A 57,291-nucleotide genomic window follows, 5' to 3' on the forward strand; every position below is an offset into this window, starting at 1 on the left:
GCCTGAACTAATTCAACGCTTTGGATACCAGTTCCTTACCGCGAGCGGATACTCAGTCCACCTCTCCGAAATCAATAACCGACCTCAGGTCAAAGATCTCTTCGCCGAAGTCGCAAAGTATTGGATCGCCGAGGTGTTAGATGAGTCGTTAGATTCCACGCTTGCAAGATCCGAGTTGCTTCTCATGACTTCCTTCTGCATTTGGACCATCAAGAACAACGAATACAAGGGATTCTTATCAAAGAAAATGGCGGACGCGGAATCTCTGATTAAAACGGCCGTTAGATACGTTTCATTTAGCGAATGGGTGGGTGCCGCCGACGTTAAGTTCGATGTCACCTTCCGTGAAGAAGAATTCAGATTCGCCACCGCCGGCGCCAGCCTCGGCGAACTTTTGACGGGGTTTCCCCCAATCACGGGCAATCCCGACTTCAAAGTCACAGATCGGCCCGATCGCGACCTGACGGATGCCCAGCGACGTGACTTCGCGATCCGCAGCCTTCTTACGCTGGACTTTGATCTGTCCACCGACATAGCTGAATGACAAAGATCGTTCAGCGCATCACGGACGACCCGGTCGACCTCCAGGCTTTCCAGAGTGGCGCAGCTCACTGACGAGCTCTGCCGGACAAGTCCCCTGCGCTGCCAGACAACGCCCGGCCAAGGCGGCGCACCTAGTCTGAATCGCATCCCGAGCGAAAGGACTGGCTGTGTCCGACCACCACGCCGATCTCCTCCTTATCAATGGCGTCATCGACACCCTGGACCCCGCAGGCACACGGACCTCAGCGCTGGCAATCAAGGCGGGCAAGGTCCTGGCGACCGGCACGGAAGCCGAACTGAGCCGCGGACCGGGCACCGCCGTCGTCGACCTCCAGGGCGCCTATGTGATGCCCGGGCTGCTGGACGTCCACAACCACCACATGCTCGCCGGGCAGATGGACCTGTTCGAACTGGACGCACCGCCGTCTCTGACGCTGGAGCAGTTCCTCGGTTCCATCAGCGACTACGCGGCCACCCTCGATCCCGATGAATGGATCACCGGCGGAAGCTGGGGCTCGGGGCTGCTGGGCGAACTCAACACCCCCGAGGCACTGCGGCGCCTGGACGAGGCCGCGGGCGGCCGGCCCGCCCTGCTCAAGGACGACAGCAAGCACAACCGCTGGGCCAACTCACGCGCCCTGGAACTGGCCGGGATCACGGACGCCACAGCGGATCCCGACGGCGGCCAGATCCTCCGCGATGCCGCCGGCCGCGCCACCGGGGTGCTGATCGAAGCCGGCGGCGTGCTGCTCGAACAGACCCTCACCCGGCTGCAGCCGATGGCACCGGAGCAGCTGGCCCGGGCCGCGGAGCGTGGCATCGAGCTCCTGCACTCCTACGGGGTCACCGGGTTCCAGGACGCCGCGGCGTCGCTGCAACTGCTGCAGGCCCTCAAGCAGCTCGACGACGGCGGCCGCCTCCATGCCTGGGTGGTCACCTCCATGCAGGCCAACGACTTCATCTTCGGCACCACTCCCCTGGGCGAAGGGATCATTTCCGAACGGGAAGGGCTGCGCAGCGAGCACCACCGCCCGGACTTCATCAAGATCTTCCTGGACGGCGTACCGCCCGCGGGCACGGGCTCGTTCCTGGAGCCCTACCTGCCCGAAGCCGGGTTCCCGGAATGCCACTGCGGCAGCACCACCATGGGCCCGGAAGAGCTCGAAGGCTGGCTGATGCGCACCGCCGAACGGGGCATCTCCGCGAAGATCCACTGCACCGGCGATGCGTCCGTGCGCCTGGCCCTGGACACCATCGCCACCGTCCGGGCGGCCGGGCACACCGGCACGAAGTACCACATCGCCCACGGCCAGTTCGTTCACCCGGACGACTACGGCCGCTTCGCCGAGCTGGACGTCACCGCGGACATTTCGCCCTCGCTCTGGTTCCCGGGCGTCATCTCCGAAGCCATCGCCACCGTGCTGCCGCCCGAGCGCGCCTCGAAGATGCAGCCCAACCGGATCCTGCTCGACGCCGGGGCCCGCCTGGCTGGCGGGTCCGATTGGCCGGTCAGCGTCTCGCCCAACGCGTGGGAAGGGATCTACGGCCTCGTCACCCGGAAGGATCCGAGCGGCGTTTTCCCCGGAACCCTCTGGCCGGAGCAGGCCATCACGCTTCCCGAAGCAATTGCCGTCTACACCACGGCGTGCGCCGAAGCCATGGGGATCGACGACGTTACCGGCTCCCTGGTCCCCGGCAAGTCCGCGGACTTCATCGTCCTGAGCGAGAACCCCTACGACGTCGACATCGAGAAGATCCCGTCCATCCACGCCCGGCAGACCTGGTTCGCCGGCCGGAAGGTCTACGACGCCGGGTCCTGATCGGCGTCATCCCCCTGATTTCCCCCAACCCGCCTGATCCCCAACCTGATTCCCCGCCAACGGAAGGGCAGCCATGACCCGCCTCCTCAATACCCCCATGCCCACGAGGGCATCCGACCGCGGCACCTACACCTATGTGGCCGTCTACAGCGCGGTCCTGTACACCGTGCTCCTGATCGCCCCTGTGGTGGCCGGCAAGCTGATCCAGCAGTTCGGGCTCACCCCGGTCCAACTGGGCGGCCTGTTCTCGCTCGAACTGGGCGCCTTCAGCCTGGCCACCGTCCCGGCGTACCTCTGGCTGCGGCGCATCAACCTGCGCACGGCCTCCTACCTGTTCACCGCCGTCGTGATTGCCGGCAACGTGCTTTCCGGCTTCGTGGACAGCTTCCCGCTGCTGGTGGCGGTCCGCTTCGTCACGTCCCTGGCGGCTGGTTCGATCACCGTGATCCTGCTGACTCTCAGCGGCAAGACCTCCAATCCAAGCCGCGCCTTCGGGATCTTCGTGGTGTTCCAGCTGGCCATGGGTGCCCTGATCCTGGCCGTCTTCCCCGCGCTGTTCGCAGGGGCCGGGGTGTCGGCGATCTACTGGACGCTGGCCGGTCTCGGCATCGCGTGCCTGGCGGTGGTGAACCGGATCGACGGCGAGGTGCTGCGTCGGGAGGTTCCCGCGGCCGCGGCCGTGCGCACCAAGGTGCCGTTGGGGAAGTTCGTGGCCGGGCTCGCCGCCGTCTTCCTCTTCTATGTGGCGCTCAGCGGCGTGTGGTCCTTCATGGCCCAGATCTCCGCGGCGGCCGGAACCGAACTCTCCGCGACGAGCCTGGTGCTGTCCGTCGCCACCGTCGCGGGTATCGCCTCCGCCCTCGTGGCCACGGTCCTGGGCGACACCCCGCGGCGCCGCCTGTACCTCATCGCCGGGTACCTAGGCATGGCTGCGAGCGTGGCACTGCTGTTCGGGGCTCCCGGGCTCCTCCAGTTCGCGGTTGCGGCGGTGATCTTCAAGTTCGCGTGGACGTTCATCCTGCCCTACCTGCTGTCCACCCTGTCCGACCTCTCCGGGGGCGGCCACGTCATGAACACCACCAACCTGATGATCGGCGGCGGCTTCGCGGTGGGCCCGGTGCTCAGCGGCGCCCTCATCCAGTCCGGCGGCGGATCGTTTACCGGAATGCTGGCCCTGTCCCTGGCCGGAGTGCTCGCGTCCTTCGCTTGCATGCTGCTGGTGCAGAAGCGCAGGGCTGTTTGATGCTTCGTCCTTCCTGACCTTCTTTGATGGACAGAACAGGGGGCGGCACGCCTGTTTGAAGGGGTGCCGCCCCCTGCTTCGTGCCCAAAGAAGGTCAGGGGCGCCCGCTTAGAGCCGCTCCCTAAGCCCCTTGTAGGCGTCCAGCGCTTCCTGCCGGGTGGTCTTGAGGTCCACGATTTCCTCCGGGTAGTCGGGTGTGCCGAACTCGGGAATCCAACGGGCGATGTATTTTCCGTGCGGATCGAATTTGGTGCGCTGCGCCTCCGGGTTGAAGATCCGGAAGAACGGGGAAGCGTCCGCCCCGGAGCCCGCCACCCACTGCCAGTTGGCCGGGTTGGAGGCGGGATCGGCGTCCACCAAGGTGTCCCAGAACCACTGCTCACCCAACTGCCAGTGGATGCCGAGGTTCTTGACCAGGAAACTGGCGGCGACCATCCGGACCCGGTTGTGCATCCAGCCGGTGTGCCAGAGCTGCCGCTGCCCGGCGTCCACCAGCGGGAAGCCGGTGCGACCCTGCTGCCAGGCGCGGAGTTCCACGGCACTCCCGTCGGCGGCGCCCCCGTGGCCGGCGGCGTCGGGCCAGGCCCAGGGGAAGCGGTCGAACTCGGTGCGCAGGTTGGCGGTGGCGAGCTGCGGGTTGTGGAAATACTGATGCCAGCAGAATTCCCGCCAGCCCAGCTCCGAGGCGAACACCGCGGCGCTTTCCGAGCGCCTCGACCCCACGGCATGCCACACCTCGAACGGGCTGAGCTCACCCCAGCGCAGGTGCGGCGAAAGCCCGCTGCTTCCGTCACGGTCCGGGCGGTCGCGGCCGTCCTTGTACTCCGCGAGTCCGCCGTCCACGAACTCCGCAAGCCGCCGGTGTGCAGCCCGCGGCCCAGGCGTCCATGCCTCAGCCAGGCCGCCGGACCAGTCGGGTTTCGTGGGCAGGAGCCGCAAGGAATCCAGCCCGTCGTAGGCGGGGAGTTCCCCGGTGTACCCGTGGCCTGTGGCTGGCGCAGCCAAGGGCTCGCGGAAATCCTGCGCCGAGAGGGCGCGCCAGAACGGGGTAAAGACCTTGTACTGCCCGCCCGTCTTGGCGGTGACTTCCCACGGCTCGTGCAGCAGCGACGCCTGGAAACTCTCCACGTGGAGGCCGGCCTCGCGAGCCCACGCCTTGATCCCGGCGTCGACCGTCCGCTCGGCCTCCCCGTACCGCCGGTTCCAGAACAGCGCGCCGGCACCGATCGCCGTCGCGGTCTTCCGGACGATGTCCTCCGCGGGGCCGCGGCGCAGCAGCAGCGGAATACCGAGCGCATCGAGCTCCTCGCGGAGTGCTGTCAGGGAGTGGTACAGCCACCAGCTTGCCGCACTGCCAAGGGGCCGGATGCCGGGCGATTCCTCGTCGAGGATGTAGAGGACCACCGCGGCGCCGTCGTCCACGGCGGCCCGCAAGGCGGGGTGGTCCTTGACGCGCAGGTCGTCACGGAACCAGACGATGGAGGGTTTCACGTGGCACCTTTCTCCGGGCGGGCGCGGCAAATGCCCCCAAGAAGGCATCCTAGGGGCACCTGCCAAACGCACTGCGAAGCGGGACTTACTTGGGCATCAGCACGGAGTCCACCAGGTACACCGTGGCATTGGCTGTGTGGACGCCGCCGCAGATCACCTTGGCGCCGTCAACGGTGAGGGCATCCTTGGTGCCGGCTACTGTGACTTCGCCACCCTGGACCGTCTTGTGCTTGCCGATCACCTGGTCCGGAGTCAGCTGGCCGGGAACCACATGGTAGGTGAGGATCTTGCTCAGCAACGGAGCGTCCGTCTTGAGCGTGTTGATGGTGGCGGCGGGCACCTTGGCGAAGGCATCATCCACCGGTGCGAAGACTGTGAATTCGCTGCCGTTCAGGGTGGAGACGAGATCCACCTTGGGGTTGAGCTTTCCCGAGACGGCGGCGGTCAGGGTCTTCAGCAGCGGGTTGTTGGACGCGGCCACGGCCACCGGATCCTGGGACATGCCAAGGACCGAGCCGGCGCCGTCCGGGACCTGGGCAGCGTACGCGGAGCAGCCGGGACCGACGAGGTCGCGGGCGGGATCCATGGCGGAGCTGCTCATGGAGGTTTCCGACGGTGCCGCGGATGACGGTGCCACGGATGAGGACTGCGGGGCCGCGGACGACGACGAACTGGACGTGCCGGAGCCACCACAGGCGGTGAGTCCGAGGAGGGCAGCTGCAGTGAGACCGACGAAGGCGAGAGCGGGGCGCTTGGTGGACAACATGTCATTCTCCTTGTTCGCGGACCCGGGGCGCCGGGTCCTATGAGGTTGGGCACGGATCGCCCGGCGCTGCTTCTGCCACACCTGCGGGTTGTGCCTCACGAGCTATTCGGCGGGTGGGGCGTCGCGGATGGGTGCGGACTGGAGAAGTTTTTTCCGGGGAATCAAACCCAGCCAGGAGGCCTGCCGCTCCGAACCTCCTGCAGATCCCCGGCCCCCTTGGCGGCCGGACCGGCAACGTTGGGAGACACCATGCTGCAGTTGGCGCTTATCGGCCTCTTGGGGGGCCTGATCACGGGCATTTCGCCGTGCATCCTGCCCGTCCTGCCCGTCATCTTCCTCTCAGGCGGTGTGCAGGGCGCGCGCAAAGGCGCCGCTTCCCGGGGAAGGCCCGACGGCGGCAGTACTTCAAGTGCACGGATCGCCGCCCCCGGAAACCTGGTGACCGCCGTCGAGCCCAAAGCAGAAGCAAAACAGCGGCGGCAGGCCGGCTGGCGTCCCTATCTGGTGATCCTGGGCCTGGTGATCAGCTTCAGCACCTTCACCCTGGTGGGCTCCTTCCTGCTGACGTTGGTGAACCTGCCCCAGGACCTGCTGCGCTGGATGGGCCTGGTGGTGCTGGTGTTGATCGGGCTGGGCCTGATTTTCGACAGCTTCCAGCACATCCTGGAGAAACCGTTCTCGTGGATCCCGCAGCGCCGGGTGGGCACGGAGAACGGCGGGCTGGTGCTGGGCCTGGCGCTCGGCGTCGTCTATGTCCCCTGTGCCGGGCCGGTGCTGGCGGCGATCGCGGTGGCAGGTGCCACCGGCCGGGTGGGCCCGGAAACCATCGTGCTCACGCTGACGTTTGCCGTGGGCGCCGCGATCCCGCTGCTCGTGTTCGCCCTGGCCGGCCGGCGCGTGGCCGAGCGCGTCAAGGCGTTCCGGAGGAACCAGCGCAAGATCCGCATCGCGGGCGGCATCATGATGATCGCGCTGGCGATCGGCCTGGTGTTCAACCTCCCGCAACTCCTGCAGAAACTCGTGCCCGACTACACCTCCACCCTCCAGGAACAGGTCCAGGACAACGACGCCGTGAAGAAGGCGCTGGATCTCGGCGGGCTGGTCAACGAACAGAACAAGGACCTGAACAAGTGCAGCAACGGCGGAACGTCGCTCGAGTCATGTGGAACGGCTCCGGACCTCAAGGGCATCCAGGAGTGGTTCAACACCCCCGGCAACCAGCCCGTGAACCTCAAGGACCTCAAGGGCAAGGTGGTCCTGGTGGACTTCTGGGCCTACTCCTGCATCAACTGCCAGCGTTCCGTGCCGCACCTGACCGGCTGGTACGCCAAGTACAAGGACGCGGGCCTGGAGATCATCGGAGTGCACTCCCCCGAGTACGCCTTCGAAAAGGAAGTCCGCAACGTGAAGTCCGGGGCGCGGGACCTGGGCATCAGCTATCCCGTGGCCATCGACAACACCCTCTCCACGTGGACCAACTACCGCAACCGCTACTGGCCTGCCCACTATCTGATCGACGCCGAAGGCTCCGTCAGGCACATCAAGTTCGGCGAGGGTGGCTACCAAACCACGGAGAAACTGATCCGCGAACTCCTGCAGCAGGCCCAGCCTTCCGTGGCGCTGCCCGCGCCAGTAGAAGGATCCGACGACGGCCCGGTGGCGGGTGCCACCACCCGCGAGACGTATTTGGGCGTCACCAAGAAGGTCAACTATGCGGGCACCGAACCCTACAAGGCCGGGGCCGGCACCTACACGGTTCCGTCCGGGCAGCCCGCGGACAGCTTCGCCCTGGGTGGCGGGTGGAATCTGGGGACACAGTCGATCGCGCCGACCGGTTCCGGCTCCTCGATCGCCCTGAACTACCACGCCCGGCAGGTGTACATCGTGGTCAGCGGAGAGGGGACGATTGACGTAGTCCGCGACGGCAAGGCCACTCCGGTGAAGGTCTCGGGAACGCCCACCCTCTACCGGATCGTGGAGGACCCGCAGATCCACGAAGGCAAGCTCGAGGTCCGGGTCCCGAAGGGCGTCCAGGCCTACTCATTCACCTTCGGATAGCCGGCTTGGCCTGTTATCAGGCGCCCTGCAGCTTCGCGGTCATACGGTGCGCTTCCTCGAGCAGCAGCTTCCCCAGGAACTCCTGCCGCTCGGCCCTGAACCGCGGCTCGATGCCCGTCAGGGAGAGCGCCCACGCCGGCCGCCCCTGCCGGTCAAAAACTGCGGCGCCCATCCCCCAGCTTCCTTCAAGGACCAGGCCGGGGTTCACCGAATAACCCGTCAGGCGGGTCCGCTCAAGGCTGTCCCGCACCAACTCCGCGGGATGCCCGACGGCGAACCCGCCGGCGTGCGCCGCCCAGTCACCGAGCAGGGCCTCCTGTTCCTCCTCCGGCAGGAACGCCATGATCGCCGTTCCGGCGGACGCGACGCCCAGCGGAAAACGCACGCCTTCGTGCAGCACGAAAGACCGCACCGGAAACGAACCTTCTTCGCGCAGCACGCACACCGTTTCGTCACCCCGCCGGATCGAGAAGAAGGCGCTCTCCCCCGTTTCGGCGGCGAGCCTGCGCAGGGACGGGCGGGCAATATCTTCCATGGGAAACCGTGCGGCCGCCACCGAGCCCAGCAGGAAGACCTCGGGGCCCAGGACCCATTTTCCGGTGCCGGCGTCGTGTTCCAGCAAGCCTTCCGCGGCGAGCGAGGTGAGCAGGCGGTGGACGGTGGGGCGGGTCAGCCCGGACTCGCGCACCAGTCTTTGCAGCGAGGTTCCCTCGGGCTTGCGCCCCACGAGCCGCAACAGCGCGGCCACACGGCCCACCACCTGTGCGCCCTGCACCGGTGCCCCGTTGTGTGCCGCCATGATGCCTCCCGCAAGAAAGTTCCACAATATGGACAGCTGACAGCCTACCGTCCACACCATGAGCCGCCAAGCAGCACTCCCGTTGACCTCCCCCGGGACAAAACCTAGGCTCGCCTATCAGAACCACGAGTCCACAAAGTGGATATCCCGAAGATCCACCAGCTCAAAGAGGAGTGCGAAGTGTCGAAAATCCACGCGACCGCAGCCCAGGCATTACATGACCTGATGGCAGACGGCCTGACCATCGCCGTCGGGGGTTTTGGCCTCAGCGGCATCCCTGCGGACCTGATCGACGCCGTCCGGGACTCGGGTGCCAGGGACCTCACCATCGTCTCGAACAACATGGGCGTGGACGGCAAGGGCCTTGGTGTGCTGATCGAGGCGGGCCAGGTCCGGAAGGTGATCGCCTCGTACGTCGGCGAGAACAAACTCTTCGCCGAGCAGTACCTGGCCGGGGAGCTGGAGGTTGAGTTCACGCCGCAGGGTACGCTCGCCGAGCGGCTGCGTGCCGGCGGCGCAGGCATCCCCGCCTTCTACACGCGGACCGGCGTGGGCACCCTGGTCGCGGAAGGCAAGCCCTTGGAAGTGTTCGACGGCGTCACGTATGTCCGCGAGCGCGCCATCACCGCCGACATCGCGCTCGTCCACGCCCACACCGCGGATACCGACGGGAACCTGAGCTACCGATACACCGCGCGCAACTTCAATCCCGTCGTCGCAACCGCCGGCACCGTGACCATCGCCGAAGCCGAAGTCATCGTCCAGCCGGGCGAACTGGATCCCGATCACGTCGTCACCCCCGGCGTGTATGTGCAGCGGCTGGTGCAGGCGACGGCACGGGTCAAGGACATCGAACAACGCACGGTCCGGCCGCGCACGCAACTCGTCAACAACTAGAAGGAGGACCCCATGGCCTGGACCAGGGATGAAATGGCCGCCATCGCGGCCGAAGAACTGAACGACGGCGACTACGTCAACCTCGGCATCGGCATCCCCACGCTGGTGGCCAACAACCTGCCCGACGGCGTGCGGGTGGTCCTCCAGAGCGAGAACGGCCTCCTCGGCATGGGCCCCTTCCCCTACGAGGGCGAGGAAGACGCCGACCTCATCAACGCCGGCAAGCAGACCGTCACCATCAACCCCGGCGGCAGCATCTTCGACTCCGCCACGTCCTTCGGCATGATCCGCGGCGGCCACGTCAAGGTGGCCATCCTGGGCGCGATGCAGGTCTCCGGCAGCGGCGACCTCGCCAACTGGACCATCCCCGGCAAGATGGTCAAGGGCATGGGCGGCGCCATGGACCTGGTGGCGGGGACACCGCGGGTGGTGGTCCTCACCGAGCACAACGCCAAGGACGGTTCGGCCAAGATCGTCACCGAATGCACGCTCCCCCTGACGGGACTCGGCTGCGTTGACCGGATCATCACCGACCTCGCTGTTTTCGACCTGGTCAAGCACGACGGCGGCACGCGGCCTGTGCTGATCCGGCTCGCCCCGGGCGTCACGGTGGAAGAGGTCCGCGGCAGGACGGAGGCGGCGTTCGACGTGGCGCTGGAATCCGCAGAAGGAGTTGCATTGGAGGTAGCACGGGCATGAGCCTCAGAGACCAGTTCGGCAAGGACATCCTGCTTACGGGGTGGGGCCACAGCAGGTTCGGCAAACTGACGGACGACACCCTCGAATCGCTGATCGTCCAGGTGGCCGGCGAAGCCATCCGCAACTCCGGCCTGGACCCGCGGGACATCGACGAGATCTACCTGGGCCAGTTCAACTCCGGCATGCAGCCCCTGGGCTTCACCTCGTCCCTGGCCCTCCAACTCTCGGCGGACCTCGCCAACGTCCCGGCCACCCGCACGGAAAACGCCTGTGCCTCCGGCTCGGCGGCCTTCCAGCAGGGCGCCAAGGCGGTGCTTGCCGGCACGGCGCGGAATGTCCTGGTGATCGGCGCCGAGAAAATGACCGACGCCGGGGCCGACGTGGTGGGGGCCGCCCTACTCGGCGCCTCGTACGAGATGGCCGGCAAGGCGTCCACCACGGGGTTCACCGGCCTGTTCGCCGAGGTCGCCAGGCACTATGACAAGCGCTACGGCGCGGACATCGCCGGCCCCGGGTTCGAGGCAGGCCTGGGCGATGTCCTCGGCTCCATCGCCGCCAAGAACCACCGCAACGGCATGGACAATCCCTACGCGCAGATGCACCGGGACTTCGGTGAGGAGTTCTGCCGGACCATCTCCGAGAAGAACCCGATGGTGGCCGAACCCCTGCGCCGCACTGACTGTTCGCCGGTCTCGGACGGGGCGGCCGCCGTCGTGATTTCCACGTCGGCGGGCGGCGGAGCGACCGCGCCCGTGCGGCTGGCCGGTTTCGGCCACGCGAACGATTTCTTCCCCGCGGAAAGGCGCGACCCCACGGAATTCGCCGCCACGCGGGCCTCGTGGGAGCGTGCGCTGGGCATGGCGGGCGTCGGGATCGAGGACCTCGATTTCGCCGAGGTGCACGACTGCTTCACCATCGCCGAACTCGTCATGTACGAGGCCATGGGCCTGACACCCCGCGGCGAGGGCCCGCGGGCCATCAAGGAAGGCTGGGTGCACAAGGACGGCAGGCTGCCCGTCAACGTGTCGGGCGGGCTGAAGGCGAAGGGCCATCCCGTCGGCGCCACCGGGGTGTCGCAGCACGTCATCGCGGCCATGCAGCTCAGCGGCACCGCGGGCGACATGCAGCTGCCGGGCGCCCGGCGCGGTGCGGTCCAGAACATGGGCGGCGTGGGCATCGCCAACTACGTCAGCGTGCTGGAAGCCGTCTAGCCGTCGGAGCGCGCCGGGCGTTGCTTCTTACCCGCGGATCAGCGCCGCGATCTCCGTGAACCCGAGCCGCTCCGCGTTCTGCAGGGCGGTGCGGCCCTGGGGGTCGCGGATGTCCGGGTTGGCGCCGGCCTCCAGCAGCAGCCGCACGGTTTCCCGCTGCCGCGGGCCGCCGTCGTTCAGCAGGATGGCCTCCTGCATGGCGGTCCAGCCCAGGTTGTTGACATGGTTCACCGGCACCCCGGCGGCGATGAGGATCTTCACCGTCTCCACGTGCCCGTGCTCGCTGGCCGGAATCAGTGCCGTGCCGCCGTAGCGGTTGGTGGCCTTCACGTCCGCGCCCGCGGCGATGGTCAGTTTGAGGACCTCGTTGAAGCCCTCTGCCCCGGCGTACAGGAACGCCGAATCCTGGATGTCGTCCTTGGCGTTGACGTCCCCGCCGGCCGCGATCAGTTTCCTGACCTGGACGGGGTCGTTGGCCTTGGCGGCGCGGATGAGCAGCCGGTCAGTTTCCATCTGGGCCTCCTTGCTGAGAGCCGGACGCGTGCTGGAGCTCGCACCGGGAACGGCCGACGACGGCGGTGCGGCCCCGGACGCCGACGGCACCGCCGGGGCGCCTGCCGCCGTCGTGCTTGCCGCCGTCGGGCCGGCAGCGGTTTCCGGGGCGGACGGCTGCCCGCCGGAGCAGGCGGCCAGGAACAAAATCAGGCACGCGGCCGGAGCTCCCCGCAGGAAGCTCCGGCCGCGTTTGAAATCAGGCATGGGCTGGGATTACTGGGCCAGGATGGCCTCGGCGCCGGCAGTTGCGCAGGCCTCGTCGAGCATGCCGTCCGGGGCGCCGCCCACGCCGATGCCGGCCACGGAAACGCCGTTGACCTTCAGCGGGACACCGCCGGCGAGGAAGAGGGTGCCCGGCAGGTCGGCGATGGAGGGCTTGCCGTTGCCGCTGATGCGGCCGTTGAGTTCGCTGGTGGGCGCGCCGAAGGCGGCGGCGGTGTAGGCCTTCTGCTTGGAGGCCTCGATGGTGTGCTCGGCGGCGTTGTCGCCACGCAGCACGGCCTGCACGGTGCCGAAGCGGTCCACCACGGAGACGGTGACGAACGGGACCTTGTCCGCGGCGCACTTGGCGAGGGCCGCCTGGACGGCCTTGGCGGAGGCAGTGGCGGAGATGCGGTTCTGGGCCACGGTGGTGCCTTCACCGGCGGGGACGTCCACGGCGGGAACAGCCGCGGGAGCCTGGGCGGCGGCCGGCGCCGCGGCGGGGGCGATCTGGCCGGCGTTGGCTGCAACGGTGATGCCGCCGGTGAGGATGAGGGCTGCGGCTGCTGCGGAGAGGGTCTTGATGTTGGTTTTGCTCAGTCCCATGATCTGCCTTTCGGTGTGCTTCGCCGGCGTGCCTGCCGGGCTCTTGGTATCCATGCTCCCCGGGCGGAAGCCGCTGCACATCGGCCCTTCAGGGCGCGCTGCCTCATGCTTTCGGCTACCCGTCTCAGCCAAAAGTATGAGAGGCCATGAACTACGCGGAATCCGGCCGGTCCGCGGCGGAGCGCAGTGGAATACTTGGCGGCATGACCACCGCAGAAGCACGGCCGGAACGGGAACGGCAGCTGAACTTTGCCGTCCACTGCGGCTTTGCCGTGCTGATCACCGCCTCACTCATCCGCTACGTGTTGAGGCACGGCCCGGGCGAGAACACCATGGTGCTGGTGCTCGCCGGCCTGCTGTGCGGGCTGTACGTCACCGCGGTGCGTTCCCAAGGCCCGTCCCGCACTGTGGCCACCTGGGTCCTAGTGGCCGTGTGGACGGCGCTGGTCATCCTCGCCCCGAGCTTCGCCTGGTGCGCCTTCGCCGTGTTCTTCGTGTGCCGTTCCGGCGTCCCGGCCCGGCAGGCTGCCGCAGCGACGGCGATCACGGCGCTGGGCACCGCTGCCGGCCTGTTCAAGCTGAGTGATTTCACGGACATCGCGGCGCTGCTCGGTCCACTCGCCGCGGCCCTGGTGCTCACCCTCGTGTACGAGCGGCTGGAAACGGCGCTGGCCCGGCAGGCCGCCCTCAACGGCGAACTCCGCGAAGCCCAGGCCCAGGCCGTCGCCGCCGAACGCGCCGCCGGAACCATGGCCGAACGCGAGCGCGTGGCCCGCGAAATCCACGACACCGTCACCCAGGGACTGGCCAGCACCGTGCTGCTCCTTGAAGCAGCGGACCGCAGGGAAGGCCTGAGCGCCGAGGTCCGGCAGGCCGCCGAGCAGCTGCGCCTCAACCTCGCCGAAACCCGCGGCCTCGTCCACGATCTCGCCACCGCCGATGCCCCCGAAGAGCCGCTCGAAACTGCCCTGGCCACGGCGGTACGCAAGCATGTCGCGGGAATGCGGGTCGCCGTCGTCGGGCAGCCCCGGGACCTTCCCGCAGACGTGCGGCACGCCCTGCTGCGGATCGCGCAAAGTGCGGCGGCGAACGTGCAGCAGCACGCACGGGCGCAGACGGCGAGCCTCACGCTGGGATTCCTCCCGGACTCCGTGACACTGGACATTTACGACGACGGCCTGGGCTTCGCGCCCGACGCCACCACAGCACACACGCGGGAAGGCGGGTACGGCCTACGCGCGATGCGCCAGCGGGTGGAACAGCTGGGCGGCACCTTCGCGGTGGAGTCCGCGCCCGGTGAAGGTACGGTGATCGGGGTGGAGATCCCGCTCCACCGCCCCGGAAATCCCGAACATCCCGCGCCGGGCGCCGAAGGAGGCCAGCCGTGATCACCGTGCTCCTGGTGGACGACCACCTGGTGGTGCGCAGCGGCCTGCGGGCCCTGCTCAGCACACAGCCGGACGTCGAGGTGGTGGCCGAGGCGTCCAGTGGCGAGGACGGAGTGACCGCGGCCCTGGAACACGGGCCGGACGTGGTGCTCATGGACTTGTCCATGGGGCCGGGGATCGACGGCATCGAGGCGATCCGCCGGATCCGCGCCGCCCGGCCCACGCAGGCCGTGCTCGTGTTCACCACCTATGACTCGGATGCCGACATTGTGCGCGCGGTCGACGCCGGGGCCATGGGCTACCTGCTCAAAGACGCCGCCCCGGACGAAATCTTCACCGCCGTGCGCGGGGCATCCCGCGGTCAAAGCCACATGAGCGCACCCGTGGCCAGCCGGCTGTTCCAGCAGATGCGCAACCCGGACGAAGCCCTCACGCCGCGCGAGGCCGAACTGCTGACCCTGCTCACCGAGGGACTCTCCAACAAGGAGCTCGGCCGCAAACTCTTCATTTCCGAGGCCACGGTGAAGTCCCACCTCGCCCACATCTACGCCAAGCTCGGGGTGGATTCCCGCGCGGCGGCGATCGCCAAGGCCCTCCGGCGGGAAGGGACGAGGTAGGGGCTCGTTTCGGGCTCCTCTGTCTCGGACCGCCGTCGTGGGGCACTTTGGTGGTCTGAACCGGCGATCTGGGCCCAAACCCGCGGCGTGTCGTGTCGAACTGCCCCGCGACGGCAGCGCTCTCGGCATTGGTACCGGTCCTTACCGCCCCGTTACCCGCTCCCGCAGCTAACCTCACCAGTGCGCGCGCCAGTACTGCGGCGCCGACGGTGTTTTCTCCACCGCCTCGCCGAGTTCACGGGCGGCCAGCGCTGCCCAGTTCGGTTCGCGCAGGGCGGCGCGGGCGATCGAGACGCCGTCGGCCTGGCCGTTCACCAGCACCTGTTCCGCCTGCTGGGCCGTGGTGATCATCCCGACGGCGGTCACGAACGCGTCGTTGTCCACACCCCGCTCAGCCGCGTCAGCAGCGAGGGCCTTCTTGACGGCGTCCGCCAGCGCGATCTGGTAGCCAGGACCCACCGGCCCGCGGTAAGCGCCGATCCCGCCGCTGGACAGGTCGAAGACTGTCACCCCCAGCGAGCGCAGTTCCACGGACAGCAGCGCCGTCTCCTCGATGGTCCAGCCGCCGTCCACCCAGTCCGAACCTGAGAAGCGCACGCCCAACGGCTTCTCCGCCGGCCACACGGCACGGACCGCGGTAACGACTTCGCGCAGGTACCGGGTGCGGCCCTCGTACGAACCGCCGTACCCGTCCTCGCGGGAGTTCGTCAGCGGGGACAGGAACTGGTGGATCAGGTAACCGTGGGCGGCGTGGATCTGGATGAAGTCGAAGCCCGCCTCGTCGGCGCGCCGTGCGGCGGCCGCCCACGCCCGGACGGAGTCCGCGATCTCCTCGACGGACAGCGGGCGCGGCTCGGCCAGTCCGTGCGCCGCAGTGGCCGACGGCGCCACGGTGACCCAGCCGCCGTCGCCGGCCGGGACGGAGCCGGTGAGTCCCTGCGAAACGAAGCGGGGCACGTTCCCGTAAGTGGAGGCCTTCGCTCCGGCGTGGGCCAGCTGAACGCCGGCCGCGGCGCCCTGGCTCTTGATGAAAGCGGTGATCGGCCGGAACGCCGCCACCTGCTCGTCGTTCCACAGGCCCAGGTCCTCGGGCGAGATGCGGCCTTCCGGCACCACTGCAGTGGCCTCCGCGATCACCATGCCAAAGCCGCCCGCAGCCCGTGCGCCCAGGTGGACCAGGTGCCAAGGCGTGGGCACGCCGTCACGCGCGTCGACCGAGTACATGCACATGGGGGCGAGGAAGGTCCGGTTGCGCAGCGCGAGCTGGCCGGACGGGGCGGAAAGGACGGCTTCGGAGAAAAGTGTGCTCACGTTGGAGGGCAACCGAAGAAGCAGGCAGGGTATTCCGCAGACCCACCTGCCCAAGTTCGGTAAGTTAGTGCCTGTGAAGATAGCTACCTGGAACGTGAACTCCCTCCGCGCCCGCGCCGACCGTGTCGAGGCCTGGCTGCAGCGCAGCGATTGCGATGTCCTGGCCATCCAGGAAACCAAATGCAAGGACGACAACTTCCCCTGGGAGCTCTTCGAACGCATGGGCTACGAGGTGGCGCACTTCGGGCTGAGTCAGTGGAACGGCGTCGCCATCGCCTCCCGGGTGGGGCTCGACGACGTCGAACGCACCTTCCTCGACCAGCCCGCTTTCGGCAAGGCAGGCAAGGACCCGGTCCAGGAAGCACGCGCCATCGCCGCCACCTGCAACGGCATCCGTGTGTGGAGCCTCTACGTGCCCAATGGCCGCTCCCTGGATGACGAGCACATGCCCTACAAGCTCAAGTGGCTGGACACCCTCAAGGGCCACGCCGCCGGCTGGGTCACGGGGAACCCGGAAGGCCAGATCGCCCTCATGGGCGACTGGAACATCGCGCCCACCGACGAGGACGTCTGGGACATGGAGTTCTTCCTCCGCAACCGCATGACCCACGTCAGCGAACCCGAGCGGGCAGCGTTCCACGCATTCGAGGCCGCAGGTTTCACAGACGTCGTCCGCCCGTACACCCCCGGCCCCGGCGTTTACACCTACTGGGACTACACCCAGCTGCGCTTCCCCAAGAAGGAAGGCATGAGGATTGACTTCGTCCTGGCCTCCCCCGCGCTGGCGGCCCGCGTCACCGGTGCGCAGATTGACCGGGAAGAGCGCAAGGGCAAGGGCGCGTCGGATCACGCACCGGTGATTGTCGAGCTCGCGGACTAGCTGGAACCGCGGCCGGCGGATTTACTAGGACGCAGGAGCAGGCAACAGGCGAAGGAGGCGGGTCAGGCATGAGCGAAGATTTCTACCGCGGCCAGGCGGGGCTCCCGTTTTCGTCTGCACTGCGCATCTACGAACCACTGGAGGCGTTCCCCGAGCGCCAGCGCGAGCAGCTCGAAGCCGGCGGTACCCGCTCGGGTTCCCGGGCCGCCGTCGAACACGCCGAACTCCTCGCCTCGCTCGGCAGGGTCACCCGTCCCGGGGGCGATCCCTTCCCGACCGGACGCACGGACATGGTCCGGGTGACGCGGGCGCCCGGCGAGAGCGGAAAGCACGACGCCGGACCCCTCCTTTACTGCCCCAGCCAGCTGGTGATCCGCGCGGGACTGGCGGCGAACGCCCTGATGGAAGGCATCCACGGTTCGCTCGCAGAACTGCTGATCCCGGTAGATCAGCGCGAAAAGCACCAAGTCAGGATCGACCGGATCAATGCCGGCCACGACTCCAAACGCGTGCACACCCGGGCCTCAACATGGGGTATCCCGTTCAGCTGGTTCTCGCTGTTCCAGGAGTCGGACCACAAAGAGGTGGTCGAGGGCAACGGGCGCATCCTGACGGTGCGGGTCTGGGTTCCGCTGACCGAGGCGCTGGAGCGGGCGCGCTTCGCCGTGGCCAACCTGGCCCTCGCGGCGCCGGACCTGGACATGCTGGACGACCTCACGCAGCTGACCGAGTGGCTGGAGATGTTCCACGTGGGCTCCATGGTGGAACTGGACTACGGTGCCGTGGCGGACAAGGTGTACCCGGACGAATCCCCGCTCGACGTACGGCTGGGCATCGAGTGCCTCGCCGAGGGTGACATGACGGGGGCCGCAGCGGCGTACCGGCGGCTGGCCTCGCGCTGGATCCCGATCCGCCAGCTCGCCCGGGCTTCCTAGCCCGGCAAGCAGCCGGGCCCTGTAACCGGTCAGGCAGCGGGCGGGTCAGCCGCAGGCGGGGCCGTCGTTTCCCGGACGATCAGATGGTGCCCGGCGGTTACCGATCGGACGGATCCGGATGTCCCGGCGAGCTCCTCGAGAAGCATCCGCGTGCCCAGCTGGCCTTGTTCGAGCGGGCTTTGCGCGATGGTGGTCAGGCCCATCGCCTCGGAGAACTCGTGGTTGTCGATACCGATGACCGAGAGTTCCTCGGGCACGCGCACGCCACGCCGCCGGGCCTGCAGCATCGCGCCGATGGCCATCTCGTCCGAAGCGCAGAACAGGGCGGTGGGCTTCGGCCCGGGCTTGGACCAGAGCTCGTCGAAGCCGGCCTGCCCGCTGCTGACGGTGAAGTTGCCGAAAACGTCCCATTCGGGCGGCAGGGTGCAGCCGGCGTCCTTCATGGCCTTCATGAAGCCGTCCACCCGGAGCCGCGGAACGGCAAAGTTAAGGTCGGAATCGTCCTGGCCGTGGAGCAGCGCGATCCGGCGGTGCCCCAGCTTCAGCAGGTGCTCGGTGGCTTCGACTGAGGCCGCGAAGTCGTTGATCCCGATGCTCGGGCAGGCTTCCACCGGCCCGCCCACCACCACCAGCGGGATGTCGATCCGCTGGAGGTCCTCCACTTCCTCCGGGGTGAGGGACATGCAGAGCACCAGCAGGGCATCGATCTGCTTGTAGACCATCGTTTTGCTGAAGAGGCGTTCCCGGCTTCCGCTTTGCCCGCCGAGGTTGAACAGGGACAGGTTGTAGCCGTTGGCATGCAGTTCCCGGTCCACGCCCTCAATGGCCTTGAAGAAGAACCATCGGTCCACGTAGGGGGCCAGCACGCCCACGGTGCGGGTCCGTCCGGTAGCAAGCCCCGAGGCCGATGAGGAGGCGACGTAGCCCAGATCCCCCGCGATCTTGAGGATTTTCTCCCGGGTGGCCGCGGAAACCCGGGGTAATCCCCGGACCGCCCTGGAAACCGTGGCCGTCGAAACTCCGGCCGCCGCGGCGACGTCTTCGATGCTTACACCGGCGTGCCCTCCCCGCTGGGACCGCTCGCTCGTCTTGGCCAATGAAACCCTCTCCTGAGACCGCACGAAGGCGGGACTTCCCTGCCGAGGGCCGCTATGCAGTTTATCCCCCCGGCGGGCTTTCCCTGATTCCGTGCTCTATTACTGCTCCCGCTAGTGGAGCCGCCGTCCGGTCCGCGCGGGCAGCCGCCGGCGCAGGCGCACCAGCCCCCACAGGGCCAACACGGAGGCGAGGAGCCCCAAGGCCCAGCCGAGGGCCGGTTGGGCGGTGAGTTCCATCCAGATCGTGGTCGCAAGCAGCACCAAGGTCCAGAAGGCGAGGAATCCGATCAGGATGTCCAGGTCCTCCCCCGAGCGGACCTTGCGCCGCGCGTGGATGTCGTTGCGGGCGGAGCTCCCGACGGCGGGGCTGCCGCCGTCGGGAGTTCCGGAGCGTCCGGAACGGCTCATTTGACCGCGCCCGCGGTCAGACCCGCGACGATCTTGCGCTGGAAGATCAGCACCAGGATCACCAGCGGGATGGTCACCACGGTTCCGGCGGCCATGACCGCCGTGTACGGTTCCTGGTGCGGCTGGGCGCCGGCGAAGGAAGCGATGGCCACGGTGACCGTCTTGGTCGCGTCCACCGACAGCTGGCTGGCGATCAGGAATTCGTTCCAGGCACCGATGAACGTCAGGATCGCGGTCGTGAACGTTGCCGGGGCCGCGAGGGGCAGGATCACCTTGCGGAAAGCCTGGCCCTGGGTGCAGCCGTCGATGCGCGCCGATTCCTCAAGCTCCCACGGCATTTCGCGGAAGAAGGAGGTCAGCGTGTAAACGGTCAGCGGCAGTGAGAAGGAGATGCTCGGGATGATCAGGGCCTGGTAGGACCCGAACCAACCGATGTTCGTGAACAGCTGGAACAGCGGGGTGATAAGGGCAACGCCGGGGAACATGGAGGCGCCCAGGATGAATCCGAGGACCAGGCTCTTGCCGCTGAACTTCAGCCGGGCCAGCGCGTAGGCGGCGAAGACGCCCACGATGAGGGAAATGATCGTCGTGACTCCGGCGACCACGAGGCTGTTCAGCAGGTTCCGGGCGAAGTGGTTGCCACGGGATTCGTCGAACACCGTAATGAAGTTGTCGAAGGTGACGTGGGTAAAGAACGGCGTCGGATCGAAGGTGAAGCCGACGTCGCGGAAGGCGGTGACGATCATCCAGTAGAACGGTGCCAGGCACCAGATGAGGATGATCACGGCCTGGATGTAGGTGCGGGCGGGGGCCCAGTCGAATGCCCGACGGCGGGCGGGAGCTTCGGCGTGCCGGGCAGCAGTGGCGGTTGCGGTGCTCATGTCGTCACTTCTTTCCGGTTGTTGCGGCATCCACGGCATTCGCGCCGAGGAAGCGGACGAAGATGAACGCGACGAGGAAGATCACCAGGAAGGTGATGGTGGACAGCGCCGAGGCACTGTTTAGGCCTTGCCTGATCTGTTCGACCACCAGGATCGAGAGCGTGGTGGTGTTGTTCGCACCACCGGTCATGATCGCGGGCAGGTCGTACATGCGCAGAACATCCAGGGTGCGGAACAGGATCGCGACCATGAGGGCGGGCTTGACCAGGGGAAGCGTGATCTGCGTGAAGCGCTGCCAGGCCGAGGCGCCGTCCACCTTTGCCGCTTCGTAGACCTCGTCCGGGATCAGCTGCAGGCCGGCCAGGATCAACAGGGCCATGAAGGGGGTGGTCTTCCAGACGTCCGAGATGATGATGGCCCACTTTGCCGGCCATTCCGAACCGGTCCAGAGGATCTGGGTTCCGAAGAGCTTGTTCACGATGCCTTCGAAGGCAAACATGAAGAAGAACAGCTTCGCGGTCACGGCGGTGGGGATGGCCCACGGCACCAGCACGGAGGCCCGGACCAGGGCGCGGCCGCGGAAGGCGCGGGCCATGATCACGGCCATCCAGAAGCCGAGCACGGTTTCCAGGGCGACGGTGACGATCGTGAAGAAGAACGTGGTGCCCATGGCGTCCCAGAACTGGGCACCGAGGGTACCCGGCGGGCACGGGCCAAGGGCGGGGCCGGAACCACACTGCTGCAGCAGCCAGTGGGTGTAGTTGTCCAGGCCGGCGAAGCCGCCTTCGGCGAAGAACCCGGTGGCCGGGTCAAGGCCGGCGTCCTTCTGGAAGGACATGATGATGGCGTTGATGATCGGGTAGACGATGACTACCCCGAGCAGGATGAGCGTGGGCAATATCAGGGTGTAGGCCCAGCGGCCCTGCGTGACCTGGCGGCGGTCAGCGCTTTCCTTGCCAGGCATATGGTGCGTGCCGGCCAGCGCGTCCTTGGCACTGGTCGGTGTGGGCGCCTCGGTAGACATGATGACTCCTGTTCTCCCCTTCCTTGGGGAAGCCGGGGAACCGCCGCCTGGCGGCGGCTCCCCGGCTGATTAAGGACCGCTACTTGGCGGAATCGATTGCGGCCTGCATGTCCGTAAGCGCTTGGTCTACGGACTTCTCACCCTTGAGTGCTGCGTAGGCGTTGTCCTGGACCGCCTTGGTAACACCCGGGTAGAACGGGGTCACCGGGCGCGGAACCGCGTTCTCGATCGAGGTCAGCAGGGTCGGCATGTAGGGAGCCTTGGCCACGATGTCTGCATCCTTGTACATGCTGGCCTTCACCGGAGCCAGGGAGCCCTGGAGGGCGAAGAACTTCTGCTGTTCGTCTTCAAGCAGGAACTTGGCGAAGTCGAGGGCAGTGGCCTTGTACTTGGAGTAGACGCTGACGGCCGCGCTGTGGCCACCGAGCGAAGAAGCGCCGGGGCCGTCCTTGCCCGGGAGCGGTGCGACGTCGAAGGTTTCCTTCACCTTCGAGGCGCCGTCCGTCTTGGCGAGGTTGTACACGTACGGCCAGTTGCGGAGGAAGAGGAGCTTGCCGTCTTCGAATGCCTGGCGGCCCTGTTCCTCCTGGAAGGTGATGCCTTGGGCCGGGATGTTGCCGTCCTTGTAGGCCGCAACCAGCTTGCCCAGGCCTTCCTTGGACTCGGCCGAGTTCACCGTGGCCTTACCGGCGTCGTCCACGATCTTGCCGCCGAAGGTGTTGATGGCCTCGGCTGCGTTCACCGTAAGGCCCTCGTACTTCTGGTACTGGCCGGCGTAGCAGCCGATCTTGTTCGCCTTGGCGATCGAGCACATGGACATCATTTCGTCCCAGGTCTTGGGCGGGGTGGGAACGAGGTCCTTGCGGTAGTACAACATGCCGCCGTCGGAGTGGACCGGCACGGCATACAGCGTGTTGTTGTAGGTGGCGGCCTTAACCGTGGGCTGCAGGAGCGCACCCGTGTCAACGGCCATCTTGTCCTTGAGCGGCTGCAGCCAGCCCTTCGCGGCAAACTCTGCGGTCCATACGACGTCCACGGTCACGAGGTCGTAACCGGCGTCCTTGGACTGGAAATGCTGGACCAGATCATCGTGCTGCTGATCGGCCTGGTCCGTCTGTTCCTTCAGCGTGACCTTCTCGTTGGGGTGGGCGGCGTTCCAGCGATCGACCGTGGGCTGCTGGACCGCGGCGTTGTCCTTGCCCGTTACGTAGGTGATCGGGCCGCGGCCATCCAGGTTGGCAGCCGCGTCGCCACCCCCGGTCTGGGTTCCACCTCCGCCACCCCCGCCACAAGCGGACAGAGAGATGGCGAGCACGCCGGCAACAGCGGCCGGAAGGAGGTACTTGCGAGTTTTCATTTCCGGGACTCCTCGATGAGTGAACCAGGTGAGTGCCGCGATGCGGCGATGTGATGTGGTGGTGCTCACACTAGCGAGGTTTGCAGGAAAAATGCAAGCGTTTACACATGATTCTGTAATCAGCACGAAACACGTTTGGAATCGGGGCCCGGCCCCGTTTTTCTGCTATCGGGTGCGGCGGGCCTCCCGCCCGCCGGGACGCCCCTAAAACGGCCTTGACGCAGCGAGGGCAGGACCCGCCGTCGAGCGCGGGACCTGCCCTCGTTTTCAGGGCCTGGTGTTACTTTCCGGCCTTGAAAAAGCCGGCGATCCTGGAGCCGAGGCCTTTGACGTTTTCGGCGACCCCGCCGGCGAACTCCTTGGCGTTCTCCACTGCTTCCCCGGTGAACTCCTTCACGTTTTCGGCAGCGTCGCCCGCGAACTCCTTCGCGTTTTCCACGGCACCGCCGGCGAACTCCTTGACGTTCTCCACCGCGTCGCCGGCAAGTTCCTTGGCGTTTTCGACGGCGCCGCCCGCGAATTCCTTGGCGTTCTCCACAGCATCGCCCCCGGCAGCCTGGCCTACGGTGTTCTCGTTGCCGTTTACCCCACTCATGGTTCTCTCCTTCTCCTGGTTCTCTTGTTCCTGGTTCGTCGGCTCCACTCAGACGCGTGTCCCCCGGCGGCCCGGGCAAAGCCCAAGCAAAGGGAAAAGCTGCTCCCCCTGCCATCAAACTAGGGGGCCCCAGACAAGCGCTGCAAGGAAAACGCCCGGTTCAGGGCATATTCCGAAACATTGAACGCAGCATTCACCGATGCGTCACGCGCCGGCCACCCCCCGGTCCCGGTGCAGCCGCTGGAGCGCTAACGGACGCGCTCGGCCCTGGAGAACCTGGCCCGGGTGCCGCCTGAAATGTGCAGGAGCACGGGTACCCGCCGGCCCACCACGGAGTCCAAGGACTCAATCAGGCCGGAGATCTCGGCTGCGAGGAGCTGCGGGGAGACCCCCAGCCTGGGGTACACGCGGACCCTGAGTCCCGGCCGGCCCTGGACCTCATAGGTGGCAACCGTGACGGCCGCCAGATCCGCCCGGCCGGCCAGGGCTGCCTTCAACGCCTGTTCCGCCACGCCGCCGCCGATCTCCACCTCGCCTGGAGTGGTTTCGTCCTCGTAGTCCGCCACGATCATGTTGGCGCGGCCCTTGCCCTGCTGCGCCAGCCACGCCACCATGAGCACGATGAGGATCACCATGACGGCGGCAGCGGCCACCCAGAGCCAGCTCTCCTGGCGTCCGGGAATCCGGGTTTGCTCGGCCAGGTAAGAGGCGTGCCGGTAGGCGTCCGAGGACCACTGGCGCCACCACTGCGCCACCGCGGGGACGGTGGCGAGCAGCATGAACAGGACGCCGGCCGCCGCCAGGACGAGGCCGAGGATCCCCACCAGGACCCGGTTGAGGACACGGGGAGTTCCGTTCATGCTCCGACCACCCCCGAAACGGCGACGTTGACCCGGATATCGGGCATGGGCGAGGGCGCCATGGCGCGCAGTTCATCCTCGACGGCGGACTGGACGGCTTCCTCGCGGACCGGAACCCCGGAGGTTGGCCGGACATTGACCACCACCAGGCGCTGCGACACCACCACCATGACCTGTTCCTGCGTAACGTTGGCGGCGGCACGGGCGCGCCTGGCCAGGGACGAGGCGATGACCTCGTCATCAACCACTACTCCTACCCGCCGGTCCTCAAGGAGGTGCCGCGCCCTGCGGCCCGGGAGGACGGCGTTGAGGAGGAAGACCAGGCCGAACATGGCAAGCACGGCGCCCGTTGCGCCCAGGAGCAGCGGGGAGATCCCGGCGGGAAGGTCCACCAGCCGTTCGGCCGCGGTCTGGGGGTCGATCAGCCACGGCGGTTGCCCGATGACGCGCAATGCGGACTCAAGCAGTCCGTAGACGCAGACGGCGATCACCAGGACGGCGGCCGCCCCGGCGGCGACGGCTCGCGAGGACCGGGTCTCGCGGCGGAGGATGGTGCGGATCCCGGGATCCTGGCCGGCCGTCCCGCTGTCCGCGATTCCGCCGCCCGCGATTCCGTTGTCCACCGGTCCGTTGCCCGCTGATCCGCTGCTCACTGGACCCGCCCTCCTTCGGTGATGCGGACCCCGCTGATCCGGATGTCCACCCGGCTCAGCATGGAACCGCTGAGTTCGGTGACCCGGCGCAGGATGCTCGTCTTGGCCGCCACGGCGCGGTCCCACACGGAGCCGCCGAGCGCGTCGAGCCGGTCCGGCTCCCGGAGCACCTCAACGAGGGGCGGGATGCACACCGGTGCGACGATCGAAAGGGCCAGCAGTCCGCCGTCGTCCGTCCATTCGGCGCGGACGTCCTGGGCGTGCACGCCGAGCGCCTCGGCTGCGGCTTCCCGGGCCAGGGATGTGAGCGCCTGGGTGCTGATTCGGTTGTGGCCTGCCAGGCCCGCGGAAGCCTGGTGGACGGCCGCGGGGGCCGCGCTCATGACGAGGAGCGCCGTCCTGTGACGGCGTCCCAAACGCTGCGCAGGTCCAGCTTCCCGTCGGCGGCACGGCCGAGGAGGGCCCCGATGCCCATGAACAGAAGGGAGACCAGGAAGCCCCACAGGCCGAACTGGAAGGACATGAAGGCGACGAAGGCACCGATTCCGATGCCGAGCACGGTCATGTTCATTGCAGTGCCTCCCTTTCGGTGCCAGCCTTGCCGCCGGGTTTCGCCGGCGGGGCGATGTAGACGTCGTTGATTTCGATATTGACTTCGATGACCTGCAGGCCCACGAGCTTTTCCACCGCGCTATAGACGGCGGCCCGGACCTGGTTGGCGACGTCATGGAGGGGGTAGCCGTAAACGGCCACCAGGATGATGTCCACCGCTACCTGGGTTTCGCCGACTTCGGCGCGCACCCCCGCGGCGTGGTCAGAACTTCCGACGGCGTCCCGGATGGCGCCCAGCGCGCGGGAGGGGCCGGAACCGAGCGAGTAGACGCCGGGCACCGCTTTGGCCGCGATCCCGGCAACCTTGGCGACGGCCGAATCCGAGATCACCGTGCGGCCCGGGCCTGCAGGCTGTTCCCCCGTTACCAGTTCCCCTGTTATCTCATCACGGTCCATGCCGGCGCCCCTCCCCTATCTTCTGGCTACCACCCTAACGCGTGGCTGCGACAGGGTGGGGCCTGGCCTGGCGGGCTACTTGCAGTTCTTGTCCAGCCAGTCCTGGATCGGCTTGGACAGTTCTTCGAACTCGCCGGTCCCATGTTTGCTGTAGTCCGAGCCCGCGGAATCCATGAAGGCCTTGAGCTTCTCGAAATGCGGCTTCAGCTCGTCCGGGACCTTGCCTTGGAGCTGCGCCAGCTCGTCCTCGAGTTTCTTCAAGTCCTCGGGGTTCCCACCCATGGCCCCCGCCATGGGCAGGAGCGAGATGCTCCAGTAGGTGGCACTGACGGAGATGCAGGCTTCGTTCAGCGAGCCGAAGCCGCCGGCCAAGCCGCCGGTGCCGTTGGTTGATGTGTCATCGGGCGAGGGTTCCGCCTCAGGCGATGACGACGACGGCGATGCGCTGCCCTGTGTTGCCTGGACGGTCGGGACCGGGAACGAACACGCTCCCAACGCCATCGTCGAGGCCAGTACGGCGGCAAGGAGCAGCCTGGACCTGATCTTCATCTTTCCCCCCATTTTGAACGCCGTCCGGAGTGCCGGCGAGGAAAGAATACGCCCGCGGTTTCCTGCTGAACAGGGCCGGGCGAGGGAGCCGAATTGCGTTAAAGAAGAAAAGCACCAATTCCGAAGAATTGGTGCTTCCCAGTGGTGGCTCCGACCGGCGTCGATCCGGTGACCTTTCGATTTTCAGTCGAACGCTGACTCGGCCTTCTTCCCAATGCTGGGAAGGTCGAGCACCTCACCTACCAGAGGTTTACCAGAGGCGCCGTCATCTATATCAGGGAATCAAGTCCCGCCGCGGCCTTGAAGAAGTCGTCATCGAAGAGCTCCCCATAAGTATTGATCGTCGTCGTGCCATCCTTGTGTCCGGCGATGCGTTGGACATGCTTTACGTTCTTGGTTACGGACAGGTATAGGCTGACCGCCGTATGCCGCAGGTCGTGGAACACAGGCGGCCGGAAGTCCATATCTCCGTACGCGAGACGGATCCCTGCAGAACGATGCAGCAGATCGCGCTGCTCATCGGAAATGCCGGCCTCGGTGGCTAGCGCTCCCCACGTTTCCGGTCCGACAACCCCCGGGGCTGGCAATCCGTGGTGATACTGGTAACTGACAAGTTCCGCCAAGGTGAGGTCCCCGAATACCGCCAGCCCACGTCTGGTTTCTGTAATTCCCAGGGCGGTTTGCATTCGGCTGACACTCGTCGACGCCAGCCGCCTGGCCGGCTCGTAGTACCGTCTGGTGAAATTTGAGTTGCGCATTGGCAACCCCTGGGAGGACGGAAATAATAGAGTTTGGGCTGGCTTCCCTTCCGCCAGCGCGAGGAGGTCTCCGGCGAGCGATGCCGGCAAGGGCACTTCACGGGCCGCGTGGCCCTTTGTATCTCCGAGGACAAGGCGGCCATTCACCTCCGAAAATGCCTTGGATACGGAAACACACGGCCTCGGGCCGAGATCGAGATCTCCGACCGTCAAAGCGGTGACTTCCCCCCATCTCAGTCCGGTAAGTCCCGTGAAGCGGACCAGCAGTTCATACTGGCCGGAGCAGGTGGCGAGCCGTTCAAGTTGTGGGCGCGTGAGGTAGACAGATTCGCGGCCGGTGTTCGTTTGCGGGACGTAGTCACGCCCTCCGGCGGAGTCCTGGGCTGGGTTGAGAGCCAAAATTCTTAGCCCGACCGCGTAATCGAGCATCCTGGAAAATTGCTTTGACGCTCGCGCTCTGGTGTCAGGGCTCGCGATGGTGCCATCGACGCCCTTCATGGTCTGAGTCCACCGGCCGACGCCCGCATAGGTCACGCTGCTCAGCGGATAGCGCCCCCAGCGGGGTTCTATCATCCGAGAATATAACCATTCGTAGCCCTGCACCGTCTTGGGTGTGGCAGGGCGTCTCCCAGATGCACCCATCGTTGTGATTCGATCGATCCACAGTCCGTACAGGTCAGCAACAGTCATTCCCGCCGCGGATTTGGGGTCGATGTAGGTACCGGACCTTACGGATTTACACTGTTCCCTGACGAACTCAGTAGCTTCCTCCTTGGTCGCAAACCGGCGCGTCTTCCATTTCCCCTGCGGGTCCTGATAGCCGGCCTCCCATCTTCGCGGCTTCAAGCGGGAGACGACTGGCGCTTCCAGATGCAGGTCATGCGCACGCTTTGCCTGCCGACCTGCGAAATCACGAGCTCTGGCCTCGGTGTCGTACTCGTTTCGAAGCCTCTTACCGGATACCGCCGAGTACGTGACGGCCCAATCCAGCTTTCGGACACTCATGACTCACTGCTTCTGATCGTCTCGCCGCATGATTTGCTCCGCAGACGCTGAAACGCCAGATTCGGGCAGAGGTGGATTTTCTTCATCAAGATCAAAGCTTGCAATTGCACCCCGCCACACCAGCGCTTCACTCATTCCATATTTAGCGGCAATGTCGCGCTGTGACATTCCGGACGCCTGCAGGGCGCGAAGGCCAGGGAATTCGGGATCGGCGTAGAGGACCCCGAGCGGGGTGAGGTCTCCGGATGCTCGCCCCTGCTCGCCACGTGTCAACAGGGCTCGCCGTCTGGCTTCCTTGATCCGCTGTGCCATAACTGAGGGCGACATCTGCACTTGCTCTGCAAGGGTTGCAGTCGCGCGGCTGTTTCCTAGCCGAACCTGCTCAGCGTATTTCGCCGCTAAGGCGGCGTATTCGACATTGGTCTTAGGCAACTTCTTGTCAAGCCATGTTTCGAATCGCCGTTGAATGAACTCTGCATTTCGTTCCAGCTTCAGTCGTCGCTCCGCAGCAGCTCTCTGTCCCCTGCGCGCCCGGTCCACAGCAGTCTCGACATAGGACTGCAGACTTTCGGTATTTACAGCTGGAAGCGTCCGGACTGTTCCCGACGGGATCGCCACGACCTCAGCGATGGACCACGATTCCGGGGTGAAGTCGACCCTGAGGCCAATCGCCCAACCGTCACCTGAAGGGCAGACGAGCAGGGCAGCGTCCACGTCGAACCGCTCCTGCGGAGGAAACTCATGCCCTAGATCGCGCACGGCATTTTCGGTGAGCCGCCTGAGGGCAGGTGCAGCGTCTTCAGACTTCATGAACCAACTGTAATAGGAGGCCCTAGCGGATCTCTTGGATTCATAGTTGTTCAGTTTGAATCCTACTTGAGAAAACTTCGTTGACAAGTTCATCCCTTAACGGTAGCTTCGCATCACCGGTTGTCAACCAGGAAATAGTCCATTACCTAGGGATGGAGTGACATGGCGGAACAGCAACCACACCCTCGGTCCAAGGCTCCGCGGCCGGAGGAATCACGCTCGACTTATCTGACCCGGACCGAAGCGGCGAACTACCTGAACATCCCTGCCCACTGGCTTGCGAACAACACAAAGCAGGGCCCGAGGTACATCAAGGTAGGAGGTCTGGTGCGCTACTCCGTCGAAGCCCTGGATGACTTCATGTCCGCCAACGAAGCCCGTCGGTAGTAAGGCCCCCGATTGCTGGCGATGGGCGGGGCAGAATCAGCCGCCCGGCGCACCGCTGATGCAGTGCCCGCAACGGTCCCGCACCAGGCCTGGCTTCCAACCACCGGAGCCACCGGTGTCACGACTGAACTACCCGGCGCTGACGGTGGCCGCACGTTTGAATTTTCCTTGAAACAGCAAACGGAGGAAACGATGATCCCGTTGAACGAGCCTTCACATGGAGCTGAGCCTGAGAAACCGCCTGGCGACCTGTCTTCCGCCAAAGATAGCGAAGGCAACAACTTCTCGTTCGCCGCGTGGAATCCCTTTCTCGTCCGCTGGCTCAACATGATCGTCAACGACGGCGGCCTCTCTCCCGGTGCGAAGGACGTGGCAGTTGCAATCGCGCGTGCCGTTCGTATTGGACGTGTGGCCATCACAAACTGGCAGCGGATCAACGCTTCGCTGGGCCGCGTCAAAATGGACCTCGCGGTTTTCGAGACATTGAAGGAACTCGAGTGGGCGGGATACATCAGTCGCTACGTGGATGAGCAAGGTCGTGGATCCTGGGGGTTTTCCCTGCACATGATGAAGGAGGAACTGTGAACGAAATCTGGGGTCGGCCGGCCCGGCCGCTGCAATACGCCAAAGCAATTGCCAATTCCGATCTCCCGTCCGGCGTCCGCGCCACTTGCTGGGCTCTTGCCACCTTCGCCGATAACGAAACGGGCCTTGCATGGCCCTCGGTAAAGAAGCTCTCGGAAGCTGCGGGCCTGTCCCGCGCCGTTGTCTCCAAGCACACCACCTTGGCGGAGGCGAAGGGGTATTTGCGCAAAGACCGTCGCTACAACGGCTCGATCTTTTACACCATCACCATCCCGGTCGGGGCTGAAAACCGGGACGATATCCGCGCACTCGAACAACTTATGCAGGAAGCACCGCAGACTCGTGGGTTGCAGTCCTGAATGGAAAGCATGGGCACCACGGTCGAAGATCTCGGGCTTGGTGGCCCGAAGATGTCGCCCGACTCCTACCCCGGTTTCCTTTCCACCTTGGGACCCGAGAAACTCGCCCCCTAACTACCCCACCTCTACCTACCCAGGTAGAACGACCTCAAGGGAGTTCTACCCCATATGGAACTACCTCATTACAACTACCTCATCCATAACCGCTCCGGGCCTTGACGCCGGAACGGCTCGAAGACGGGGCCCTGCGTTGAGGGCAGGGCCCCCAACACGGCACCAGATTCGGCATTGGCCCTGCCTTGGAGGCAGGGCCGCAGTTCCGGTCCGCAACCGGAACAACGATTCGTTAGGTCCAGGAAAGCGGAGCGCAGCGCAGCCCGAAGGGCGGAGCAAGCTCCGCAGTTAGCCAACGCTTTCGGCGTGCATCGCCGGCAGCGATGAATCCATCGGTGGACAACACCCGAAGGGGGAACCGTGACCAAGATCGGGTCCGGGCTCAAGGACCAGGCGGCTGAAACCCTAAGGCAGGCGAGGACGTTTGACCGCATCAAAAGGCATTACGAGGGTCTGGGCCTTTGCGGTCCCTGCGCCGCACAGGCGGCGTGGGGCCATCAGATCGGATTCTCCCAGTCCAAGGCGCCCTGTGAGGACTGCCAGCCGATTGTCGACGGATTCCCTGTCGCCAAGCCAAATGGGTGGAGGTCCAACTCCCCCCGGCGAGGGGTCGAATTCTCACCCTGGATCCGTCGCGAGAAGGCCGCCAGTGAGCCTCTGGAGCGCGAATCCTGACAGCGGTATTTGATGCACAGCACCGGCGGATCGGGCTCGCTCGGCGGTGTCGGCAAATCGGCGGTCGCGTGCAAGCCATTGCGAGCTTCGCTGCCTGCCGACACGAAGCTGCCGTGTCTCTTTTGAAGTGAACCTATACCTGTAGCAATAGCCGCTGGAGCCGGCAGGGTCCTTGTAGTAGGTGGACATCTGATCGGCGTCGATCTCGCTTGTGGCGAGGATCGTAAAGGCGTCGTCAGTGGGAGCCGCATCGAACACGTTCACCGCGCAGAGACGTGGATCCTATTGCCCAGAACTGCCGTGACAGGCTCAAAGGCTGCGGATGCGTGTTCAAGTGGCGCGGCCAGTGTGAGAGTCGTTTCATCATCGAAGGACGGGACAGCGTCCTTCTCGATGCCCTCACGCGACAAAGGCGGATGTGAGTGATTTACCAACTAAGATTCCTTGGGAGGTGCGGGAAGAGTCGGCGCTCCCTCCAAGGCATCAACAGCCAGCTCATCGCGCTCAACGTTGTTTTATTCATGGAACAAGTCGATGCGGAACGAACGAGCCATTTATCTTTCAATAGAGCATTTATGACGGGACCTAAGAGAGCATCATGGAGTTTTGGAACTGGCTTAGCGGGGTACTAAATGGGCTAGGTCAGATACTGGCAGCCGAGAAAGCACCGTGGTGGGGAATCCCAGTGATAACAGCAAGTGCGACCCTGCTGGGTGCATTCGTCTCGTACACCTCTACACGGGCAAGCGATAACCGTAAGGCCAAGAACGAGGACCGGCGGCGCTGGGATGAGGAAGTCCGGACACACTGCGTCAAGTACCTCAAGTACATGGATAGTTTCAAGGAGAAGACTAACGAGCTGAAAAAATTCGAGGGTTTTGGCGCTGCTACCGTCAAGATGGTCACGGATCCTAAGACGGGCGAATCGATCAAGGAAGTAGATCTCGCCATGAGGCAGAAGAAAAAGGCCCAAGACAAAGCTCGGAAGGCGCTCGACCAGATGGCATCCATTGCCCCAAAGGCGCTCTACCAAAGCTGTCTTGCGCTATTTGTCGCGGTCCTCAACATGAGCATGGCGGACAAAGTCACGCCTGAGCTGGAATACAAGTTCAAGTCGAGCCGTAGCAAAGTACGCGCTAAACTGCGCAGCGCGATGAAGGTGGAACCGCTCCCAACCAAGCCTCGGCTCCGGACCAGGATTAAGCGCTGGATCAAGGATCCCTCTTCCTTTGTTTCTGATTTTCAGGATCGGAAGGCCAACAGGGCGAAGATCAAGGAACTAAAGAAGGCCAAAACAAAGAGGGCCTGAAGAAGATGCCTCTGTGTCCAGACATAGCGTAGGCAAACTAGAGGAGAACCGTGGATCAGTTCATCCAGTTCCTAATGCAAGTGGAAGCGCCCAGGTGGTCTGGTGGTCCGCTCTCATTGGCAGGGTCGTCGGTGACTTCATCGCCTGTTTAACGACGACACAACACCGCCAGAGAGCAGAGGTTGACCGACCGAATCAAGGCTGACGATGAGCGAGTGCCCGCGGACAAAGCGACCTGGTGGGTTGAGACGATCACTCGTCTCTCGGACCTGCCGGTGATCAACTACCGGCTTCGCAGCCAGATCTTGCTCCGCCCTGCCACCCCGACGGCGGGGCAGAATTTCATCTAGGTGTGTCCCGGGCATAGGGCCATGGGATGCCCTTCGTGACTGATCTATGACAACGCTATTTGTGCACCGCAGCGAGAGCCGACAGTTGGCGCGGCGCTGTCGGCAAAAGACAGCCCCGTCCGGCTGTGCGCCCTGCCGGCCGACCGATTCTCAGCCACGGCCAGCTCTGGAGCGGTCGCGGGGGCGCCCTTGTTGAGTGAATTCTGACGGCGCCATAGGCGCGGCGGTGGTTGCCCGAGTTCCGCCCGACGCCGTCGTAGAACGGATCCGACCGCCGGATCGGTTCCGCTGGCATACGACCGCATTCAACTTCGTCGACCTTGGAATGGCCCACTCATCGGCGGCGCGACACATTCCCGGCTCCAGGACTCGACAGGCGTCGCGAGACGAGCTAGATTAATTACCCCAAGTGGGAATATGGGCGGTACCCCGTCGGCGTTGTACACTTACGATAGCTACCACCTAGGAGCACTCAATGGACAGCACAAAGTTCACGCCTGTTGGAGAAGTCAGCGCAGACGAGCGCTCACGGATCTCAGTGGGCAAAGCTGGCGTGCGCCGAGATGACCGTTACGCGATCGCCGTCAATGACGAAGGTGCAATCCTGCTGACACCTCTGGTTTCGATCCCCAAGCGCGAACTGTTGGTCTGGGAGGACGTTCAGATTCGGGAAGCGCTCAGCCGGGGGCTGCTCGAATCCGCCGCCGGGCAGGCCAAGTCACTCGGTGATTTCACACAGTTCCTCGACGGAGACGAGGACGAAGACTGATGCCGTTCAGCCTCATCCTCACTCCTGAGGCAATCAGCGCTTTGGAGGCCCTTGAGGGCGACGGTCATCAAGAGAAGAAGCTGAAGAAAGTCCGACGAGCGTTGGGACGACTGCAGCAAGATCCAAAGCATCCTGGCCTGAGCTCGCACAAGTACACGTCCTTGTCGGGGGTGAACGGCGAAGACGTGTGGGACTCCTACGTAGAAAACAACACACCCTCGGCCTGGCGGATCTTCTGGCATTACGGTCCTGCCGAGGGCGCAATCACGGTTCTCTCCATCACGCCGCACCCCTAGGGGCTGAAATCCCACGTGAGCAGTTGGCTCTGCCTTGAGCAATTTGGCTTAGTCTAAGCTAGCCACACTATGTAGGAGCGGGGGCGATGGTCGACTCAGAATCACGCGAACGACTGCTGTTGAACGCCTTGGTGGCCTATAGCGACTCGTGCACCCGACCGAGCCTCACCCCCGGCTGCCCCTACTATAGGGTTACCGAGGACGGTCCAACGTGTGGTGAGCAATGTCGCCAGATCGCCGAAGAAATGGGCTTCGCTCAACGGCCGGTGGTTACCGAAAACATCGGTGGCCTGAGGATGACCGGGCGGTCGGTTCCGCGGGAAGTGGTTGCCCGAGCCGAAGAATTCGACGCCAGGAGGCATTTCCTCTCGGACAGACATCACCCAGCGCGCAAACAATCGGCAAGCACTCTACTGCTGAGGTTGCGTACAGCCTGTACCAACACCGTGCTCGGAGATCCACCGGGTCCAGACGAGGAATCTGCCTCGGCGATCTGGCAGGAACTCTCCGATAGGAAATTCCCCATAGCCCAGGCGGCTGCCGGAGGCCTGAATTGGACTCTCGCCTTGGCTGCGGCGACTAGATCCGCTTCGGGGAGGCTCCGGGCCTTAGGATTGCTCGCCGCGCCGCCGCATTCAGCTTCTGTCCAGGACCAATGGGAAGACTTTGCGATCAAGGTAGTCTCCGATCACGAGATCTTGGGCAAGCGCGAGAACATTGATGTATCGCGGAGGCGCGCGGAGCGAATCAGAGGCACTAGGGTGAACCTGCCGAGTTGGCTTCGCGACTTGGGTGACAGCGTGAGTGTCATCGAAGGCCTATTGAAGGACCCGCTGCTGGCATTCATCTTCGGCCCGACTTTTGTTCCGCGCCTCAGCCAGTGGTTCGGGCGACTGCTGGGGGAAGGCCGCATCATCCGGCTAGATAAAGTGCCGGACGAGCGTGTGTTCTCGAGCCTCCCTGCACAAGATTACGTGGACGAAGCTGGGCTGTGGCTGTGGACACGGCTTACAGAGACTAACCTCGACGTTTGGAGCCTTTCCAGCCTGCTGTCTGAGTGGGAGTGGGTCGCCCGCGAAAAGGACCACGGGATTCCACGCAACGTACTGTCCCTGCGCACGATAGATCATGACCGGCTGACTTCGGCATGCCTCGACGCGCTGAATGAGTCCCGCTCATTTACGCAGACGGCGGGATTCGATGCGCACGAATTCGTATCGGAGGCTATCAAGCATCTACGCCAAGGCGACGCTCGGAAGGCCGCAGATCTTTTCGCTGGACTCAGCCAGTTGAGGCCAGCCGACGCCGCGGTATGGAACAACCTCGGCTTCTGCCAGTTGGCGTTTGATCCATCCGCGGCTCTTGCGTCCTTATCGAAGGCCGCAATGTTTAGCATCGGCAACGATCAGATTCGTTTGGCGAACCAAGTATTCGCCCTGCACCTTTTGCGACGGGATTCGGACGCCCTTGAGCTCGCCAAGGCGGCACTCGGCGCGCCAACGGATTCAGATGCCGCCACGATGTGGAGCCCGGGCCATTCTGACATGCCTGAGGTGCTGGTATCCGTTACGGACCTCTCCGCCTATATCCGGGACCTCGAAGAACATATCATTCAACATCGCTGCGCCTGAAGGTCGATCATGAGGCGGCACAAGCAGAATGTGCCGAGCGGTACGCACAGCTCGAAGCCACCGTGTTCCGCTCCGCTAGAAGCGGTATTGGGTGGTTTGTGCCTTCCGGGCTGCAAGACCTTGCTTTGTTCCTGGTTCATCAAGTCAGTATCCGAACTTGCTCCTTTCCGCTGTGAATTCGACGGCATTGGCTACTGGTACGGGAGTTGCTATTCCAGTGCGTAGCGCAGGCGGAGCCCTTGGCCGACGAAGACGTACTGGCCACGCGCCTTGGGGTCGAATGGGTTGCGGAGCATGCGTATCTTCCTGTTGTGGTTCAGAACATCAGTGATGACAAGCAACCGCCATAGCCCGTTGCGTGCGTTCGCTTGGGCAGCAAGCACTTGGGTCTCGCCCAGTTCGAACTGACCACCCTCGCCTTGGCTGGTCTTTACCTCGTAGAGCAACGGGCCCTGACGGGTTGACACTTGGAAGTCGCACCCCAGACCGTCGTCACCCTGACCTGGGAAAACCCTTTCGCGATACTTCGACACCCAGCACTCAGGGCTAAAAGCTTCCTTATGGAGGCGGTTCAGCCATTTATAGGCCAGCCATTCACCGGCAAAACCAATCGCGTCTCGTTGCTGATCGCTTAGCCGAGCTGGGCTGCCGCCGGCGCTGGATGTCTGGTCGCCGGGACCACCCCTACTGCTGGCTTGTTGTGAGACTTCTTTAAGCTGCGTGTAGCGGTTCCGGGCACTGATGACCCCCGGGGTGGCCTCCAAAGAACGTTCGATGGCCTCAAGGAGGGCGTTATGCCCGTTCTCAAGGTCGAACGCTTGATTGTCAATCAAGACAGTGCGCCGGATGCGAGCGTCATCAGCCCGTCGTTTGGCCTCCTCCGTGCGCTGTGCCTTGAGGTTTGAAGCGCTAAGGCCAAGCGACGCGAGGTCCACAGATAGGGGCATATCGGCTGGCCAGAAATCCAAAGCGTTCAACCATCGAAGGAGTTCTTCTCTGTCTAATTTGATGAAATCCAAGGCACCCGCTCGATCGAGGGATTCGAAAGCAGCCTGGAGGGCGGTTTCTGGATCGATCCATGGCCACCGGACGGGCCGACCCCGGACAGTGAGCCATGCTCGCACGGTTTCAGTGAGTCCACTGATCAAGGTGCTGATCATGCGGGAGTTGGCCTCGGCGCACGCTCCCCTGGGAGTGAGCGGACTACCAGTCAAAGGTGGCGCGTCGCCGAGCAAGCGTTGCAGCTCTATCTCTACGCGCTCATCCATCTCTTCTGGGGACAGAAAGTCTCGCGTCCATCCCCATGTCGGGTCTGGGGTGATGGTGGCGGGGTCGCGAAGGACGGTCCAATCCGTTTGCGGGCGGAAGGCTTGGAACCAGTCCCTACGCGACCACCGAATCCTGTCCAGAATCCGATCGTGGTGACTGCGGACGTGGTCGGCGAAGTCCTCCGCCAACTGTTTCGTATAGTCGATCGGGGGGTAACGTCTGCCGAGTGTCCGGAGCGTCGTATTGAGGCGCTCCAGCGGGACGTTAAGCCTCAGCCGCAGTTCGTTGACGGACGAACTATCGAGTGCGATTTTCAAAAGCTCAGCGGAACCGATAGGCAACTGCTTCGCGACCAGGCCGAGCCCGTGACCAATGTCGGATTCCCCAGTTAGCACGGACGATTCGGGGTCAAATGAAGAAGCGGCCTCGTGCCCGGCGAAAAGTGTTACAAACGGGTACAGACGTTCCAGTAACGGGGTCACAGACGCTTCAATGCGTCGAGCCGTCGTGTGCACGTCATCTAGCGAGATCTCGCAGGCGTTCGCAACATCATCGTGGCTGATGTCATCAAGAGGAACTGCTCCGGACTGCATCCGGGTAATAGCTAGACGTAACTCCGTCGCAATCTCCGGTCGACCGATTAGATGCATCAAGGCCTCCGCTAGGGCGTCAAGGGTCGTCCACTCCAAGTGCCGCCCGCTCTTTGCCACTACGAGAGTCGGGAATGTGGCATCCGGGACGGAAAGAACTCCTTGCGATCGGGCAGGCAGAGAACGGGTGTGGTCGCCGATACTGACCTCAATCTTGGTAGCGAACACGAGCCGCACCCGACGCAACGCATCAAGGCCATCTTCGAAGGCACGCTGCCCAAGGTGACTGAAGGAACCGCGCCGGAATTCAAGCAAAGTCGCGACAAGAAGAGGCAACTTCGGCATTACCTCGACGAGGAGCGCGGCGTCGTCGTTAGCAGCCTTTCCATCGAAAAGGAAACCATCGACCAGCACGATTGGAGCAATGTCAGTCGCCCGCCTGACCTGTTCGCCGATTCGCTTTTTCAGGAATGCCGTTACCTGCTCGGCTCCGCTCGTGACAATGAGCACCGGGCGCTTGAAGTCAGCAAGTAGCCTCAGGAGGCTACGCTCGTCGTCAGTTGAAGCCACAACCAGATCGTGCGGCTCCGCGTCCTCCCCCAATGGAGGGATTGTGAGCGCCGTCGTGGTCCCGCCGACCTCGACGACTAACCAAGAGGCCTTGTCATCTGGGAATGGCCGTGGATCGGAAACCGTAATGCAATCGGCCCAGGCACGCTGGTACATGTTGCGAAATTGCGCAACATAGAGGTCTGGCACCTCCTCGGATGCCACCAGTTGGCCTAGGTGGCGTACAAGACGCGGAGCGTCTTCACGGACACCCCAAACCCCGACTCCCAGCTGTCTGAGTCGCCGAATCGCCCGCGAGTCGTCGTCAAGAAGATCTCGCAATCGCTTGGTCACCAAGGTCGCGAAGCGCGGAGGCGTCTCCTCGCCCCGGATAGGAAAGGTCCAACTCTCAGCAGGGGTGGCAAATGCCTCGTGCGTTTCCCCTGGACGCTGGACCATCAGCCACGGCGCCGTCGCCAAAAACGCCTGTAACGGTGTGACGAATGGTCGCGGGTCGCGGTAGCCTGTTCGGTCCCTTTCCCAAGTGGTCAAGAAGACCTCGTCTTCCCACTCCTTCATTCCATGGAGGATCTGACGGCACAAGGCTTGCCGTACTTTGCCGGTCAAATGGTCCCAGTCGGCTTGGCCCGGCAGCCAGAACAGAGAAGTCATCTGCTTGTAGGGCGTTTCTGGATAGAAGGCGTTCGACCTCGTGGGAAGCTGTCCGCTCCATTGCTCAGCGACGCCGGCCGGCATCCCGGGGACATGGCTGAGTGAGCTGGCTACAAGCGAACGACCGTATAGCGTACGGGCTTCCCTGTGTTCGATTAGCGGCAGTACGTCTCCGACACCGATTCGTTTCAGGAAGTCAACCCAGGCTGAAGTGTTGTCCGCGGATCCGGGCAGCTCGGACGGCGTCGCGATGAGTCGGTTTGTGAGCGCGCTCAACTCTATTGAACGATCGGCCGGAGTATTCGCGATAAGTGCCAGTTCCTCGCCACGTGTTCCTGGCCATCCGGCGGAGAACAGCGCCTCGGAAGCCGGGATCCAGCGGCCTCCAAGCGTCGGCACTCGTAGACCGAGATCGGCAAGGTTCATGTTGCTAGGTGCGCTGCGGCTGAGATTAAAGACGAGCCGAATGGCATCGCGGGATACCGCTTTGGAGCGGCTTCCGGCAAGAAGACCGCGGACATGTTCGAGAATGCTGCGGGTGTCGAAACCGCGGATCAGGCGGTTGACCTGGAAGAAGTTGCGGGCCGGGGTCCGCTGACGGTTGACGTACCACGTCAAGCCGCTGTGTAGGTAAAACAGCCGATTCTGAAGCGATTTGGGCAAATCAAGATCAACTTCCGGGTCGAAGTTCTCTTCTTCGTCGACGGGCTGTCGGGCGGCCGGGAAGAACGGGGTCGCCTCCCGCGATGTCACATTGTCGGGGGCGCGACCGCTACTAGCGCAAGGGCGCAGTTCTCCCCCGTCAGTCAGGAGTATTCGGCGGGAGCGAAGCGTACCCGCTTGCCCATCGAACAACAGGGCGATGTCGGCATACGCCTGGTCCCATTCTGCGATCGGGCGCTTCTTCGCCCGCATGTCCTCGAGCATTGCTTCGGTCCAAGTGGCCAGTTGCACACCACTGGGGTCAGGGCTGTGGCCAAGGGCCTCTAGCAGGTCCTTGAGGCGACGAGCACGTCCCGGCTCGAGGTCAGGGAGGAAATCGACCTTGCACACCTTCGTCGCACGGGAGGCCGTCAACACGCTCGTTTCGGGCGACGGCCAGCGCCAAGCTTCATTGAAGGAGATCCAATGGCGAGGGCTCCGTGCCGGAACAAAATGGCGCTCAATAAGGGGCTCCCCTTTGGCTTCGGCCTGGTCCTTTAGGAAAGCGACCCGTTTGGAGTCCCAGCAGACGATATCGAGTACTGACTCCGGCTGGCACTCGGGCCATGCCGTCAGGGCCGCCGCAGCATCCACGCAGAGTTCGGCTGCGGCCGACAGGAGAAGATGATTGAGCGGGTTGGCGTCGTCTATATCTGTGCGTGCGAGATTTGTTGAAAATGGCGCGTTAAGGTGCCCTCCAAAGGGCGACGGCGCTTTCTCACCTAAAGGCAGGTAAGTGAAGAACCGGCCTGTGGCGGCGGCCGGCGCGCCGTAGGGGACTCCGATTGATACTTCGACCCCTGAATTCGACTTCTCCCATCGGGAATCGAGCTGATTGCTCTCCACTGATACGTGAACCGCGGCAGCGAACGCATCGGGCGGCACGGGACTAGTGAAGACCAAGTAGCGCTCATCGCCGCGGAGAGAAACTAGTTCGCACGACGGACCGTCCTGCAGGTCGGGGACGCTTTCTGTTTCCCGTGTGAGCACCACCGTGGTGATGCTTCCCTGGCGCTTCTTCTGGACGGTGATCTGCGCAAGACGGCGCAGGAACAAGAGCACCGGAACGTTAGAGCCCGAAATCTCTTGATCGAGGAGAGCAGCCACCATTTCCCGAGTGTTCTGACGAAGTGGCAAACGAATTACTGAGGCGAAACCTAGACGCCAGAGTTCGCTCACAAAGTCTGGCGTGTGTTCCGACGGCACCGTGATGTTGTAAAGCGACATCTCCTCGAGTACCTGCTGGATGCTGGTCGGATCGTCATCGACCAGCCCGGGGATATCGCCTGGCTGCGCGAAGCGGAAGCAGAACCCTGGCGCGCCGTCCGGCAAGGTGCTATAAATTTCCGGCGCCCCACAAACCTGCAGCACACTCTTGAAGCCGACTCCCTTGTTGCCGATTCCCTGTCCTATCTCCTTGTCGCTCAGACCAAGATTGGCGATCGCCCGGACATTGCTCGTTGTGAACCCTTTGCCAGTATTGGCGGCATAGAGAACACCATGGTCGAGCTCGTCTTCATCCAGAATGAAAGAGAGGCGCCCGTCGGTGCGATCGGGATCCTGCTCGTCGTAGCCGTTCTGAATCAGCTCGAAAAGGAAGCGACCTCCGTATTCGTGGACGGTGTGATCAATCATGCTTTTCACGGATCGGGCGAAGTCTGCCTCTTCCCGCGTCGTTAGATGGGCATGCACCATCCCTTGAGCACGCCTACGCAGCCAAGCATCGGCCGCTTCACGCGATGTCGGCATGTCCGCCGGCGCCTCGATATCCTCCCCGCTCATTAGCGGCCTCCCAGACAAAAGTGTATTTGAGTGCGATGCCCCCTAGATCTTAGTAGGGGTAGCCGTAGCATCCTTCGAAAGTCGGCGTCCTTGCAAGAGCGACACCACTGCGGATGCGATCTGGCGGCCTCAACGGCAAGTCTTTCTCAGGCATGGGAAGGGAGTGGCGCCGCGCAAGTAATGAGCAAAGAGACCTTGTGCCGTGGTGCAGAATGATCCGCAGGTCATGGCAGCCGTCTCGGGACAACGGATCGTCAACCCCGGTGTTACGGCCAAGGCCCAGCGATCGAACAATGCGGTCCGCGGCGACAGGTGAGTGGACCGCCTATTTGCCCGAGGGAAGGCCAGCCTTGCACTGGTCCCGGAGAAAATGCAGCTGGCCACGGGCCATGTTGGGTTTGTCCATAGCGAGAGTCTCCGACCGGTGTCCTGCAGACGGCCAGTTTCCTTGTGCACGCCATGGATCGGGCGCTAACAGGAGTAGACCGCGCCTTTCTTCAGAACTATCCGCGTCTTAAGAGTCGGTTCAACCAAGCGGGTGATGCCGATGGGCCTAGTAGTTCTCCGCAACGTAGGCGTACGCCCGGTCGAAAAGTTCCCCTGAGGCAGGGAGGGCGTAGCGGACCAGTACTTTGCGGATGGCGATGCGGACGGCCTTGTCGCCTTCCTTGGTGTTGTTCCAGCCATCCCAGCGAACCTCTTTGACGATGGCGTCGATGTCGGTTACGACTTTGCCAACAATGACGGGCACCCCCTCGGGTTTATACTCCTCAAAGATCTGGGTGAGAGCACCCACATTTGGGTCGGGCAGCAGGTCGAGGCCAACGGTTCCTGATTCGTCTTCTGCCTTCTCGGCCGCCGCCAAATCTCGGGCCAGATCGAGGAGATCACGGAGGAAGTCTACGGAGTCGTGGGCTTTGGCGAGTTGCCGTTCGCGAAGCCGTTCCAGGCGTTCCGACAGGGTCTTGTAAGCCGGGTGGGAGCCGTTGTCTCCTGCGAGGCGCTTGCGGAGCCGTGTGGCGATGTTGTCTACGACCTCCGCGGCGGTGCTGATTTGTGTTTCCCCACTTCCTGCATCGGGGTCAATCACCCCGGCTTCAATGAGGCGCCTGATCGTGCCCTCGTCGGCGATCACGACGTCGACGCCGGTGTCGCTGATGGTCACCTCTCCGATATGGCCATGAACGAGTTCCAGGGTTTTCGCGCCCAGCCGGTGCCACAGGAGGTCACGCGTATCGTCGGCCGGTGCTACCGAGGCATATACCTTGGAAAGCCATTTGTAGTCATCACGGTGGGCTTCCAGCCGGAGGTCCGGATAAGCAGCTTCCCAAATGCCTTGCAGCATCAAATATTGAGCCCCGAAACGCTCCATCGCCCTGTTGTCGGGGATCCGGTCGTGGGCGGCCTGGAGTGCCTCAAAGCCGCTGGCTGAACGATCGATGCCGGCAAACCGGTCCAGAACGTTCGCGATCTCGATCTCGAACTGCTCGAGGAGCGAGTCAGTTTCGATTTCCTTGCGCGCGTGTTCAGGGTTGGCCGGTGCCATGGCTCGGGCGAAGCCGTCTCCAAGGCCAACGTAGTCAACGATCAGTCCGTAGCGCTTCTCCTGGCCGGTAGCAGGATTCTTCCAATTACGGTTTGTCCGGGTGATGGTCTGGTAGAGCGTGTGCAGCTTCATCGGTTTGTCGAGGTACATGACACCCTCAATGGGCGCGTCAAAGCCTGTGCCGAGCTTGGCGGTAACGACAAGGAACTTCAACGGGTCCCCTAGCTGACGGAAACGGTTGAGCAGCGCCTCTTCCTTATCGTCGGTGAGACGGAACTCCTGCCAGTCAGTGTGATCCTTCGACTGCACAGACATGATCACGGCAGCCTCGTCAGTGCTGGCACCGGCCTTGCCGCGGGCCAGAAGCTGCCGGGTCAATTCCTCGTAGTAGGCGACGCATAGTCCCCGGTCGAATACGACAATCTGGGCCTTCATCCCCAGGGGGTCGATCGTTGAGTAGAAGTGTTCGATGATGTCCGCGCAGACTTTTCGGACGCGATCCGGGTTGGCGAAGAAGGTGCGGCTGCCGGTCGCTTTGGCTGCGACGTACTCCTGTTCTTGCTCTGTCAGGCCTTCCTCGGCAGCCAGCTCGTCGAAGGCCTTGTCGAGCTCAGCTTTGCGGATATGGAAGTCCACTAGCCTCGGTGAAACGTGCATGGGAACGGTGGTGCCATCGGCGATGGACCGGTCCGAGTCGTAGCTGTTCATCACGTGATTTGGATCATCCTGGTCCCCGAAGAGCTCGTACGTGTTGCGGTCCTCATCAGCAATCGGCGTTCCGGTGAACCCGAAGAACCGAGCGTTCGGAAAGGCGGCGCGCAGGAACTTGCCCAGCTGACCTTCCTGAGTGCGGTGCGCCTCGTCGATCAGAACGATGATGTTCTCCCGGGCGTTCAACACGCCGGCGTTCTTGAACTTATGCACTGTTGAGAAGACCAATCCACGACGATCATCAGAGAGAACGCGGCGCAATTCAGGTGCCGTATCGGGTGCTTCCAGCGAGGGCATGCCTGCACGAAGGAACTGGCGGTACATCTGGGTAACCAGTTGGATCCGGTCCGCAATAAGGATGATGGACGGGTTTTTCAGCTTGGGCTCGTTGACCAGCTTCACGGCGGCGAACAGCATCGCCAGAGTCTTGCCCGATCCTTGAGTGTGATGGATGAGGCCTTGCCTCTTCGTACCGTGCAGCGCACGGGCGTGGATGGCGCGGACGGCCTCCACCTGCGGATAGCGCGGCACGATCTTGTGCAGCCGTGGAAGCCCGGAATGCTTGCCCTTCAACTCGAACGCAGTGAAATCGGCAATCACCGAAAGCACGGTGGCGGGGTTCAGGAGCAGCTCAACACTGCGCTTCACCCGAGGCCAACCGGCCGGAAGAATGTCTTCCTCCGTGGAACCCCAGACACCCCAGGATTCGATCTCCTGCCCGACGCCACCGTAATGGAAGTCCTTGCCGTCTGTCGCAACGGAGAACGCGTTAGGGACGAAGAACTCCGGCCAGCCCGGCTCGTAGATTGTGTGGACGTCGTTGGCGGCTTTCAGCCAGGTCACACGGGCATCCAGCCGGGTTTTCGTTTCGATGATGACGAGCGGAAGGCCGTTCACCCACAGCACAAGGTCGAACCTACAGGAATGCCCCGTGGTGCCGAAGGTGACTTCGTCGGAGACAACCAAGACATTGTTGGCAGGGTTGGCGAAGTCGATCAGCTGGACCGGGTCGTAGGCCTCACGGCCCTGGAAGCGGTGTGTTTTCTGCCCGCGCAACCACTCCAGGAAGTGCTGGTTGGACGGAACAAGGCCGTCCTCACGTGCGGAGAGCATTATGCTCCGCAGAGTCGTGAGCAATTCCGAGGTGCGTTCGGGCGCTTCTGCGATGGCGGGATTCAGACGGGCTAGAGCGGCACGCAGGTCGGACTCAAGCAAGACGTCTTCGGTGTGCCGGTCCAACCGATGTCCCGGAATATGCTTCCAGCCTGCGCTGACCAACAAGTCCAGAATCGGTTGCTGGACCGTATTCGATTCATTGAACCCCGCCATGAGCTATACCTCCGCCAACCCGTCATACGTCTCTGGAATTCGATGTGTGCCTGACAACAGGGTAGAAAGTAGTTCCGCTCGCAACGTTCGGAGCGAGTTGGCAGATTCCAGTGAGAATTCCGCAGCAGCATCTGCGCTACTGAGCAGCTCCGCCACTTCAATCTGTCGTGCAAAAGGTGCGGAAGGAACGGCCATGGCCTTGGCCCGCTGAAAGCCAAGGGCCTTAATCGTGACGCCTCTGGCTTGCGCTTCGAACCTTCCAGTTTCGTAGCACCATCGTGCCCATTGATTGGCATACAAGGAAGTGGAGGTGTCTTTCAAACCACGGATACGTAGAACGTGCTTATCGAAGCCGACCGGGCCTTGGACTTCGCCCCTCCAGATGGCGGTTTGCCCAATGGAGCCACCCTCTACAACGAGTACGTCCCCGTCATATAGTCCATATTTCGACTGTTCCTCTGGGCTGAAGTTCATCGACTGAACATCAGAAAGAGACAGCGAGCCGTCGGAGATGTTGGCCGCCCGGATATATGGGATTTCGTTGTCTCCATGAAGTTGTCGAGCCGACTTCTGGCGGCCAAGGGTCACCTCGAATAATTGGCCAGCTGTTGATTCTGGGAACGTATTCATAAGTTCGTCAAAAATCATGCGCCTCAAGGTCGCAGCCGCACTCTTTATCGAAGCCGTCTCAATATCAGCGCTATCGATCGCATCGTCTACGGCTCCGATGAGGTCAACGATGCGGAGTTGCTCACGCACGCGAGGTAAACGCACAGGTATCTGCGCCAGTTCTCTCAGGGATAGGGATACGTTTGCTGTTCCCTTCATCCTCGGAACGATCAGGTCATCCTTGTAATGCTGAAGGTATATGTGGAGGAACCGAGTGCTGCATACCGCCGGATTCCGCACTTCGCAGGCTGTCACGATGTTTGCTACGGCAAACCTTCCGCTCGCGTAGTGCACGCGCTTCAGGGAAGCGTGACCATGTCCGGTTGACGAAACCATCGGGACACAAACCGCTTCGCCTTCGAACTCGTAATCCGCTGAGGAGAGCGGTTCTGGACCAGTAACGATAAGAGGATAGTCTCCCGGGAGGGTTTTTTGCGTTGGGGAAGACCCCTTAGTAAGCGTACAGAGTTGCCCCAGCAGAACCGTTTCCCAAGTGTCAGATCTCAAAACCGGCCGCCTTCAGCTTGTCGGCCAGAGAAGTTTCGGCCATCGAGCGCCGTTCGCGGCTTTCCTGGTAGGCAAGGAGCGCCTCCTCGACATTCGCTTCAGCTACCTTTTCACTTTGGAGGTATCGGCCGATGTTCAGGTCGAAACCGTTACATTCGATTTCATCCAGTGCGACACGACGTAAGATCAGGCCACCCTCGCCGTCGGCGTCTTCGCCGAGCTTGTATGCCGCGTCGATGACCTCGATGTCCTCTTCGGACATGGTGTTTTGGTTCTTGCCTGTTACGAAACGCTTGGACGCGTCGATGAACAGAACTTTGTTCTGGCGTTCGGCCGACTTCTGTTTCCGGAAGATGAGCAGACAGACGGGGATAGATGTCGAGTAGAAGAGATTGTTCGGTAGCCCGATGACCGATTCGAGCAGGTCCTTGCGGATGAGGCACTCACGGATGGCACCTTCTTTGCCGCCACGGAATAGGACGCCGTGCGGCATGACTACACCAACACGGCCGGTATCCTCCTTCATGGAAGCGACCATGTGTTGGATCCACGCGAAGTCGCCGTTCTTTGCTGGCGGTACATCGCAGATAACCCGGCCGTAAGGGTCATTAGCCCAGCCCTCGGCGCCCCAGTTCTGCAGGGAAAAGGGTGGGTTGGCGATGACTACGTCGAATTTCTGCAGGCCGTCTCCCTCGAGGAGTTTTGGTTCGCGGAACGTATCTCCACGGACGACTTTGAACTCCTTGAGCCCGTGAAGGTATAGGTTCATCTTCGCGATGGCGCTGGTGGTGAGGTTGATTTCCTGGCCGTGCAGGCGCAGCGTTCTGGGGTCACCACTGTGTTCCCTGACAGCAGCGGCTGTCTCTACGAGCATGCCTCCGGATCCGCAAGCAGGGTCAGCGATGGTGTCGCCCGGCTTTGGGTCCAGAATCTTCACCAGAAGGTGTACCACGTGACGAGGGGTAAAGAACTCGCCGGCCTTCTTACCGGATGCTTCAGCGAACTCTCTGAGCAGGTATTCATAGGCGGATCCGAGCATGTCACCGTTGACACTGTCAGGGTCCAGCCGGACAGAGTGGAACGAGTTCAGGAGCGCGGCAAGGGCGGATTGTGGAAGCCGCTCCTGGTTTGCCCACTGCACGTCACCGAAGACACCTGCGAGTGTGTCAGGGTTTGCCTGTTGGATCCGCTGCAGAGCGTTGTCCAGCTTGGCGCCCGTCTGTCTTGCGGTCTCAATGACATCAGACCAGTGACACCCATCCGGGATGACGAAGGTGTGGTAATCCGACTCAATCTCGTCAGTCAGCGCGTCACCGAAATCCTCCGTTGCTTGGGCGCGCTCGTGGTCCCAGCTATCGCTGATCCACTTGAAGAACATGACCGGAAATACGTAGGCCTTGAAGTCCCCCGGATCAACCGGGCCGCGCAGCGCATTGGCCGCGGCCCACAGCGTTGATTCGAGCTGCCTTTGTGAGAGGTGTCCTGGCTCAGTTGTCGAGAGTGTCAACGATCATCCATTCATATAAGAGTCCAACAAGAGTGCCGGGCACTCTTGGAAACCTTATCCGGTGTCTCTACCTCACGCTGGAGCAGCAACGAGTTTCGGGATAGCTGGGGAAACAGGGAGGGATTCCTTCGATTCGCGGCAACCGTCAATGTCATCAGCGACCGCCGCCCTGTTCCTGCCGTGCCTTAGGACAGTCAATTTCGGCATGGTTACACGAGTGGATGGTGCCTAATCGGAGATCAGCTAGTAGAAATGACTCGGGTCTGTTGTTCGTCTCAGAGCCACGGGGACAGGAGAAGTAGCTATGGGCACGGAGCATGTCGATGAAGCCAGCCACGGCGGGTCAACCGCGAGCGGCGCTGACGGGGAGGAATACTCCCTTTGGAACAGAGCCTGGGCCAGAAGGCCTCAGTCCCCAGAAGAACTCTGGGCAGAGATCGGCTTCCTGAGTTTTTCCCTTGGGATTGAAACCAAGTTCGTCTGGCGTGGATTGCCGAGCACAGATTTTGAAGTCAAGTCGTCGCTGGCACGCCGACTGATCGAACAGGGAATTGAGCCAACAGAGGCGAATCTCCGCTTCAACGAGGTGAGAGCGATCAAGGCCGCCCGAGAGTGGGGCCTTGGCCATTCTCAGTATGGATATGCTTCGGACCTCCACCTGTTGGCCCTCATGCAACACCACGGAATTCCAACGAGGCTAGTTGACGTCACATATAACCCATTAACGGCTCTCTGGTTCGCCTGCGCAGACCCACGCCTCATGGACAAACCAGGCGTGCTTGTGAGCATGGCGGTAAGCGCCATCCCTGTTATCGAAACCGTCCCGATCCTGCCGAAAGAAGCAACATGGGGATCCGTAGGGGATCCCCTCGGCTTCGATTACTCGCAGGCTCTCGGGAACTCAGCCTCCAACCGGCTGCCCTTTCTGGTTCAACCGATCGTCCGAGATCCTCGGATGACTGCCCAGGAGGGGCTGTTCATAACTGCCTCTGTGCCTGAACAATCGGATGCGACTCCCCTTTGGGGGTTCCCCTATGAAGCAGACTGGACCTTGCTCAGCTGGGTTCGAGAAATGAAAGACCTCGACATGGGTATCCACGGTGACCGTTGGCCATCATTCGGGACATTGGGTCTGATCATCGAGCCCGAGGTTAAGCGGAAGATCCTGCCTATCCTGGAGAACAGCTTCAATAGGTCTCACCGGACGATGTACCCCGATCTGTCAGGATTCGGAACCCATAAGTTCGGTTACTCGGAGGCCAAGTAAGCGTCGTCTTGCAGGTTCAGGAGACCCTGACGTCAACGCCCACGACCTTCCTTGGATACGGCGTCGCGTGCCACAGACAGACTCTCATCGACACCGGTTCCGGTCCTTCTCGTTGCCCTTTTAGCCCGAAGGGTGTTGCCGGGCGATGCCGTCGAACGGCTCATGCTTTCATCCATGGAGATTGACCTGACCCGTTCAGAGCCCGGAGGGCGTGGTTAGCCACGTCAAGGCGTCCGGGAACAACGGGGAAGAGGCCATGGAAACGGCCAGCGCATTCGTCCCCGAGGATCACTTCCTGCTGAACGCCCTCTGAGATCGATTGCTGTCCCGGTGTTGCCTTACGCGGCCTTAACGATGGGCAGTTCGGCCCATTCGGTCGTGTAGCGAGGGCTGAGCATCGCGCGCTTCATGGACCAGTCAGGGCCGCCCGCCTTTAAGGCCTGACACGCCGAGGCCGATGGATCCGCGGCCGAAGCGTTTGGCGACGTCTTCCAGAAGCGGGCCGATGAGTTTCTCCTCGTGGGGTTCTCGAACAACTGCAGCGGCGGCTGGTTGCCTGAGGGACGCAGGTCCTTAACCATGATCCCAGCGCGAACGTACTTCAGCCCCTCGTGAATACTGGGCACCAGGGCGTGCAACCTTTTGCTGAGGATCACAGGATCAGCGGTAGGCATCGGCAATGGCACCACTACGGACGAGGAGGACGTGTCCTGGGGGTTGTAGTAGGACGTCGCCGCGAACGCGGTCAGGACTTTTGCCTCCAGCTGTGGTTTGCCCAGCCGTGCGGAGGCTTACTGGGCGTAGACGGTCATGACCTTTCGCATAGCCCTTGGCGTGCGAATCGGGATGGAGAAGGACCGGAAGAAGATCAGTTGGTCCCACCGATGCGTTCTTCCTCCATCGGGAAAGGCCTGAGGAACACGCACGTGCACAACAAAGAACCGGTCGCCCACAAGCACAAAAAAACACAAGCCGTATGAACCCACATAGGACCGACTTTTTGGGCCTGTACTGGAGTAACCAGTTATCAGGAAGTGAAGTGAATGCACTGATGGACAGCTCGATGAGGCTCTGCAAACGCACTCTCGACTCTCGGATTGCGATAGCCGGTACTTCAAGCCCCTATGGAACCCTGCCCAAAGTCTAGACGGCAGAGAAGAGGCGCACCGTTCGTATGCGCCTCTTCTCTTGCATAACTTTAGGCGTTGCGCCTTTGCAGGCCCTTAGGTCACCGTAGGTGCTCTGCCGGGTGTTGGATGTTCGTGACCCGGTCGAGGGTGACGAGCGATTCCCGGCGGGTTTCCGGAGCCCAGAGGCAGCAGACCAGACCGCCGATGATGAGAACGGCGACGCAAGAGAAGAGCGCGACGTTGATACCGAGGCCGGCCAGGACAAGCGGCAGGAGGAAGGTGCTGGCGGCTGAGCCGATGCGGCTGCCAGCCGTCACGATTCCCAGGCCGGACGCACGGACCTCCGTGGGAAACAGCTCGGGCGGGTAGATGAACTCCAGGTTCGCCGCCGCAGCCAGAACGAGGGCGAAGGCTGCAAAGAGGATCACCGCCAGGACGGTACTTGACGGAGACAGGATGACGAGCGCTGCCAACAGGAGTGCTCCGATAAAGAAGCTGCCGGTGAGGAACAGCCGCCGTGAGAGGCGGTCGACGATGATCATGCCGACGATGGCACCGGTGAGGAGGAAGATGTTGTATGTCGCTCCTGCGGCGAGGCTGTTGGTGACGGCTAAGGCTGCCATAATCTGCGGTGCGAAGGTTCCCAGGGCGAAGTAGGGGATGACCTGGCAGACGTAGAAGACCACGCCAACGATCGTGCGGCGACGGTGCCGGCTGGTGAAGAGTTCCCGGTAGCGGGACTGTTTCCTGGCTGCGGCGACCGGGACCGAGGGCATTTCCACGTTCGGGCCGGCGATCCGGGTAACAATCGCGGCGGCCTCCTGCGTCTTGCCTTTGAGCAGGAGCCAGAGCGGAGATTCAGGGATGCCCACGCGGACGGCGAACACGATAAGTTCGGGAATGGCGCTGGCGATCAAAATAAACCGCCACGGTTCATCTCCGACACCGGAAAGGAGGAACCCGACAAGGTAGGCAAAGACATATCCTGCTGCCCAGGCGACGGCAAGCATGCTCAGGAGCTTGCCGCGGAAGTGGCGCGGTGCGTGTTCGGTGACGAGTGTTTTGCTCACGACATAGTCCGCGCCGAGGATCATTCCAATAACGAGCCGTATGGCCAGGAGTTGCCAGGCCTCCTGGATGAGAATTGGGAGACCGACAGGCATGCGATAAAGAACATGTCGAACCGGAAGATAGGGCTTCGCCCGATCCGGTCGGCGATGGGTCCGGTGATGACGGCCCCGAGGAAGAGACCGGAGAGGGTGGCTGCACCCAGGAGCCCTGTCAGGAGGGGCGTGAGGTGCAGGTCCTGCTTGGCGGAGGCGAGCACAATGCCGATGATTCCAAGGACAAAGCCGTCGCTGAACTGGCCCCCGGATCCCGCGATGGCGACGCGGATGTGGAAGGGATTCAGGGGGATGTTTTCGTACTTGGTTGATGCGGTTGCAGCGCTCATCGGGTTGCCTCCGTTCCGCCGGTACGAGCTTCGTTGACTGCGCGGGTGGTGGCGTCGTAACCGTGTTCGGCGGCCATGGCGATCCACCGGTCAAAGCCTGCGTTGATGTTTTCGTGGAGCAGGCGACCATCCCAGGTCAGGTCTTTTATGCACTTGCGCGCGAAGGTGGTCGCGCTGGCTGTCAGGTCTTCGAAAATGTTCAGGATCGAGTCGACGATCACTGGTTCCATGATGTTCAGTTCCAGTTCGCCTGCGGCGACAGCGCATTCAACCGTGTGAGCGGCACCACGGATGCGGTAGCTGAGCTGCATGACGAACTCCGGTATAACCGGATTGATCTTTCCAGGCATGATCGAAGAACCTGCCTGCACTGCAGGCAGGGTGACCTCACTGATGCCGCCACCGGGGCCGGAGGAAAGGAACCGCAGGTCCGCCGCGATTTTTGCCATCGTGATCGCCGCGCGGGCTCCCGCGGAGGCAATCGCGGCATAAGGATCCAGATGGGCGAGGGCGTCCACAAGGTCTTCCGCCCCGGTCAGTTGGCGGCCGGTCGCCTGGCTGAGTTCGTGCACACACAGGTCCCGGTAGCCCTCAGGTGCCCCAATGCCCGTTCCCAGGACCGTGGCCCCGATCGGAACGGAATCTAACTCGGCGGTCGCTGCGCGAAGCCCATCTGTCACACGGCGGATAGCCGTAGCATGGGACCGGTGTGTCTGGCCGACGCTGAGCACGACGGCGTCCTGCAGGCAGGTCCGGCCCAAACGCTGGGTTGCTTCATATTCTGCTGCTTTGTCTTCGAAGGCCTTGACAAGGGCGTTGAGTGCGGCCAAGGGACCCTCAGCGAGTTCCCTGATGGTCAATGCCATGGCCGTCGGGTAGGTGTCGTTGGTCGACTGGGATGCGTTGACATGATCATTCGGGTGAATGGTGTTACCGGCAATCTGGGACGCCCGGGCGGCGATGACTTCGTTGAAATTCATGTTCGTTGTCGTCCCGCCTCCGCCGAGCACAAGTGCCGTCGGGAACTGGGCGCCATGCTGTCCTGCCGCTATCTCAGCGCACGCAGCCTCAATAGCCTCCGCCACGGATTTCCCGAGGACATCCAGCCTGCCGTTGGCCCGTGCCGCGGAGGCCTTCACGAGCGCGTAGTTCCGGACGAAGGCCGGCACATCGCCAACAGCGCGTCCGTTGGTACCGAAGTTGTCCACGGCGAGCTTCGATTGTTTGCCGTAAAGGACCTGGCCGTTGGACGTCTCTGTCTGAAGGACCGTCATTTCTTAACCTTTCGAGTGATGCGTACCACAAAGCATCGAAGGTACGGTCACCACGGCTGCATCCGCCAAGAAAGTTGTTGTGATAGCAACACATTTTTTCTTGGTCCTTAGGCTTTTGGTGATGATTATCGGGGGTGCAGGTTGCTCTCACAGCAACAAGAAGGGAGATTGGCATGGGTGATAGCGCCGCGGAGCGAGTTGCCGCTTTGCTGCTGGCGTTCGAAAACCCAGGACGGGCCGGCGGCGAACATTCGGTCAGTGAACTGGCCCGGTCGGTTGGCCGGGAACGAAGCCAAGTATCCAGAATGCTCAAGGCACTTTCACGAAGCGGTCTTGTTGAACAGGATCCGGACAGGCGCACATACCGGCTGGGATGGAACCTTCGAATCCTGTCGACGGGAGCAGGAAACTACCCGCTTGTGCAGGCCACTCGACCGGCATTGCAGGCGCTGGTGGCTAAGACCGGAGAAGTCGCCCTCCTATCGGTACAGGAAGGAAATCGCTCTCTTACCGTGCTGCGGGAAGAGTCACAGCAATCTCTACAGGCCGGAGGATGGGTGGGCCGCCGATCACCCATGCACTGCACCGCATCAGGGCGAGCACTCATGTTTGATTTCGACGAGGAACTGATCGAAACACTGACCACAGACGACCTCAAGATTCCGACGTCGGCCCCGGGAGCGCCCAAGGATCTGGCTTCGCTCCTGCAGAGAGTCCACCTCGAACGAATCAGGGGCTACTCGGTAGCGTCCGAGGAAGTCGAGATAGGACTGACTTCCGTTGCAGCTCCCGTTCGAGATCGTCTGGGTCATATTGCAGGCGTGCTAAATATATCCGCCCCTACCTCCCGGATCATCACCAAGACAGATTCCATCGGTCAGCTCCTAATCAACGCATCACGGGCAATCACGCAGAACCTTGGGTCCCGTCGGACGTAATTGCTGCGGGCGAGAACTCGCGAAATTCCAAGGATTCGAGGTCAAGACCCTAGTAGGTCTTGGCATCTGGCCACCTTTTCTCGGGCCGACTTGGCCAGCGCCCAGGTTAGCTAAATGCTTCAGCCTCCGCAGCGTCGATGCTGCGGAGGCTGAAGCACTTCTCCGTCGAAGTCCGGGCTGTCCGAAGCGTCGACTTCCGTGTTGCTCTTCGGGGAATCTCCTAGCTAGACGGTTGTTGATTCCCGCTGGTTGTGGCCGTTGGTTGTGGGTGGTTCCGTTTCTTCTTCAAGCGCACGACGTGCGGTCTCGGGCGCGACCTTCCAGGACACAAATGCTCCCAGGGCCAGCAGAGCGACGGTTCCGATCATGAGGACCTGAGCACCGTAGGCGGCGATGACCAAGGGCAGAACGAAGGTGCCGATGGCTGCTCCGATGCGGCTCAGGGCTGCTGCCATGCCTACGCCGGCTGCACGCATGGAGGTGGGGAACAGTTCGCTGGGGTATACGAACTGCAGGTTTCCGGCGATTGCTTCGATGAATGCGTAGATGCAGAGGCAGGTGATGACGAGCCAGGCATCGGGTTTGGGAAGGACGGCCAGGGACGCCACCGAGACTGCCATCATCCAGAAAGTTGTGATCAGCATTCCGCGCCGGGTGAAGCGGTTCACGATGATCATGCCAACCACGCCGCCGACGGCGAAGAACGCATTCTGGATCAGGGTCGGGGTCAGGCCACTTTGGAGGCCCAGAGCCACGAAGAGCGAGGGCAGGAAAGTGAAAATTGCAGTCTGGGGGGTTGCCTGGGCGATCCAGAAGAATCCAGCAAAGAGCGTCCGTGTCCGCCATTTCCGGCTGAACAGCAGTTTGAGGTTTTCAATCCCGGACCGGCGGGCCTTCGGGGCGTTCTGGAAAGTCTCGACCAGGTCTTCAATCCCTGCATCGCGGTGGATGTGCTTCTTGACGATGGCTTCGGCTTCGGCGGTACGTCCTTGCTGCACCAGCCAGCGCGGGGATTCGGGAGATCCAAGCCGAAGGAGCATCACAATGGCCGAAGGCACGGCGCTGCTGACCAGGATCCATCTCCAGGCGTCAGCTCCGAGGTTGAGGCTGTTCAGGAGTACGCCGACGCCGATGGAGGCCAGGAAGCCAAAACGCCAAACAGCGGCCAGGCTACCCAGGAGAGGGCCACGGAGTTTTTGCGGCAGTATCTCGGAGAGGTACGTCGGACCGACCGCGTAGTCGATGCCGATGGCGATTCCGAGGATGAGCCTGATGAAGAAAAGCTGGAGGGCGTCCTGGACGAAGAACTGCAGGATCGAGGCAGTCAGGAAGATTGCCAGGTCGATCTGATAGAGCTTCCGACGACCGATGCGGTCCGCGAGCTGCCCGAAGCTGATACTTCCAACGAACAGGCCAATGAGCGCGGCCGAACCAACCAGGCCGGCGTACAGGGGCGTCATTCCGAAGTTTGCCGGGAGGACCGCGAGAGCGATGGACAGGACACCCAAGGTGTACCCGTCTACGAACTTTCCGCCGCCGGTGAAGATCGCCAATCGGTAGTGGAAGCCCGTCGCTGGCGCGTTATCAATGGTGAACTGTGGCTTAGTAGCCATCGCAGTTGTCCTTTCTGGGGCCACAAGCGGCCACGTGTAAGGGGGTGATGATTCGCGGATTGTTGGGGATTTCGAATCCGCTAGAACATCTGCTGCCTGTGATAGTACTCACACGTTCCGGCCGGGAAGAATGGCTTCACCTTAAGGATGGCTAGAGGGTGCGTCAGAGAGTTCTGTAGCTCGTGATCAGCCTGTTCTCCTGCCTCCGCCATGGGAACGCCGGCTGGGTTCACAGACAATCCCGGTAACTCCGGCCAGCGAAAACTTTGCTGTAAGAAGCATCAGAAAAGCCACCGCTTCCGGTCTGTCGCCAGTGTCGCCGGCCTTTGTAGTGTCGTTGGCACCCCACCTACCGGAAGGACTTTTCCCATGTCCGTTAAAGCACGCGATGAACTGCAGCTTCAAGCAGCTGAGATCAGGTCTCTGCCTGCGTGGCAGGAACTGAAGGCATCAGTTATCGACCTGCAGCAGGTACAGGTCAAGGACGGTTCCGTCCCGGAAATCTCCGATCACCCACGTGCCAACGCAAACATCGACAAGATCCTCACCTCCATTCAGCTGCTCCAGCCTCATTTTCCGCATGACAGCGAATACCTGGGCCTGGTTGTGCAGGACTTCGTGAAGTGGCAGTCCGCCGGCCTGGGTGAGCCGGACTTCCTGGACTCTCTTCTTGCCTTCCAGCCGCAGCAGTGGCGCATCAACGGGCTGCCGCACCTTGTGGTCTTCCCCATGTACACCCAGAACGGAAGCACCAACCGCTTCGTCGAAGCAGTGCTGATTGATGTCATCTGGCCGGAGTTCATCGACGAACTTGAGTCCACGAAGTACTCCAACAAGCTTTTTGTGCCAGTGCACTTCTGGGACTTCACCCCCGGCTACGACACGAACTCGGCTGTTCTGTTTCCCGAAAGCGTTGCCGTGCGCTCGACTCCGAAATTCACGTGGGGCGCCATCTTCGCCGACCGGGAAGCCGCGCGCTTCCGCCGGGTTTTGAAGGCGGCGGCGGAAATCACGTCATTGCAACTGCCCGATGACGCTGCGGCGCTGATCGATGACCAGAAACTGTGCCAGGAAACCTTCGTCATGTGGGACCTCATCCATGACCGCACCCACATGCGCGGTGATCTTCCCTTCGATCCGTTCATGATCAAGCAGCGCATGCCGTACTTCCTGTACTCCCTTGAGGAGTTGCGGTGCGACCTGACGGCCTTCAAGGAGTCCGTCCTCGTCGAAAAGGATGAGGCAGCATCCGAGGAAGCCCGCAAGCACGCCAAGCTGGTCCAGTACGCAGTAATCTTTGACCGGATCTTCCGTTTTGCCATCACCGGCAGCCGGGTGCGCAACTACGACGGTCTGGGCGGACAGTTGCTCTTCGCCTGGATGCACCAGCACCGGGTCCTTCACTGGACCGACGGCAAGCTGAGCATCGACTGGAAGGACGTCGCAGGCGTTGTCGTTGAACTGGCTATCGCCGTAGAGGAGCTGTACTGGCGTTCCATCGACCGGCCCAAGACCGCCCACTGGCTGGCCGCCTACGAACTCATTTCCACGACGCTGACCCCCAACCCCGCCTCCGCATGGGCCAAGGGACCCGACGCGCTGCCCCTTGACGGAGCTCCGCGCGGACTGACGGATCAGGTCCTTGATGACGAGTTCCCGCTGTCCATGTTCTACGAGGCACTCGAGAAGAAGATGCGTCCGGTGATCGAATCAACCGCCGGCATCACCGGAGATGCTTCCGCACAGTTGCCGGAAGAGGCATCGGTATGACGAACAGCGTGGCGGGTCGAACTGTAGTTGTTGCCGGGTCTACCAGTGCCGCCGGCATTGCCGTCGTGAAGAAACTTGTCCGCGCCGGTGCCCGGGTTGCCGCAGTCGACATTCTTGAGGACAGGGTGCGTGAGCTCGCAGCCGATGACGCGAACATCACCGGCTACACCTGCAATCTTGCGGATCTGGATGCGGTCACCGTCCTGGCGGCGAACATCCGGCGCGAGGTGGGCCCCGTGGATGGGCTGATCCACCTCGTTGGTGGCTGGCGCGGCGGTAACGGCATCGCGGGCCAGTCCGAGGATGACTGGGACTTCCTCCACACCGGAATCCTTACTACCCTCAGGAACACCAGCAGGGCGTTCTTTGAGGACTTGGCGTCCTCACCTGCCGGTCGGCTTGCCATCGTCTCTGCCGAGTCCGTGGCGACCCCGACCGCTGACGGAGCCGCGTATACGGCAGTCAAAGCGGCGGCCGAGACCTGGACCCTTGCGGTGGCGGACGGATTCGAAA

The 57,291-nt window shown here is 63.0% G+C and carries 50 protein-coding genes and 1 pseudogene (2 of these 51 only partly in view); 22 read left to right on the plus strand and 29 right to left on the minus strand.

Features of this window, described 5'->3' with window-relative positions:
- From BLP88_RS11670 to BLP88_RS11680, 3 genes are all read left to right on the plus strand, one after another.
- Positions 1–544: the end of a KAP family P-loop NTPase fold protein gene (locus tag BLP88_RS11670; protein ID WP_074589388.1), read on the plus strand. Its footprint begins 1,526 nt before the window's first position; only the last 544 of its 2,070 coding nucleotides appear in the window; the start codon falls outside the window, past its left edge; it ends in the stop codon at positions 542–544.
- 166 nt (positions 545–710) lie between these two features.
- Positions 711–2,363: an amidohydrolase gene (locus tag BLP88_RS11675; RefSeq protein ID WP_074589390.1), complete on the plus strand. Its 1,653-nt coding sequence runs from the start codon at positions 711–713 to the stop codon at positions 2,361–2,363.
- 73 nt (positions 2,364–2,436) lie between these two features.
- A complete protein-coding gene (locus BLP88_RS11680; RefSeq protein ID WP_084111123.1) occupies positions 2,437–3,606 on the plus strand; it encodes an MFS transporter in 1,170 nt (389 codons plus the stop codon).
- 108 nt (positions 3,607–3,714) lie between these two features.
- On the opposite strand, the gene BLP88_RS11685 is transcribed toward BLP88_RS11680, so the two are convergent.
- A complete protein-coding gene (locus tag BLP88_RS11685; RefSeq protein ID WP_074589391.1) occupies positions 3,715–5,097 on the minus strand; it encodes a cryptochrome/photolyase family protein in 1,383 nt (460 codons plus the stop codon).
- Positions 5,098–5,182: 85 nt separating this feature from the next.
- Entirely contained in the window at positions 5,183–5,863 is a 681-nt protein-coding gene (locus BLP88_RS11690; protein WP_074589393.1) for a fasciclin domain-containing protein, read from the minus strand.
- Positions 5,864–6,112: 249 nt separating this feature from the next.
- Here BLP88_RS11690 and BLP88_RS11695 point away from each other — a divergent pair, with 249 nt between their 5' ends.
- Positions 6,113–7,921: a cytochrome c biogenesis protein DipZ gene (locus tag BLP88_RS11695; protein WP_074589395.1), complete on the plus strand. Its 1,809-nt coding sequence runs from the start codon at positions 6,113–6,115 to the stop codon at positions 7,919–7,921.
- Between the two features lie 16 nt (positions 7,922–7,937).
- Here BLP88_RS11695 and BLP88_RS11700 read toward each other — a convergent pair whose 3' ends face one another.
- The gene (locus BLP88_RS11700; RefSeq protein WP_074589396.1) at positions 7,938–8,720 is read right to left on the minus strand and encodes an IclR family transcriptional regulator; all 783 of its coding nucleotides are present in this window, start codon (positions 8,718–8,720) and stop codon (positions 7,938–7,940) included.
- Positions 8,721–8,900: 180 nt separating this feature from the next.
- On the opposite strand from BLP88_RS11700, the gene BLP88_RS11705 reads away from it, so the two are divergent.
- The 3 genes from BLP88_RS11705 to BLP88_RS11715 are packed head-to-tail and all read left to right on the plus strand — an operon-like array spanning position 8,901 to position 11,527.
- Positions 8,901–9,617 (plus strand): CoA transferase subunit A, encoded by a 717-nt coding sequence (locus tag BLP88_RS11705; protein ID WP_074589398.1) that lies wholly within the window; start codon positions 8,901–8,903, stop codon positions 9,615–9,617.
- Positions 9,618–9,629: 12 nt separating this feature from the next.
- Positions 9,630–10,316, plus strand: a complete 687-nt coding sequence (locus BLP88_RS11710) for a 3-oxoacid CoA-transferase subunit B (protein WP_074589400.1) — start codon at positions 9,630–9,632, stop codon at positions 10,314–10,316.
- Complete coding sequence (locus BLP88_RS11715) at positions 10,313–11,527, plus strand: acetyl-CoA acetyltransferase (protein ID WP_074589402.1); 1,215 nt, start codon at positions 10,313–10,315, stop codon at positions 11,525–11,527. The genes BLP88_RS11710 and BLP88_RS11715 overlap by 4 nt, the downstream gene beginning before the upstream one ends.
- A 27-nt stretch (positions 11,528–11,554) precedes the next feature.
- Here BLP88_RS11715 and BLP88_RS11720 read toward each other — a convergent pair whose 3' ends face one another.
- Together BLP88_RS11720 and BLP88_RS11725 are read right to left on the minus strand one after the other, a co-directional pair.
- Entirely contained in the window at positions 11,555–12,286 is a 732-nt protein-coding gene (locus tag BLP88_RS11720; RefSeq protein WP_074589404.1) for an ankyrin repeat domain-containing protein, read from the minus strand.
- Between the two features lie 9 nt (positions 12,287–12,295).
- Positions 12,296–12,889: a GlcG/HbpS family heme-binding protein gene (locus tag BLP88_RS11725; RefSeq protein WP_074589531.1), complete on the minus strand. Its 594-nt coding sequence runs from the start codon at positions 12,887–12,889 to the stop codon at positions 12,296–12,298.
- A gap of 203 nt (positions 12,890–13,092) precedes the next feature.
- Here BLP88_RS11725 and BLP88_RS11730 point away from each other — a divergent pair, with 203 nt between their 5' ends.
- On the plus strand, positions 13,093–14,277 hold the full coding sequence (locus tag BLP88_RS11730; protein WP_074589533.1) for a sensor histidine kinase: 1,185 nt from the start codon (positions 13,093–13,095) through the stop codon (positions 14,275–14,277).
- On the plus strand, positions 14,274–14,894 hold the full coding sequence (locus BLP88_RS11735) for a response regulator (RefSeq protein WP_074589406.1): 621 nt from the start codon (positions 14,274–14,276) through the stop codon (positions 14,892–14,894). Before BLP88_RS11730 ends, BLP88_RS11735 begins: the two co-directional genes overlap by 4 nt.
- A 174-nt stretch (positions 14,895–15,068) precedes the next feature.
- Here BLP88_RS11735 and BLP88_RS11740 read toward each other — a convergent pair whose 3' ends face one another.
- On the minus strand, positions 15,069–16,205 hold the full coding sequence (locus BLP88_RS11740; RefSeq protein WP_074589408.1) for an NADH:flavin oxidoreductase/NADH oxidase: 1,137 nt from the start codon (positions 16,203–16,205) through the stop codon (positions 15,069–15,071).
- A gap of 73 nt (positions 16,206–16,278) precedes the next feature.
- Here BLP88_RS11740 and BLP88_RS11745 point away from each other — a divergent pair, with 73 nt between their 5' ends.
- A complete protein-coding gene (locus BLP88_RS11745) occupies positions 16,279–17,085 on the plus strand; it encodes an exodeoxyribonuclease III (RefSeq protein WP_074589410.1) in 807 nt (268 codons plus the stop codon).
- Between the two features lie 68 nt (positions 17,086–17,153).
- A complete protein-coding gene (locus BLP88_RS11750; RefSeq protein WP_074589412.1) occupies positions 17,154–18,020 on the plus strand; it encodes a DUF8083 family protein in 867 nt (288 codons plus the stop codon).
- Between the two features lie 29 nt (positions 18,021–18,049).
- On the opposite strand, the gene BLP88_RS11755 is transcribed toward BLP88_RS11750, so the two are convergent.
- The 14 genes from BLP88_RS11755 to BLP88_RS18755 all read right to left on the minus strand — a co-directional run bounded on the left by BLP88_RS11755 (position 18,050) and on the right by BLP88_RS18755 (position 29,025).
- Complete coding sequence (locus BLP88_RS11755; protein WP_074589414.1) at positions 18,050–19,117, minus strand: LacI family DNA-binding transcriptional regulator; 1,068 nt, start codon at positions 19,115–19,117, stop codon at positions 18,050–18,052.
- Between the two features lie 111 nt (positions 19,118–19,228).
- Complete coding sequence (locus tag BLP88_RS11760) at positions 19,229–19,525, minus strand: hypothetical protein (RefSeq protein WP_306459185.1); 297 nt, start codon at positions 19,523–19,525, stop codon at positions 19,229–19,231.
- Complete coding sequence (locus BLP88_RS11765; protein ID WP_074589416.1) at positions 19,522–20,406, minus strand: carbohydrate ABC transporter permease; 885 nt, start codon at positions 20,404–20,406, stop codon at positions 19,522–19,524. The genes BLP88_RS11760 and BLP88_RS11765 overlap by 4 nt, the downstream gene beginning before the upstream one ends.
- A 4-nt stretch (positions 20,407–20,410) precedes the next feature.
- Positions 20,411–21,430, minus strand: a complete 1,020-nt coding sequence (locus BLP88_RS11770; RefSeq protein WP_074589418.1) for a carbohydrate ABC transporter permease — start codon at positions 21,428–21,430, stop codon at positions 20,411–20,413.
- A gap of 79 nt (positions 21,431–21,509) precedes the next feature.
- A complete protein-coding gene (locus BLP88_RS11775; protein WP_074589419.1) occupies positions 21,510–22,787 on the minus strand; it encodes an ABC transporter substrate-binding protein in 1,278 nt (425 codons plus the stop codon).
- A gap of 280 nt (positions 22,788–23,067) precedes the next feature.
- Positions 23,068–23,382, minus strand: a complete 315-nt coding sequence (locus BLP88_RS11780; RefSeq protein WP_074589421.1) for a hypothetical protein — start codon at positions 23,380–23,382, stop codon at positions 23,068–23,070.
- A 248-nt stretch (positions 23,383–23,630) separates the two neighbouring features.
- Positions 23,631–24,242: an Asp23/Gls24 family envelope stress response protein gene (locus tag BLP88_RS11785; protein ID WP_074589423.1), complete on the minus strand. Its 612-nt coding sequence runs from the start codon at positions 24,240–24,242 to the stop codon at positions 23,631–23,633.
- A complete protein-coding gene (locus BLP88_RS11790; RefSeq protein ID WP_373366908.1) occupies positions 24,239–24,865 on the minus strand; it encodes a DUF6286 domain-containing protein in 627 nt (208 codons plus the stop codon). The genes BLP88_RS11785 and BLP88_RS11790 overlap by 4 nt, the downstream gene beginning before the upstream one ends.
- A 26-nt stretch (positions 24,866–24,891) precedes the next feature.
- Positions 24,892–25,278: a hypothetical protein gene (locus BLP88_RS11795; protein WP_074589425.1), complete on the minus strand. Its 387-nt coding sequence runs from the start codon at positions 25,276–25,278 to the stop codon at positions 24,892–24,894.
- Entirely contained in the window at positions 25,275–25,466 is a 192-nt protein-coding gene (locus tag BLP88_RS11800; protein ID WP_074589427.1) for a hypothetical protein, read from the minus strand. Before BLP88_RS11800 ends, BLP88_RS11795 begins: the two co-directional genes overlap by 4 nt.
- Complete coding sequence (locus BLP88_RS11805) at positions 25,463–25,903, minus strand: Asp23/Gls24 family envelope stress response protein (protein ID WP_074589429.1); 441 nt, start codon at positions 25,901–25,903, stop codon at positions 25,463–25,465. Before BLP88_RS11805 ends, BLP88_RS11800 begins: the two co-directional genes overlap by 4 nt.
- A gap of 75 nt (positions 25,904–25,978) precedes the next feature.
- Complete coding sequence (locus BLP88_RS11810; protein ID WP_245679849.1) at positions 25,979–26,452, minus strand: hypothetical protein; 474 nt, start codon at positions 26,450–26,452, stop codon at positions 25,979–25,981.
- A 269-nt stretch (positions 26,453–26,721) separates the two neighbouring features.
- Positions 26,722–28,215 carry a tyrosine-type recombinase/integrase gene (locus BLP88_RS11815; RefSeq protein WP_139163372.1) on the minus strand — a complete coding sequence of 498 codons (1,494 nt, stop codon included), beginning with the start codon at positions 28,213–28,215 and terminating at the stop codon, positions 26,722–26,724.
- A gap of 3 nt (positions 28,216–28,218) precedes the next feature.
- Positions 28,219–29,025 carry a hypothetical protein gene (locus BLP88_RS18755; RefSeq protein ID WP_139163373.1) on the minus strand — a complete coding sequence of 269 codons (807 nt, stop codon included), beginning with the start codon at positions 29,023–29,025 and terminating at the stop codon, positions 28,219–28,221.
- Positions 29,026–29,187: 162 nt separating this feature from the next.
- Here BLP88_RS18755 and BLP88_RS11820 point away from each other — a divergent pair, with 162 nt between their 5' ends.
- From BLP88_RS11820 to BLP88_RS11855, 7 genes are all read left to right on the plus strand, one after another.
- Positions 29,188–29,412 (plus strand): helix-turn-helix domain-containing protein, encoded by a 225-nt coding sequence (locus tag BLP88_RS11820; RefSeq protein WP_074589433.1) that lies wholly within the window; start codon positions 29,188–29,190, stop codon positions 29,410–29,412.
- Between the two features lie 12 nt (positions 29,413–29,424).
- Complete coding sequence (locus tag BLP88_RS11825) at positions 29,425–29,997, plus strand: hypothetical protein (protein ID WP_139163374.1); 573 nt, start codon at positions 29,425–29,427, stop codon at positions 29,995–29,997.
- Positions 29,994–30,356: a helix-turn-helix domain-containing protein gene (locus tag BLP88_RS11830; RefSeq protein ID WP_074589437.1), complete on the plus strand. Its 363-nt coding sequence runs from the start codon at positions 29,994–29,996 to the stop codon at positions 30,354–30,356. Before BLP88_RS11825 ends, BLP88_RS11830 begins: the two co-directional genes overlap by 4 nt.
- Positions 30,357–31,743: 1,387 nt before the next feature.
- Positions 31,744–32,454, plus strand: coding sequence for a hypothetical protein (locus BLP88_RS11840; protein WP_139163375.1), 711 nt, complete (start codon positions 31,744–31,746; stop codon positions 32,452–32,454).
- Positions 32,455–33,279: 825 nt separating this feature from the next.
- Positions 33,280–33,573, plus strand: a complete 294-nt coding sequence (locus tag BLP88_RS11845) for a hypothetical protein (RefSeq protein ID WP_074589443.1) — start codon at positions 33,280–33,282, stop codon at positions 33,571–33,573.
- Positions 33,573–33,869 carry a hypothetical protein gene (locus tag BLP88_RS11850; protein ID WP_074589444.1) on the plus strand — a complete coding sequence of 99 codons (297 nt, stop codon included), beginning with the start codon at positions 33,573–33,575 and terminating at the stop codon, positions 33,867–33,869. Before BLP88_RS11845 ends, BLP88_RS11850 begins: the two co-directional genes overlap by 1 nt.
- Before the next feature lie 800 nt (positions 33,870–34,669).
- Complete coding sequence (locus BLP88_RS11855; RefSeq protein WP_139163376.1) at positions 34,670–35,500, plus strand: hypothetical protein; 831 nt, start codon at positions 34,670–34,672, stop codon at positions 35,498–35,500.
- A gap of 209 nt (positions 35,501–35,709) precedes the next feature.
- Here BLP88_RS11855 and BLP88_RS11860 read toward each other — a convergent pair whose 3' ends face one another.
- The 4 genes from BLP88_RS11860 to BLP88_RS11875 all read right to left on the minus strand — a co-directional run bounded on the left by BLP88_RS11860 (position 35,710) and on the right by BLP88_RS11875 (position 47,333).
- Positions 35,710–41,064 (minus strand): sacsin N-terminal ATP-binding-like domain-containing protein, encoded by a 5,355-nt coding sequence (locus tag BLP88_RS11860; protein WP_074589448.1) that lies wholly within the window; start codon positions 41,062–41,064, stop codon positions 35,710–35,712.
- A 553-nt stretch (positions 41,065–41,617) separates the two neighbouring features.
- Positions 41,618–44,650: a type I restriction endonuclease subunit R gene (locus tag BLP88_RS11865; protein WP_074589450.1), complete on the minus strand. Its 3,033-nt coding sequence runs from the start codon at positions 44,648–44,650 to the stop codon at positions 41,618–41,620.
- 3 nt (positions 44,651–44,653) lie between these two features.
- Positions 44,654–45,826, minus strand: coding sequence for a restriction endonuclease subunit S (locus BLP88_RS11870; protein ID WP_074589451.1), 1,173 nt, complete (start codon positions 45,824–45,826; stop codon positions 44,654–44,656).
- Positions 45,816–47,333, minus strand: a complete 1,518-nt coding sequence (locus BLP88_RS11875; RefSeq protein ID WP_074589453.1) for a type I restriction-modification system subunit M — start codon at positions 47,331–47,333, stop codon at positions 45,816–45,818. The genes BLP88_RS11870 and BLP88_RS11875 overlap by 11 nt, the downstream gene beginning before the upstream one ends.
- 304 nt (positions 47,334–47,637) lie before the next feature.
- Between BLP88_RS11875 and BLP88_RS11880 the strand changes: the two genes are divergently transcribed.
- On the plus strand, positions 47,638–48,600 hold the full coding sequence (locus tag BLP88_RS11880; RefSeq protein ID WP_074589454.1) for an FRG domain-containing protein: 963 nt from the start codon (positions 47,638–47,640) through the stop codon (positions 48,598–48,600).
- Positions 48,601–48,938: 338 nt separating this feature from the next.
- Here BLP88_RS11880 and BLP88_RS11885 read toward each other — a convergent pair.
- The 4 genes and pseudogenes from BLP88_RS11885 to BLP88_RS11895 form a co-directional block, all read right to left on the minus strand.
- A pseudogene (locus BLP88_RS11885) lies at positions 48,939–49,504 on the minus strand (DUF4113 domain-containing protein); the annotation flags it as partial.
- Positions 49,505–49,828: 324 nt separating this feature from the next.
- Complete coding sequence (locus tag BLP88_RS11890; protein ID WP_342670151.1) at positions 49,829–50,893, minus strand: MFS transporter; 1,065 nt, start codon at positions 50,891–50,893, stop codon at positions 49,829–49,831.
- Positions 50,821–51,183 carry a hypothetical protein gene (locus BLP88_RS18975; protein WP_175453543.1) on the minus strand — a complete coding sequence of 121 codons (363 nt, stop codon included), beginning with the start codon at positions 51,181–51,183 and terminating at the stop codon, positions 50,821–50,823. The genes BLP88_RS11890 and BLP88_RS18975 overlap by 73 nt, the downstream gene beginning before the upstream one ends.
- Positions 51,180–52,457, minus strand: a complete 1,278-nt coding sequence (locus BLP88_RS11895) for a lyase family protein (protein ID WP_074589456.1) — start codon at positions 52,455–52,457, stop codon at positions 51,180–51,182. The genes BLP88_RS18975 and BLP88_RS11895 overlap by 4 nt, the downstream gene beginning before the upstream one ends.
- A 173-nt stretch (positions 52,458–52,630) precedes the next feature.
- On the opposite strand from BLP88_RS11895, the gene BLP88_RS11900 reads away from it, so the two are divergent.
- Positions 52,631–53,395, plus strand: a complete 765-nt coding sequence (locus BLP88_RS11900; RefSeq protein ID WP_074589458.1) for an IclR family transcriptional regulator — start codon at positions 52,631–52,633, stop codon at positions 53,393–53,395.
- A 224-nt stretch (positions 53,396–53,619) separates the two neighbouring features.
- Here BLP88_RS11900 and BLP88_RS11905 read toward each other — a convergent pair whose 3' ends face one another.
- Entirely contained in the window at positions 53,620–55,008 is a 1,389-nt protein-coding gene (locus tag BLP88_RS11905) for an MFS transporter (protein ID WP_074589459.1), read from the minus strand.
- Positions 55,009–55,377: 369 nt separating this feature from the next.
- Between BLP88_RS11905 and BLP88_RS11910 the strand changes: the two genes are divergently transcribed.
- Both BLP88_RS11910 and BLP88_RS11915 read left to right on the plus strand, forming a co-directional pair.
- Positions 55,378–56,778: a DUF6421 family protein gene (locus BLP88_RS11910; RefSeq protein WP_074589460.1), complete on the plus strand. Its 1,401-nt coding sequence runs from the start codon at positions 55,378–55,380 to the stop codon at positions 56,776–56,778.
- Positions 56,775–57,291, plus strand: partial view of an SDR family NAD(P)-dependent oxidoreductase gene (locus tag BLP88_RS11915; RefSeq protein ID WP_074589461.1) — the 5' portion only. 254 nt of this gene lie beyond the right edge of the window; only the first 517 of its 771 coding nucleotides appear in the window; its start codon is at positions 56,775–56,777; the stop codon falls past the right edge of the window. The genes BLP88_RS11910 and BLP88_RS11915 overlap by 4 nt, the downstream gene beginning before the upstream one ends.

The organism is Arthrobacter cupressi, from assembly GCF_900099975.1.
In the GTDB taxonomy this organism is placed as follows: domain Bacteria; phylum Actinomycetota; class Actinomycetes; order Actinomycetales; family Micrococcaceae; genus Arthrobacter; species Arthrobacter cupressi.

Bases quoted from the DNA above. Each gene is read 5' to 3' on its own strand.
- BLP88_RS11680 (WP_084111123.1), top strand. From the start codon at position 2,437: ATGACCCGCCTCCTCAATACCCCCATGCCCACGAGGGCATCCGACCGC.
- BLP88_RS11690 (WP_074589393.1), bottom strand. From the start codon at position 5,863: ATGTTGTCCACCAAGCGCCCCGCTCTCGCCTTCGTCGGTCTCACTGCA.
- BLP88_RS11695 (WP_074589395.1), top strand. From the start codon at position 6,113: ATGCTGCAGTTGGCGCTTATCGGCCTCTTGGGGGGCCTGATCACGGGC.
- BLP88_RS11700 (WP_074589396.1), bottom strand. From the start codon at position 8,720: ATGGCGGCACACAACGGGGCACCGGTGCAGGGCGCACAGGTGGTGGGC.
- BLP88_RS11710 (WP_074589400.1), top strand. From the start codon at position 9,630: ATGGCCTGGACCAGGGATGAAATGGCCGCCATCGCGGCCGAAGAACTG.
- BLP88_RS11715 (WP_074589402.1), top strand. From the start codon at position 10,313: ATGAGCCTCAGAGACCAGTTCGGCAAGGACATCCTGCTTACGGGGTGG.
- BLP88_RS11720 (WP_074589404.1), bottom strand. From the start codon at position 12,286: ATGCCTGATTTCAAACGCGGCCGGAGCTTCCTGCGGGGAGCTCCGGCC.
- BLP88_RS11725 (WP_074589531.1), bottom strand. From the start codon at position 12,889: ATGGGACTGAGCAAAACCAACATCAAGACCCTCTCCGCAGCAGCCGCA.
- BLP88_RS11730 (WP_074589533.1), top strand. From the start codon at position 13,093: ATGACCACCGCAGAAGCACGGCCGGAACGGGAACGGCAGCTGAACTTT.
- BLP88_RS11750 (WP_074589412.1), top strand. From the start codon at position 17,154: ATGAGCGAAGATTTCTACCGCGGCCAGGCGGGGCTCCCGTTTTCGTCT.
- BLP88_RS11760 (WP_306459185.1), bottom strand. From the start codon at position 19,525: ATGAGCCGTTCCGGACGCTCCGGAACTCCCGACGGCGGCAGCCCCGCC.
- BLP88_RS11765 (WP_074589416.1), bottom strand. From the start codon at position 20,406: ATGAGCACCGCAACCGCCACTGCTGCCCGGCACGCCGAAGCTCCCGCC.
- BLP88_RS11770 (WP_074589418.1), bottom strand. From the start codon at position 21,430: ATGTCTACCGAGGCGCCCACACCGACCAGTGCCAAGGACGCGCTGGCC.
- BLP88_RS11775 (WP_074589419.1), bottom strand. From the start codon at position 22,787: ATGAAAACTCGCAAGTACCTCCTTCCGGCCGCTGTTGCCGGCGTGCTC.
- BLP88_RS11780 (WP_074589421.1), bottom strand. From the start codon at position 23,382: ATGAGTGGGGTAAACGGCAACGAGAACACCGTAGGCCAGGCTGCCGGG.
- BLP88_RS11785 (WP_074589423.1), bottom strand. From the start codon at position 24,242: ATGAACGGAACTCCCCGTGTCCTCAACCGGGTCCTGGTGGGGATCCTC.
- BLP88_RS11795 (WP_074589425.1), bottom strand. From the start codon at position 25,278: ATGAGCGCGGCCCCCGCGGCCGTCCACCAGGCTTCCGCGGGCCTGGCA.
- BLP88_RS11800 (WP_074589427.1), bottom strand. From the start codon at position 25,466: ATGAACATGACCGTGCTCGGCATCGGAATCGGTGCCTTCGTCGCCTTC.
- BLP88_RS11805 (WP_074589429.1), bottom strand. From the start codon at position 25,903: ATGGACCGTGATGAGATAACAGGGGAACTGGTAACGGGGGAACAGCCT.
- BLP88_RS11810 (WP_245679849.1), bottom strand. From the start codon at position 26,452: ATGAAGATCAGGTCCAGGCTGCTCCTTGCCGCCGTACTGGCCTCGACG.
- BLP88_RS11815 (WP_139163372.1), bottom strand. From the start codon at position 28,215: ATGAGTGTCCGAAAGCTGGATTGGGCCGTCACGTACTCGGCGGTATCC.
- BLP88_RS18755 (WP_139163373.1), bottom strand. From the start codon at position 29,025: ATGAAGTCTGAAGACGCTGCACCTGCCCTCAGGCGGCTCACCGAAAAT.
- BLP88_RS11820 (WP_074589433.1), top strand. From the start codon at position 29,188: ATGGCGGAACAGCAACCACACCCTCGGTCCAAGGCTCCGCGGCCGGAG.
- BLP88_RS11840 (WP_139163375.1), top strand. From the start codon at position 31,744: ATGGAGTTTTGGAACTGGCTTAGCGGGGTACTAAATGGGCTAGGTCAG.
- BLP88_RS11845 (WP_074589443.1), top strand. From the start codon at position 33,280: ATGGACAGCACAAAGTTCACGCCTGTTGGAGAAGTCAGCGCAGACGAG.
- BLP88_RS11850 (WP_074589444.1), top strand. From the start codon at position 33,573: ATGCCGTTCAGCCTCATCCTCACTCCTGAGGCAATCAGCGCTTTGGAG.
- BLP88_RS11860 (WP_074589448.1), bottom strand. From the start codon at position 41,064: ATGAGCGGGGAGGATATCGAGGCGCCGGCGGACATGCCGACATCGCGT.
- BLP88_RS11865 (WP_074589450.1), bottom strand. From the start codon at position 44,650: ATGGCGGGGTTCAATGAATCGAATACGGTCCAGCAACCGATTCTGGAC.
- BLP88_RS11880 (WP_074589454.1), top strand. From the start codon at position 47,638: ATGGGCACGGAGCATGTCGATGAAGCCAGCCACGGCGGGTCAACCGCG.
- BLP88_RS11890 (WP_342670151.1), bottom strand. From the start codon at position 50,893: ATGCCTGTCGGTCTCCCAATTCTCATCCAGGAGGCCTGGCAACTCCTG.
- BLP88_RS18975 (WP_175453543.1), bottom strand. From the start codon at position 51,183: ATGAGCGCTGCAACCGCATCAACCAAGTACGAAAACATCCCCCTGAAT.
- BLP88_RS11895 (WP_074589456.1), bottom strand. From the start codon at position 52,457: ATGACGGTCCTTCAGACAGAGACGTCCAACGGCCAGGTCCTTTACGGC.
- BLP88_RS11900 (WP_074589458.1), top strand. From the start codon at position 52,631: ATGGGTGATAGCGCCGCGGAGCGAGTTGCCGCTTTGCTGCTGGCGTTC.
- BLP88_RS11905 (WP_074589459.1), bottom strand. From the start codon at position 55,008: ATGGCTACTAAGCCACAGTTCACCATTGATAACGCGCCAGCGACGGGC.
- BLP88_RS11910 (WP_074589460.1), top strand. From the start codon at position 55,378: ATGTCCGTTAAAGCACGCGATGAACTGCAGCTTCAAGCAGCTGAGATC.